This is a genomic window from Bittarella massiliensis (ex Durand et al. 2017), assembly GCF_009876955.1.
GTDB lineage: Bacteria > Bacillota > Clostridia > Oscillospirales > Ruminococcaceae > Bittarella > Bittarella massiliensis.
Map to the genome: position 1 here is coordinate 1 of NZ_WWVY01000004.1, position 53,508 is coordinate 53,508.

General features: G+C 63.5%; 69 protein-coding genes (1 of these 69 only partly in view). 14 read left to right on the forward strand and 55 right to left on the reverse strand.

Annotated elements, in window-relative coordinates; genetic code table 11:
• Positions 1-593: 593 nt before the first annotated feature.
• The 34 genes from rplQ to acpP form a co-directional block, all read right to left on the reverse strand.
• Entirely contained in the window at positions 594-929 is a 336-nt protein-coding gene (gene rplQ / locus GT748_RS05970; RefSeq protein WP_044992691.1) for a 50S ribosomal protein L17, read from the reverse strand.
• Positions 930-972: 43 nt separating this feature from the next.
• Positions 973-1,923: a DNA-directed RNA polymerase subunit alpha gene (locus tag GT748_RS05975; protein ID WP_021659704.1), complete on the reverse strand. Its 951-nt coding sequence runs from the start codon at positions 1,921-1,923 to the stop codon at positions 973-975.
• Between the two features lie 71 nt (positions 1,924-1,994).
• The gene (gene rpsD, locus GT748_RS05980; RefSeq protein WP_021659703.1) at positions 1,995-2,624 is read right to left on the reverse strand and encodes a 30S ribosomal protein S4; all 630 of its coding nucleotides are present in this window, start codon (positions 2,622-2,624) and stop codon (positions 1,995-1,997) included.
• Positions 2,625-2,646: 22 nt separating this feature from the next.
• Positions 2,647-3,039, reverse strand: a complete 393-nt coding sequence (gene rpsK / locus GT748_RS05985; protein ID WP_021659702.1) for a 30S ribosomal protein S11 — start codon at positions 3,037-3,039, stop codon at positions 2,647-2,649.
• A 16-nt stretch (positions 3,040-3,055) separates the two neighbouring features.
• Positions 3,056-3,424, reverse strand: a complete 369-nt coding sequence (gene rpsM / locus GT748_RS05990; protein WP_021659701.1) for a 30S ribosomal protein S13 — start codon at positions 3,422-3,424, stop codon at positions 3,056-3,058.
• 39 nt (positions 3,425-3,463) lie between these two features.
• Positions 3,464-3,577: a 50S ribosomal protein L36 gene (gene rpmJ / locus GT748_RS05995; RefSeq protein ID WP_073261210.1), complete on the reverse strand. Its 114-nt coding sequence runs from the start codon at positions 3,575-3,577 to the stop codon at positions 3,464-3,466.
• 37 nt (positions 3,578-3,614) lie between these two features.
• A complete protein-coding gene (gene infA / locus GT748_RS06000) occupies positions 3,615-3,833 on the reverse strand; it encodes a translation initiation factor IF-1 (protein WP_021659699.1) in 219 nt (72 codons plus the stop codon).
• Between the two features lie 12 nt (positions 3,834-3,845).
• Positions 3,846-4,112, reverse strand: coding sequence for a KOW domain-containing RNA-binding protein (locus tag GT748_RS06005; protein WP_021659698.1), 267 nt, complete (start codon positions 4,110-4,112; stop codon positions 3,846-3,848).
• A gap of 12 nt (positions 4,113-4,124) precedes the next feature.
• A complete protein-coding gene (gene map / locus GT748_RS06010) occupies positions 4,125-4,871 on the reverse strand; it encodes a type I methionyl aminopeptidase (protein WP_021659697.1) in 747 nt (248 codons plus the stop codon).
• Positions 4,872-4,874: 3 nt separating this feature from the next.
• Positions 4,875-5,507, reverse strand: coding sequence for an adenylate kinase (locus GT748_RS06015; protein WP_021659696.1), 633 nt, complete (start codon positions 5,505-5,507; stop codon positions 4,875-4,877).
• Between the two features lie 25 nt (positions 5,508-5,532).
• On the reverse strand, positions 5,533-6,831 hold the full coding sequence (gene secY, locus GT748_RS06020) for a preprotein translocase subunit SecY (RefSeq protein WP_021659695.1): 1,299 nt from the start codon (positions 6,829-6,831) through the stop codon (positions 5,533-5,535).
• A 1-nt stretch (position 6,832) separates the two neighbouring features.
• Entirely contained in the window at positions 6,833-7,276 is a 444-nt protein-coding gene (rplO, locus tag GT748_RS06025) for a 50S ribosomal protein L15 (protein ID WP_021659694.1), read from the reverse strand.
• 19 nt (positions 7,277-7,295) lie between these two features.
• Positions 7,296-7,475 (reverse strand): 50S ribosomal protein L30, encoded by a 180-nt coding sequence (rpmD, locus tag GT748_RS06030; protein WP_021659693.1) that lies wholly within the window; start codon positions 7,473-7,475, stop codon positions 7,296-7,298.
• Between the two features lie 15 nt (positions 7,476-7,490).
• Positions 7,491-7,991, reverse strand: a complete 501-nt coding sequence (rpsE, locus tag GT748_RS06035; RefSeq protein WP_021659692.1) for a 30S ribosomal protein S5 — start codon at positions 7,989-7,991, stop codon at positions 7,491-7,493.
• A gap of 15 nt (positions 7,992-8,006) precedes the next feature.
• Positions 8,007-8,366, reverse strand: coding sequence for a 50S ribosomal protein L18 (rplR, locus tag GT748_RS06040; RefSeq protein ID WP_021659691.1), 360 nt, complete (start codon positions 8,364-8,366; stop codon positions 8,007-8,009).
• A 20-nt stretch (positions 8,367-8,386) separates the two neighbouring features.
• Positions 8,387-8,929 (reverse strand): 50S ribosomal protein L6, encoded by a 543-nt coding sequence (gene rplF / locus GT748_RS06045; protein ID WP_021659690.1) that lies wholly within the window; start codon positions 8,927-8,929, stop codon positions 8,387-8,389.
• A 15-nt stretch (positions 8,930-8,944) separates the two neighbouring features.
• The gene (rpsH, locus tag GT748_RS06050; RefSeq protein WP_021659689.1) at positions 8,945-9,343 is read right to left on the reverse strand and encodes a 30S ribosomal protein S8; all 399 of its coding nucleotides are present in this window, start codon (positions 9,341-9,343) and stop codon (positions 8,945-8,947) included.
• 25 nt (positions 9,344-9,368) lie between these two features.
• Entirely contained in the window at positions 9,369-9,554 is a 186-nt protein-coding gene (locus GT748_RS06055; RefSeq protein WP_044992686.1) for a type Z 30S ribosomal protein S14, read from the reverse strand.
• 14 nt (positions 9,555-9,568) lie between these two features.
• Entirely contained in the window at positions 9,569-10,108 is a 540-nt protein-coding gene (gene rplE, locus GT748_RS06060) for a 50S ribosomal protein L5 (protein ID WP_021659687.1), read from the reverse strand.
• A gap of 17 nt (positions 10,109-10,125) precedes the next feature.
• Positions 10,126-10,440: a 50S ribosomal protein L24 gene (gene rplX / locus GT748_RS06065; RefSeq protein ID WP_021659686.1), complete on the reverse strand. Its 315-nt coding sequence runs from the start codon at positions 10,438-10,440 to the stop codon at positions 10,126-10,128.
• A 15-nt stretch (positions 10,441-10,455) separates the two neighbouring features.
• Positions 10,456-10,815, reverse strand: a complete 360-nt coding sequence (gene rplN, locus GT748_RS06070) for a 50S ribosomal protein L14 (RefSeq protein ID WP_021659685.1) — start codon at positions 10,813-10,815, stop codon at positions 10,456-10,458.
• Between the two features lie 40 nt (positions 10,816-10,855).
• A complete protein-coding gene (rpsQ, locus tag GT748_RS06075; protein WP_021659684.1) occupies positions 10,856-11,113 on the reverse strand; it encodes a 30S ribosomal protein S17 in 258 nt (85 codons plus the stop codon).
• A 21-nt stretch (positions 11,114-11,134) separates the two neighbouring features.
• Positions 11,135-11,338, reverse strand: coding sequence for a 50S ribosomal protein L29 (gene rpmC, locus GT748_RS06080; protein WP_021659683.1), 204 nt, complete (start codon positions 11,336-11,338; stop codon positions 11,135-11,137).
• Positions 11,338-11,763, reverse strand: a complete 426-nt coding sequence (rplP, locus tag GT748_RS06085; RefSeq protein WP_021659682.1) for a 50S ribosomal protein L16 — start codon at positions 11,761-11,763, stop codon at positions 11,338-11,340. The genes rpmC and rplP overlap by 1 nt, the downstream gene beginning before the upstream one ends.
• Positions 11,763-12,431, reverse strand: coding sequence for a 30S ribosomal protein S3 (gene rpsC / locus GT748_RS06090; protein ID WP_021659681.1), 669 nt, complete (start codon positions 12,429-12,431; stop codon positions 11,763-11,765). Before rpsC ends, rplP begins: the two co-directional genes overlap by 1 nt.
• A 20-nt stretch (positions 12,432-12,451) precedes the next feature.
• Complete coding sequence (rplV, locus tag GT748_RS06095; RefSeq protein ID WP_021659680.1) at positions 12,452-12,787, reverse strand: 50S ribosomal protein L22; 336 nt, start codon at positions 12,785-12,787, stop codon at positions 12,452-12,454.
• A 20-nt stretch (positions 12,788-12,807) separates the two neighbouring features.
• On the reverse strand, positions 12,808-13,086 hold the full coding sequence (gene rpsS / locus GT748_RS06100) for a 30S ribosomal protein S19 (RefSeq protein WP_021659679.1): 279 nt from the start codon (positions 13,084-13,086) through the stop codon (positions 12,808-12,810).
• Positions 13,087-13,117: 31 nt separating this feature from the next.
• Complete coding sequence (gene rplB, locus GT748_RS06105) at positions 13,118-13,951, reverse strand: 50S ribosomal protein L2 (RefSeq protein WP_021659678.1); 834 nt, start codon at positions 13,949-13,951, stop codon at positions 13,118-13,120.
• 87 nt (positions 13,952-14,038) lie between these two features.
• A complete protein-coding gene (gene rplW, locus GT748_RS06110) occupies positions 14,039-14,332 on the reverse strand; it encodes a 50S ribosomal protein L23 (protein WP_021659677.1) in 294 nt (97 codons plus the stop codon).
• On the reverse strand, positions 14,332-14,955 hold the full coding sequence (gene rplD / locus GT748_RS06115) for a 50S ribosomal protein L4 (protein ID WP_021659676.1): 624 nt from the start codon (positions 14,953-14,955) through the stop codon (positions 14,332-14,334). Before rplD ends, rplW begins: the two co-directional genes overlap by 1 nt.
• A gap of 18 nt (positions 14,956-14,973) precedes the next feature.
• Positions 14,974-15,603 (reverse strand): 50S ribosomal protein L3, encoded by a 630-nt coding sequence (gene rplC / locus GT748_RS06120; RefSeq protein WP_021659675.1) that lies wholly within the window; start codon positions 15,601-15,603, stop codon positions 14,974-14,976.
• Positions 15,604-15,672: 69 nt separating this feature from the next.
• A complete protein-coding gene (rpsJ, locus tag GT748_RS06125; protein ID WP_044992681.1) occupies positions 15,673-15,984 on the reverse strand; it encodes a 30S ribosomal protein S10 in 312 nt (103 codons plus the stop codon).
• Between the two features lie 435 nt (positions 15,985-16,419).
• Positions 16,420-17,550 carry a hypothetical protein gene (locus GT748_RS06130; protein ID WP_161213562.1) on the reverse strand — a complete coding sequence of 377 codons (1,131 nt, stop codon included), beginning with the start codon at positions 17,548-17,550 and terminating at the stop codon, positions 16,420-16,422.
• A 171-nt stretch (positions 17,551-17,721) separates the two neighbouring features.
• Positions 17,722-17,949 carry an acyl carrier protein gene (gene acpP / locus GT748_RS06135; protein WP_021659671.1) on the reverse strand — a complete coding sequence of 76 codons (228 nt, stop codon included), beginning with the start codon at positions 17,947-17,949 and terminating at the stop codon, positions 17,722-17,724.
• A 352-nt stretch (positions 17,950-18,301) separates the two neighbouring features.
• Here acpP and GT748_RS06140 point away from each other — a divergent pair, with 352 nt between their 5' ends.
• The 4 genes from GT748_RS06140 (at position 18,302) to GT748_RS06155 (ending at position 20,987) form a co-directional block, all read left to right on the forward strand.
• Positions 18,302-19,129 carry a shikimate dehydrogenase family protein gene (locus GT748_RS06140; protein WP_021659668.1) on the forward strand — a complete coding sequence of 276 codons (828 nt, stop codon included), beginning with the start codon at positions 18,302-18,304 and terminating at the stop codon, positions 19,127-19,129.
• Entirely contained in the window at positions 19,119-19,622 is a 504-nt protein-coding gene (locus GT748_RS06145) for a shikimate kinase (RefSeq protein ID WP_021659667.1), read from the forward strand. The genes GT748_RS06140 and GT748_RS06145 overlap by 11 nt, the downstream gene beginning before the upstream one ends.
• Before the next feature lie 29 nt (positions 19,623-19,651).
• Positions 19,652-20,422, forward strand: a complete 771-nt coding sequence (locus tag GT748_RS06150) for a class I SAM-dependent methyltransferase (RefSeq protein WP_021659666.1) — start codon at positions 19,652-19,654, stop codon at positions 20,420-20,422.
• Between the two features lie 142 nt (positions 20,423-20,564).
• On the forward strand, positions 20,565-20,987 hold the full coding sequence (locus GT748_RS06155) for a hypothetical protein (RefSeq protein ID WP_021659665.1): 423 nt from the start codon (positions 20,565-20,567) through the stop codon (positions 20,985-20,987).
• A gap of 99 nt (positions 20,988-21,086) precedes the next feature.
• Here the strand turns inward: GT748_RS06155 and pepD are convergent, their stop codons facing one another.
• A complete protein-coding gene (gene pepD, locus GT748_RS06160) occupies positions 21,087-22,538 on the reverse strand; it encodes a beta-Ala-His dipeptidase (protein WP_021659664.1) in 1,452 nt (483 codons plus the stop codon).
• Between the two features lie 275 nt (positions 22,539-22,813).
• Between pepD and GT748_RS06165 the strand changes: the two genes are divergently transcribed.
• Together GT748_RS06165 and GT748_RS15230 are read left to right on the forward strand one after the other, a co-directional pair.
• Positions 22,814-23,266: a MarR family winged helix-turn-helix transcriptional regulator gene (locus GT748_RS06165; protein ID WP_021659662.1), complete on the forward strand. Its 453-nt coding sequence runs from the start codon at positions 22,814-22,816 to the stop codon at positions 23,264-23,266.
• On the forward strand, positions 23,263-24,441 hold the full coding sequence (locus GT748_RS15230; RefSeq protein WP_021659661.1) for an SDR family NAD(P)-dependent oxidoreductase: 1,179 nt from the start codon (positions 23,263-23,265) through the stop codon (positions 24,439-24,441). Before GT748_RS06165 ends, GT748_RS15230 begins: the two co-directional genes overlap by 4 nt.
• Before the next feature lie 96 nt (positions 24,442-24,537).
• Here the strand turns inward: GT748_RS15230 and GT748_RS06175 are convergent, their stop codons facing one another.
• The 8 genes from GT748_RS06175 to polA form a co-directional block, all read right to left on the reverse strand.
• A complete protein-coding gene (locus GT748_RS06175) occupies positions 24,538-25,497 on the reverse strand; it encodes a nucleoside hydrolase (protein ID WP_021659660.1) in 960 nt (319 codons plus the stop codon).
• Between the two features lie 15 nt (positions 25,498-25,512).
• Positions 25,513-26,442 (reverse strand): nucleoside hydrolase, encoded by a 930-nt coding sequence (locus GT748_RS06180; protein ID WP_021659659.1) that lies wholly within the window; start codon positions 26,440-26,442, stop codon positions 25,513-25,515.
• A gap of 132 nt (positions 26,443-26,574) precedes the next feature.
• Complete coding sequence (locus tag GT748_RS06185) at positions 26,575-26,736, reverse strand: hypothetical protein (RefSeq protein ID WP_021659658.1); 162 nt, start codon at positions 26,734-26,736, stop codon at positions 26,575-26,577.
• 26 nt (positions 26,737-26,762) lie between these two features.
• Positions 26,763-27,746 carry a nucleoside hydrolase gene (locus tag GT748_RS06190; RefSeq protein ID WP_021659657.1) on the reverse strand — a complete coding sequence of 328 codons (984 nt, stop codon included), beginning with the start codon at positions 27,744-27,746 and terminating at the stop codon, positions 26,763-26,765.
• Between the two features lie 167 nt (positions 27,747-27,913).
• On the reverse strand, positions 27,914-28,924 hold the full coding sequence (tsaD, locus tag GT748_RS06195) for a tRNA (adenosine(37)-N6)-threonylcarbamoyltransferase complex transferase subunit TsaD (protein ID WP_021659656.1): 1,011 nt from the start codon (positions 28,922-28,924) through the stop codon (positions 27,914-27,916).
• Positions 28,905-29,402, reverse strand: coding sequence for a ribosomal protein S18-alanine N-acetyltransferase (rimI, locus tag GT748_RS06200; RefSeq protein ID WP_021659655.1), 498 nt, complete (start codon positions 29,400-29,402; stop codon positions 28,905-28,907). Before rimI ends, tsaD begins: the two co-directional genes overlap by 20 nt.
• On the reverse strand, positions 29,392-29,823 hold the full coding sequence (locus tag GT748_RS06205; RefSeq protein WP_021659654.1) for a low molecular weight phosphotyrosine protein phosphatase: 432 nt from the start codon (positions 29,821-29,823) through the stop codon (positions 29,392-29,394). The genes rimI and GT748_RS06205 overlap by 11 nt, the downstream gene beginning before the upstream one ends.
• Before the next feature lie 34 nt (positions 29,824-29,857).
• On the reverse strand, positions 29,858-32,389 hold the full coding sequence (polA, locus tag GT748_RS06210; protein WP_073261208.1) for a DNA polymerase I: 2,532 nt from the start codon (positions 32,387-32,389) through the stop codon (positions 29,858-29,860).
• Positions 32,390-32,580: 191 nt separating this feature from the next.
• Here polA and dusB point away from each other — a divergent pair, with 191 nt between their 5' ends.
• Entirely contained in the window at positions 32,581-33,561 is a 981-nt protein-coding gene (gene dusB, locus GT748_RS06215; RefSeq protein WP_353590403.1) for a tRNA dihydrouridine synthase DusB, read from the forward strand.
• A 393-nt stretch (positions 33,562-33,954) separates the two neighbouring features.
• Positions 33,955-34,119 carry a helix-turn-helix domain-containing protein gene (locus tag GT748_RS15465; protein WP_279286066.1) on the forward strand — a complete coding sequence of 55 codons (165 nt, stop codon included), beginning with the start codon at positions 33,955-33,957 and terminating at the stop codon, positions 34,117-34,119.
• 276 nt (positions 34,120-34,395) lie between these two features.
• Here the strand turns inward: GT748_RS15465 and GT748_RS06225 are convergent, their stop codons facing one another.
• On the reverse strand, positions 34,396-34,584 hold the full coding sequence (locus tag GT748_RS06225) for a hypothetical protein (RefSeq protein ID WP_044992635.1): 189 nt from the start codon (positions 34,582-34,584) through the stop codon (positions 34,396-34,398).
• A 280-nt stretch (positions 34,585-34,864) separates the two neighbouring features.
• Between GT748_RS06225 and GT748_RS06230 the strand changes: the two genes are divergently transcribed.
• Positions 34,865-35,089: a hypothetical protein gene (locus tag GT748_RS06230; RefSeq protein ID WP_044992633.1), complete on the forward strand. Its 225-nt coding sequence runs from the start codon at positions 34,865-34,867 to the stop codon at positions 35,087-35,089.
• Positions 35,090-35,295: 206 nt separating this feature from the next.
• Here the strand turns inward: GT748_RS06230 and GT748_RS06235 are convergent, their stop codons facing one another.
• Genes GT748_RS06235 through yfbR form a run of 3 tightly spaced genes read right to left on the reverse strand, consistent with a single transcriptional unit; the run spans position 35,296 to position 37,193 of the window.
• Complete coding sequence (locus tag GT748_RS06235) at positions 35,296-36,090, reverse strand: class I SAM-dependent methyltransferase (protein ID WP_021659554.1); 795 nt, start codon at positions 36,088-36,090, stop codon at positions 35,296-35,298.
• A 31-nt stretch (positions 36,091-36,121) separates the two neighbouring features.
• Complete coding sequence (locus tag GT748_RS06240; protein ID WP_044992639.1) at positions 36,122-36,598, reverse strand: VOC family protein; 477 nt, start codon at positions 36,596-36,598, stop codon at positions 36,122-36,124.
• Positions 36,599-36,608: 10 nt separating this feature from the next.
• Positions 36,609-37,193 (reverse strand): 5'-deoxynucleotidase, encoded by a 585-nt coding sequence (yfbR, locus tag GT748_RS06245; RefSeq protein WP_021659552.1) that lies wholly within the window; start codon positions 37,191-37,193, stop codon positions 36,609-36,611.
• Positions 37,194-37,447: 254 nt separating this feature from the next.
• Here yfbR and GT748_RS06250 point away from each other — a divergent pair, with 254 nt between their 5' ends.
• On the forward strand, positions 37,448-39,817 hold the full coding sequence (locus GT748_RS06250) for a YfhO family protein (RefSeq protein ID WP_243148165.1): 2,370 nt from the start codon (positions 37,448-37,450) through the stop codon (positions 39,815-39,817).
• Between the two features lie 156 nt (positions 39,818-39,973).
• Positions 39,974-41,497, forward strand: a complete 1,524-nt coding sequence (locus GT748_RS06255) for a phosphoglucomutase/phosphomannomutase alpha/beta/alpha domain II (protein WP_021660283.1) — start codon at positions 39,974-39,976, stop codon at positions 41,495-41,497.
• Between the two features lie 61 nt (positions 41,498-41,558).
• On the opposite strand, the gene GT748_RS06260 is transcribed toward GT748_RS06255, so the two are convergent.
• The gene (locus GT748_RS06260; protein ID WP_044992975.1) at positions 41,559-42,740 is read right to left on the reverse strand and encodes an adenosylhomocysteinase; all 1,182 of its coding nucleotides are present in this window, start codon (positions 42,738-42,740) and stop codon (positions 41,559-41,561) included.
• Positions 42,741-42,869: 129 nt separating this feature from the next.
• Here GT748_RS06260 and GT748_RS06265 point away from each other — a divergent pair, with 129 nt between their 5' ends.
• Positions 42,870-43,307 carry a GNAT family N-acetyltransferase gene (locus tag GT748_RS06265; protein WP_021660281.1) on the forward strand — a complete coding sequence of 146 codons (438 nt, stop codon included), beginning with the start codon at positions 42,870-42,872 and terminating at the stop codon, positions 43,305-43,307.
• A 39-nt stretch (positions 43,308-43,346) separates the two neighbouring features.
• On the forward strand, positions 43,347-44,015 hold the full coding sequence (locus tag GT748_RS06270; RefSeq protein ID WP_021660280.1) for a Crp/Fnr family transcriptional regulator: 669 nt from the start codon (positions 43,347-43,349) through the stop codon (positions 44,013-44,015).
• On the opposite strand, the gene GT748_RS06275 is transcribed toward GT748_RS06270, so the two are convergent.
• From GT748_RS06275 to GT748_RS06305, 7 genes are all read right to left on the reverse strand, one after another.
• Positions 44,000-44,869, reverse strand: coding sequence for an ABC transporter substrate-binding protein (locus GT748_RS06275; RefSeq protein WP_161222320.1), 870 nt, complete (start codon positions 44,867-44,869; stop codon positions 44,000-44,002). The genes GT748_RS06270 and GT748_RS06275 overlap by 16 nt on opposite strands.
• The gene (locus GT748_RS06280) at positions 44,862-46,028 is read right to left on the reverse strand and encodes a hypothetical protein (RefSeq protein WP_021660278.1); all 1,167 of its coding nucleotides are present in this window, start codon (positions 46,026-46,028) and stop codon (positions 44,862-44,864) included. Before GT748_RS06280 ends, GT748_RS06275 begins: the two co-directional genes overlap by 8 nt.
• A 478-nt stretch (positions 46,029-46,506) precedes the next feature.
• Positions 46,507-47,148, reverse strand: a complete 642-nt coding sequence (locus GT748_RS06285; RefSeq protein ID WP_021660277.1) for an HAD family hydrolase — start codon at positions 47,146-47,148, stop codon at positions 46,507-46,509.
• Complete coding sequence (thiE, locus tag GT748_RS06290) at positions 47,145-47,795, reverse strand: thiamine phosphate synthase (RefSeq protein ID WP_243148131.1); 651 nt, start codon at positions 47,793-47,795, stop codon at positions 47,145-47,147. Before thiE ends, GT748_RS06285 begins: the two co-directional genes overlap by 4 nt.
• Entirely contained in the window at positions 47,770-48,612 is an 843-nt protein-coding gene (thiM, locus tag GT748_RS06295; protein ID WP_044992973.1) for a hydroxyethylthiazole kinase, read from the reverse strand. Before thiM ends, thiE begins: the two co-directional genes overlap by 26 nt.
• 527 nt (positions 48,613-49,139) lie before the next feature.
• Entirely contained in the window at positions 49,140-50,138 is a 999-nt protein-coding gene (locus tag GT748_RS06300) for a GGGtGRT protein (RefSeq protein WP_044992972.1), read from the reverse strand.
• Between the two features lie 30 nt (positions 50,139-50,168).
• Positions 50,169-50,861 carry an iron-sulfur cluster assembly scaffold protein gene (locus GT748_RS06305; RefSeq protein WP_021660272.1) on the reverse strand — a complete coding sequence of 231 codons (693 nt, stop codon included), beginning with the start codon at positions 50,859-50,861 and terminating at the stop codon, positions 50,169-50,171.
• 1,182 nt (positions 50,862-52,043) lie between these two features.
• On the opposite strand from GT748_RS06305, the gene secA reads away from it, so the two are divergent.
• Positions 52,044-53,508, forward strand: the 5' portion of a protein-coding gene (secA, locus tag GT748_RS06310) for a preprotein translocase subunit SecA (protein ID WP_021660270.1). The gene runs 1,271 nt beyond the window's last position; only the first 1,465 of its 2,736 coding nucleotides appear in the window; its start codon is at positions 52,044-52,046; its stop codon lies beyond the right edge, outside the window.

Below are 53,508 nucleotides of genomic sequence, written 5' to 3' on the forward strand. Positions count from 1 at the left end.
ATCACATTCAGAGCAGTTCAATTTTACTCAGAACTGCTATTTTTCTTGCTCTGAATCTGATACTTTCCTAAAGAATTGTACCACAACTCCTCCACGCTGCCAAAGGAGGAATGCCCCGTTGGCGGCAAAAGAGCGGCAAAAAAGTTGCAGCGGGCCGCTCCTCTTTTTCCCCTGTTGCGTCAATATAGCCTTGGTTTCTGTATATTTCTATTCATCTAATACTTGTAGTAATGGTTCATACGCTTATTATGCACTTTTTTCTTATATTGCAAAGACATGGGCCGACAACTGTCGAATGAGAGGAGCAGGCGCGAGGAAGCGCCTTCTTCCTCTCTTTCCCCTCCCCTTTGGACAAGGTTCCCCTATTTCTGTATTTTTTAATCCATATATTACAATTTGTATTGTATATCTACCGCTTCTTCATCTCTCCCCTACTGCCTTTGCCCCTCCCACAGAGGCGGTTTCTTCCTCTTCAAAACCTCCCCCTCCTGAGTACCGGCTGCGCACAACAAAAAAAGAGGGACCGGCATCTCTGCCTGTCCCTCTTTTAAAGTCCTGCGAGCAGGACTGCGCATCTGTAAAAAGCCCGTCTCCTAGACCAGCTCGATGATGGCCATCTCGGCGGCGTCGCCGCGGCGGGGGCCGATCTTGATGATGCGGGTGTAGCCGCCCTTGGTCTCGGCGTACTTGGGGGCGATCTCGTCGAACACCTTCTTGGCAACGCCCTCTTTGGTCACGTAAGAGTAGACCTGGCGCTTGGCGTGAAGGGTGTTCTCCTTGCCGGTGGTGATGATCTTCTCAGCAGCCGAGCGGACCTCTTTGGCGCGGGTGACGGTGGTCTCGATCTTGCCGTTTTCCAGCAGATAGGTGACCATGGCACGCAGCATCGCCTTTCTGTGGTCGCTTGCCCTGCCCAATTTTCTAGGCATAGAAATTCACTCCTTTTGCGGGATTTGAAAGGAGGAGGGAGGTTTACTCCTCGCTCTCCTTCAGGCTGACTCCCAGCGAGTCCAGCTTGTTGATAACTTCTTCAAAGGACTTGCGGCCCAGGTTGCGGACCTTCAGCAGCTCATCCTCGGTCTTGTTGGTGAGGTCCTCAACGGTGTTGATCCCCGCGCGGCGCAGGCAGTTGGACGAGCGGACGGACAGATCCAGTTCCTCGATGGTCATCTCCAGGACCTTCTCTTTGCCCTTGTCGTCCTTCTCCACCATGATCTCCGCGCTGTACGCCTCACCCGACAGGTCGACGAACAGGTTCAGGTGCTCAATGATCACCTTGGCGCCCAGAGAGACAGCCTCCTTGGCGGAGATGGTACCGTCGGTCCAGACCTCGAGGGTCAGCTTGTCGTAGTCGGTGATCTGGCCTACGCGGGTGTTCTCCACCTTGTAGTTGACCTTCAACACCGGGGTGTAGATGCTGTCCACCGGGATGACGCCGATGGTCACATGCTGGCTCTGCTTGTTCTTGTCAGCCGGCACATAACCGCGGCCCTTCTCCAGCACCAGTTCCATGCTCAGGGTGGCGCCTGCGCCCAGCCATGCAATGTGCATGTCAGGGTCCAGGATCTCCACTTCGCTGTCGGCCTGGATGCTGCCGGCAGTCACCTCGCACTCGCCGCTGGCCTCAATGTAGACCACTTTCGGCTCGTCGCAGTGCAGTTTGGCAGTGAGGCCTTTGATGTTCAGGATGATTTCGGTGACATCTTCCTTCACACCGGGAATGGTTGAGAACTCGTGCTGAATGCCGTCGATCTTGACAGAGGTGACGGCAACTCCGGGCAGCGAGGAGAGCAGGACCCGCCGCAGGCTGTTGCCCAGGGTGATCCCATAGCCGCGCTCGAGGGGTTCTACCACGAATCTTCCATAAGAACCGTCAGAAGCCAGTTCTTCCGTCTCGATTCTCGGCTTTTCGATCTCAATCATTTATGACCCTCCTTCAGACAGATTGTGTCGATGTGCCCATGGGCCATCGCCGTTTCTCGCCGAACCCTCACTTATTTGGAGTAGTACTCGACGATCAGCTGCTCGTCGACTTCAAAGTCGATGTCCTCGCGGGCGGGCAGCTTTGTGACGGTGGCTTTCAGATTCTCTCTGTCCACATCCAGCCAGATGGGGGTCGGGCGGGAGGCGTTGGCCTCCGCCAGCTCTTTGACCTTGACGCTGTCCTTGCTGGAATCTCTCACAGCGATGACGTCGCCGGCCTTCACCCGGTAAGAGGGGATGTTGACCTTCTTGCCGTTGATGGTGAAGTGGTTGTGCAGCACCAGCTGACGGGCCTCTTTGCGGGAAGAGGCGAAGCCGCAGCGGTAGGCCACGTTGTCCAGACGGCTCTCGAGGATCTGCAGCAGGATGCTGCCGGTCACGCCCTCTTTGCGGGCGGCCTCCTCGTAGTAGCCGGCGAACTGCTTCTCCAGAACGCCGTAGTAGCGGCGGGCCTTCTGCTTCTCGCGCATCTGCAGGCCGTACTCGGACACCTTTCTTCTGCTGTTCTGGCCGTGCTCGCCCGGGGCGTAAGCCCGACGGGAGATGGCGCATTTATCGGAATAGCAGCGTTCCCCTTTCAGGAACAGCTTCTGACCTTCACGGCGGCACTGACGGCACACCGCACCAGTATATCTAGCCATTATGACACCTCCTGATGTTTGATTAGACCCGACGGCGTTTGGGCGGGCGGCAGCCGTTGTGGGGGATGGGGGTCACGTCTTTGATCATGTTGACCTCCAGTCCGGCGGACTGCAGGGCCCGGATCGCGGCTTCACGGCCGGAACCGGGGCCTTTGACGAAGACCTCAACGGTCTTCAGGCCATGCTCCATAGCGGCTTTGGCGGCGGTTTCAGCAGCCATCTGCGCGGCGAAGGGGGTGGACTTACGAGAGCCCTTAAAGCCCAGTCCGCCGGCGGAAGCCCAGGAGATCGCGTTGCCCTGAACGTCGGTGATGGTGATAATGGTGTTGTTGAAGGTGGACTGGATATGTGCAGCGCCGCGCTCGATGTTCTTGCGCTCACGGCGCTTGCGAATGACGGGTTTCTTCTGTGCCATCTGTTACACCCCTCCCTTATTTCTTCTTGTTGGCGATCGTCTTCTTGGGGCCCTTGCAGGTCCGGGCGTTCGTCTTGGTTCTCTGCCCTCTGCAGGGCAGCCCTTTTCTGTGGCGGACGCCGCGGTAGCAGCCAATCTCCACCAGTCTCTTGACGTTGAGCGCCACGTCGCGGCGCAGATCGCCCTCCACGTCAAAGTTTTTGTCGATGTATTCGCGCAGCTTGATCTCGTCGTCCTCGGTCAAGTCCTTGACACGGGTGTCCGGGCTGATGCCCGTGGCGGCGAGAATCTTCTCTGCGGATTTACGGCCGATGCCGTAGATATAGGTCAGACCAATTTCGACTCGCTTCTCTTTCGGCAAGTCAACACCAGCTATACGCGCCATGTGTTCGTTGCACCTCCATTATCTCGGTATGCCAAGCACTTAGCCCTGACGCTGTTTGTGCTTCGGGTTCTTGCAGATTACCATTACGCGGCCCTTGCGTTTAATGACTTTGCATTTCTCGCAAATGGGTTTTACGGAAGGTCTTACTTTCACGATTATTACCTCCTAGTACCCTAGACGTTTCGGTTGCTTATTTCGAGCGCCAGGTAATGCGCCCTTTGGTGAGGTCGTACGGAGACATCTCCACCGTCACCTTGTCCCCAGGCAGGATGCGGATAAAGTTCATCCGCAGCTTTCCGGAGATGTGAGCCAGTATCTTATGCCCGTTTTCCAGTTCCACCTGAAAGGTGGCGTTGGGCAGTGCGTCCACGACAATGCCTTCGACTTCAATGACGTCTTCCTTGGACAAGCGAATACCTCCCTAATCTTCGTGACAGATGGATGTTCCATCCTTGTATCCGGACAGTATGGTCCGGATCTGCCGGTTGGTCGTCTCCGGGCCGAGGGGGATGACCCCCTCTGTCGGCCAGACGTGTCGTATATTCTTCTTCTTTGGGTGTTCGAGCTTTCGCACTTTTCCGTCGGCTATAAAAACGTATCCGTTCGCAGGGGACACGACCACGTAGTACCGCTCTTTGTCGCGGCCGGCAATGCTCTTGACCACACTTCCCTCTCGGATCGTCACCATCTGGTGCACCTCCTAAGGGCGGGTCAGAATCACCGGACCGCTCTCGGTGATTGCAATCGTGTTTTCAAAGTGGGCAGACAGCCCGCCGTCTTTGGTGACGGTGGTCCATCCGTCCCCCAGAACTTCCACCTGATAGCCCTTCTGGTTGACCATGGGCTCGATGGCGATGGTCATGCCGGGAACCAGCCGGGCCCCGTGGCCCGGACGGCCGTAGTTGGGCACCTCCGGTTCCTCGTGCAGGTCCCGGCCGACGCCGTGACCCACAAATTCCCGCACCACCGAAAAGCCCTGACTCTCGATATACGACTGCACCGCAAAGCCGATGTCGCCGATCCGGTTGCCCGGCACGGCGGCCTCGATGCCCAGTTCCAGCGAACGCCGGGTGGCGTCCATCAGGCGCTGGGCCTCTGGGGAGACCTCCCCCGCGGCAAAGGTGGCGGCGTTGTCGCCGTGAAAGCCCCCAATGAAGGCCCCCACATCCACGCTGACGATGTCGCCCGCCTGGATGACCCGTCCGCCGGGAATGCCGTGAATGACTTGGTCGTTGATCGAGATGCAAGCGCTGCCGGGGAATCCGCCGTATCCCAAAAAGGACGGCTTGGCCCCGTGGGAGAGGATGAATTTCTTCACCGCCCGGTCGATTTCACCGGTGGTCACACCGGGTTCGACCATCTCGCCGGCCAGCTTCAGCACCTGCGCCGAGAGGCGGCAGGCCTTCTGCATGGCGGTGAGTTCCCGGGAGTTCTTGAGAACGATCATTCCCTAGACCCCCAGGGCGCGGCGGACCAGCTCGCTGGTATCCTCTACGCGCTCCTGACCGATGACTGTTTTCAAAACACCCTTCTTCTCGTAGTAGGCGATGAGGGGCTCGGTCAAATCGTGATAGACCTGCAGGCGATCCTTCACGATGCTTTCCTGGTCATCCTTCCGGATCACCAATTTTCCGCCACACTTGTCACAGACGCCGTCGATTTTGGACGGCTTGTAGTCGGTGTGGTAGGACGCGCCGCAGTCGCTGCAGACGCGCCGGCCGGACATCCGCCGGACGATGGCGTCATCCTCGACCTGGATGTTGACCACCCGGTCGATTCTCACGCCCGCCTCGTCCAGGGCCTCGGCCTGCGCCACTGTGCGGGGGACGCCGTCTAGAACGAATCCGTTTTCACAATCGCTCTGTGCGAGCCGCTCCTTCACGATGCCGATGATCACGTCGTCGGGGACCAGGTTGCCCGCGTCCATGTAGGACTTGGCCTTCTGGCCCATCTCGGTGCCGTTCTTCACAGCCTCGCGGAGGATGTTGCCGGTGCTGATGGCGGGGATCTTCAGCAGGTCGCAGACCTTTTCGGCCTGGGTGCCTTTGCCCGCGCCGGGAGCGCCCAAAAAGATGAGATTCATAGCTGCCTCCTCTACTCTTGCCCGTTTACTCTAAAAAGCCCTTGTGATGGCGCATCATCATCTGCGCCTCCAGCGACCGGACCACTTCCAGCGAAACGCCCACCACGATGAGGATCGAGGTGCCGCCCAGGGCGATGTTCATTCCGGTGGCCGCGCTGATGCCGATGGGGCAGACAGCGATGACCGCCAGGAAGAGGGCGCCGATGAGGGTCACCTTGGACAGGATCCGGGTGATGAAATCCACAGTCGGTTTGCCCGCGCGAATGCCGGGGATGGTGCCGTTGTTCTTTCTGAGATTGTTGGCGATCTCGAGGGGATTGTACTGGACCGCCACGTAGAAGTAGTTAAATGCCATGATGAGCAAGAAATAGATGATGGCATACGCCAGGGAGTTGTAGTCGAAGATCGACAGGAACTTGCCCCACCAGGTGGAGGCGTCGGTGTCGAAAAACGCCTTGATGGTGCCAGGGATCGAGATGATCGAGCTGGCGAAGATGATGGGCAGCACGCCGGACATGTTCACCTTGATGGGGATGAACGAGCTCTGCCCGCCGTACATCTTCCGCCCGACCACGCGCTTGGCGTACTGGACGGGGACCCGCCGCTCCGCCTCGGTCATCATGACCACAAAGCCGATGATGACGACGGCCAGCACCAGGATCAGGGGGATGTAGATGTAGAACTTCCACTCGCCCTGTGCCGCCAGCTTGAAGTAAGCGATGATGGCGGAGACCAGCTGCTTGCCGCGGGAGACGATGCCAGCGAAGATGATGAGGGAGATGCCGTTGCCGATCCCCTTTTTGTCGATCTGCTCACCCAGCCAGATGATCAGCATGGCGCCAGCCGTAAAGGCGGTGATGATGACGATGGCCGAGAAGATGCCGGCGAAGCCGCCGGTGTAGAGCAGAGCGCCCTGCCGCTTGAGGAGGAAGTAGTAGGCCACAGAGAGGGCCACTGCCAACCCCAGGGCGGTGTAGCGGGTGATCTTGTTGAGCTTGCGTCTCCCCTCTTCCCCCTCCTTGGACAACCGCTCCAGAGGCGGGATCGCTATGGTGAGCAGGTTGATGATGATGGAGGCGTTGATGTAGGGGGTGATGGAGAGGGCAAAGATGGTGGCGTTGGCAAAGGCGCCACCGGTCAGGATGTCGATGTAGCCCAGCATGCTGCCGGTCTGGTTGACCATCGACTGCAGGGAGGAGGGGTCCAAAAAGGGCACGGGCAGAGCCACAGAGCCCAGGCGGACCACAGCGATGACCATGATGGTGTAAAGGATTTTCTTCCTTAAATCCGCGATCTTCCACGCATTCTTAAAGGTTTCAAACACCTTACATCACCTCAGCCTTCCCGCCTGCCTTTTCAATTTTTTCCTTCGCGGAGGAGGAGAATTTGGCCGCTTTCACGGTCAGTTTCTTGGTGAGTTCACCGTCGCCCAGGACCTTGATGCCGTCCAGTTCTTTTTTGACCAGACCGGCAGCCAGGATGGCCTCGGTGTCGACGACCGCGCCGTCTTCAAACTTCTTTTCCAGGTCGGCAACGTTCACGTTGGCGTAAACGGTGGCGAAGTGGTTGTGGAAGCCGCGCTTGGGCAGCCGGCGCTGCAGGGGCATCTGGCCGCCTTCAAACCCGGGGCGGACACCGCCGCCGGAACGGGCCTTCTGGCCCTTGTGGCCCTTGCCTGCGGTCTTGCCGTTGCCGGAACCGGCGCCTCTGCCCTTGCGCTTGGGCTCTTTGGTGCTGCCGGGAGCCGGAGACAGTTCATGCAGTTTCATTTTGCTTGCACCTCCTTTTTTACGCTTCGGTAACCTCGATCAGATGTGCGATCTTGGCGATTTTTCCCTTGGTGGCCTCATTGTCGGGCTGGATGGTGACGTCGCCGATCTTGCGCAGGCCCAGCGAGTGAGCGGTGGCAATTTGGTCGTCTTTCCGGCCCTGAAAGCCTTTGATCAACTTGATTCTGTAATCAGCCATGGAGCGTGACCCTCCTTAATCCAATACTTCCCGGACGCTCTTGCCGCGGATGGCGGCGACCTGCTTGGCATCCCGCAGGGACTTCAGCCCGTTGATGGTGGCGGTCACCACGTTGCACGGGTTGTTCGAGCGCAGGCATTTGGTGCGGATGTCTTTGATGCCAGCCGCTTCCACGACTGCGCGGACAGCGCCGCCGGCGATAACGCCGGTACCTTTTCCAGCGGGCTTGAGCAGCACTCTGCCGGCGCCGAACTCGCCCACGACCTCGTGGGGGATGGTGGTGCCGTACAGGGAGACCTTGATCATGTTTTTCTTGGCCTCTTCGATGCCCTTGCGGATGGCGTCGGGAACCTCAGAAGCTTTGCCCAGCCCGTAGCCGACGGAACCTTTGCCGTCGCCCACGACGACCAGAGCGGAGAACTTGAAGATCCGGCCGCCCTTTACGGTCTTGGACACGCGGTTGATGGAAACAACTTTCTCCTGCAAATCAAGAGCTGTTGCGTCGATTTTAGCCAAAAGTATACCCCCTCACTAAAATTTCAGGCCGCCCTCGCGGGCACCTTCGGCCAGCGCCTGGACGCGGCCGTGGTAGATGTAACCACCGCGGTCGAACACCACTTCGGTGATGCCCTTTTCGATGGCCTTCTTAGCGATGGCAGCGCCGACCTTCTGTGCGGCTTCTCTGTTGCCACCCTGGCCCTCGAAGTCCTTGTCCATGGAAGAGGCAGCGGCTAACGTCACGCCGTTCTTGTCGTCAATGATCTGCGCGTAAATGTGCTTTGCGGAGCGAAACACATTCAGGCGGGGACGCTCGGGAGTGCCGGCAATCTGGCCGCGCACCCGGCGATGTCTTCTAAGCCGAGCTTTGTTGCTGTCTGGCTTCTTCACCATTATTTGGTCACTCCTTTCCTCTATTTGCCCTTACCGGCCTTGCCCTCTTTGCGGATGATCACTTCGTCCACATACTTGATGCCTTTGCCTTTATAGGGCTCGGGCGGGCGTTTCTCCCGCACTTCGGCGGCGAACTGGCCGACCTTCTGCTTGTCGGGGCCGGAGATCACGATTTTGTTGGGGGCGGGGACGTCGATCTTGATGTCCTCGGTCTCCTCGATGATGACCGGGTGGGAAAAGCCCAGGGTCAGGTTGGCACTGGTGCCCTGTTTGGCGGCGCGGTAACCGACGCCGTTGATTTCCAGCTCTTTCTGGAAGCCCTCGGTGACGCCCACGACCATGTTGCTGACCAGCGTGCGGGTCAGGCCGTGGAGGGAGCGGTGCTCCTTGTTGTCAGAGGGGCGGGTCACGGTGATCTCACCGTTCTCCATGGCAATCTTCATGTCGGGGTGGAAGGACTTGGTCAGGGTGCCCTTGGGGCCCTTCACCGTCACGGTGTTGCCCTCGATCTTGACCTCCACGCCGGCGGGGACTGCGATGGGTTTTCTACCAATACGAGACATCTCTACTGCACCCCCTTACCAGACAAATGCCAGGACTTCGCCGCCCACGTTTGCCTTCCGGGCGGCCTTGTCGGTCATGATGCCCTTGGAAGTGGAGACGATGGCAATACCCAGGCCACCCATGACCTTCGGCATCTCCTCGCAGTTGGCGTAGATGCGCAGGCCGGGTTTCGAGACCCTGCGCAGCCCTGTGATGACTTGCGATTTGTTCTCACCGTACTTCAGGGTGATGCGGATGACCCCCTGCTTGTTGTCATCGATGACGGTGAATTTCTTGATATATCCCTCGTCCACCAAAATCTGGGCCATGGCCTTTTTGATGTTGGAAGCGGGGATGTCGACCGTGTCGTGTTTTGCAGAGTTCGCGTTCCGGATCCGGGTCAGGAAATCTGCAATCGCGTCGGTGATTTGCATACCGTGAACCTCCTTTGGCTGTTTTTTACCAGCTGGCCTTCTTCACACCGGGGATCTCGCCTTTGTAGGCCAGCTCCCGGAAGCAGATGCGGCAGATGCCGAATTTGCGAAGATATGAATGAGGTCTGCCGCAGATCTTGCACCGGTTGTATTCTCTGCTGGAATACTTCTGGGGCCCTTGCTGTTTATTGATCATCGATTTCTTTGCCACAACAGATTCCTCCTTTACTTCGCATAGGGAGCGCCCAGTGCGCTCAACAGCTCGCGGGCCTCCTCATCGGTCTTCGCAGTGGTCACGAACGCAATGTCCATGCCGCGGATCGCATCGATCTTGTCGTAGTCGATCTCCGGGAAAATCAGCTGCTCGGTGATGCCCAGGGAGTAGTTGCCGTGGCCGTCAAAGGAGTTGGGGTTGATTCCGCGGAAGTCGCGCACGCGGGGCAGCGCCACATTGAAGAGGCGGTCGACGAACTCGTACATCCGGTCGCCCCGCAGGGTCACCTTCACGCCGATGTTCATCCCCTCGCGCAGTTTGAAGTTGGCCACCGATTTCTTGGCCTTGCAGACGATGGGCCGCTGGCCGGTGATCTGCATCAAGTCGCTGACGATGGAGTCGACGACCTTCGGGTTGTCGCGCGCTTCCCCGCAGCCCACGTTGATGACGACTTTGTCCAGCTTGGGGATCTGCATGACGCTCTTGTAGGAGAATTTGTTCATCAGAGCCGGCGCGACTTCTTTTTCGTAAAGGTCTTTAATTCTAGCCATGTTGTTTCCTCCTTACTCTAGAAAGTCTCGCCGCAGTGTTTGCACAGCCGCATTTTGCCGTCTTCCAGCACCTTGTGGGCCAGCCGGGTGGGCTTGCCGCACTTGGGGCAAACCAGCATCACTTTGCTGGCGTACAGGGCGCCCTCGGCCTTCACAATGCCGCCGGCCTCGCCCATCTGGCGGGGTTTGACGTGCTTGGTGACCATGTTGCAGCCTTCCACGATGACTTTGCCCTCTTTGGGGCTGACCTGCAGGACTTTGCCCTGCTTGCCCTTGTCCTTGCCGGAGAGGATCACCACGGTATCGCCGGTCTTGACATGCAATTTTTCCATGAGATTTCCTCCTCCTTACAGAACTTCGGGTGCGAGGCTGAGTATTTTCAGGTAGTTCTTCTCGCGCAGCTCTCTGGCCACGGGCCCAAAAATACGGGTGCCTCTGGGGTTCTGGTCTTCCTTTATCAGAACTGCCGCGTTCTCATCGAACCGGATGTAGGTGCCGTCCTCGCGGCGAACACCCTTGGCAGAACGAACGATCACAGCTTTGACAACGTCGCCTTTTTTCACGGCGCTGCCGGGGGCGGCCTTCTTTACAGAAGCGACGATCACATCGCCGATGTTGGCATATCTTCTGCGGGAACCGCCCAGCACGCGGATACACATAATCTCTTTGGCGCCGGTGTTGTCGGCCACCTTGAGGTAAGTTTGCATCTGTACCACAGTGCGTTCCTCCTTTCGGTTTTAACAGGTTTTATTTCGCCTTGTTGATGATTCTGACGAGCCTCCACCGTTTGTCCTTCGAGAGGGGGCGTGTTTCCATAATCTCAACAGTGTCGCCAATGCCGCACTCGTTCTTCTCGTCGTGGGCCTTGAACTTGCTGGTGCGCTTGATGATCTTTTTGTACAGGGGGTGCTGGACATTGTCCTCGATGGCGACGACGATGGTCTTATCCATCTTGTCTCTGACGACCTTGCCGACCCTCGATTTTCTCAGGTTTCTTTCGCTCACAGCTCTTGCCTCCCTTTCTCGTTAGTTCGCGCTGTCTTTCAGTTCCCGCTCGCGCAGCAGGGTATTGACGCGGGCGATGTCCTTTTTCACAGCCTTGATCCGCATGGGATTCTCAAGCTGGTTCACAGCGTGCTGGAAGCGCAGGTTGAAGAGCTCGGCTTTGAGGTCAATCAACTTCGCGTTCAGTTCGTCGGCGCTCATCTCACGGATCTCAGACGCTTTCATTACTCTTCACCCTCCAATTCTTCTTTTTTGACAAACTTGCACTTGATGGGCAGTTTGTGGCTGGCAAGGCGAAGGGCCTCGCGGGCGATCTCCTCGGAAACACCGGCGATCTCAAACATGACCCGGCCGGGTTTCACGACGGCAGCCCAGTACTCGGGGGACCCTTTACCGGAGCCCATGCGGGTCTCGGCGGGTTTCTCGGTGATGGGCTTGTCGGGGAAAATCTTGATCCAGACCTGACCACCGCGCTTGGTGTAACGGGTCATGGCGATACGAGCGGCCTCGATCTGGTTGGCAGTGATCCAGGCGGGCTCCAGGGCAACCAGGCCATACTCGCCGTAGGTCACCTTGTTTCCGCGGTACGCTTTACCGGTCAGACGACCTCTGTGCACGCGGCGATACTTGACTCTCTTTGGCAAAAGCATTACCGTTTGCCTCCTTCCCTCCGGGTGGTTCTCTTGGCGTCGTGCAGCACTTCGCCTCTGTAAATCCAGGTCTTGACGCCGATCTTGCCGTAGGTGGTGTCCGCCTCGGCAAAGCCGTAGTCGATGTCGGCGCGCAGGGTCTGCAGGGGGATGGTCCCCTCGTGGTACTGCTCGGTGCGGGCGATGTCCGCGCCGCCCAGACGGCCGGAGACCTGGATCTTGATGCCCTTGGCGCCCAGGCGCATGGCCCGGCCGATGGCCATCTTCATGGCCCGGCGGAACGAGGTGCGCTTCTCCAGCTGTTTGGCGACACTCTCGGCCACCAGCTGGGCGTTGACGTCGGGCTGCTTGACCTCAACGATATTGATGTTCACCGGCTTGCCGATGAATTTTTCGATGTTCTTGCGCAGCTTGTCGATCTCGCTGCCGCCCTTGCCGATGACCATACCCGGCTTGGCGCAGTGGATGTGGATGCGGATCTTGTTGGCAGTTCTCTCGATCTCGATGCGGGGGACGCCGGCGCCGTAAATCTCTTTTTTGATGAATTTACGGAGTTTGTAGTCCTCTACCAGGATATCGCCGAAAGCGTTATCCTTAGCAAACCAGCGGGAGTCCCAGTCTTTGATAATGCCCACCCGAAGACCGTGGGGATTTACTTTCTGGCCCATAGTTTACCTCCTCTTTCAGCTTATTCCTTTTCCTTGAGAACCATCGTCACGTGCGAGGTCCTCTTCAGGACGTGGAATGCTCTGCCCTGTGCTCTCGGGCGAATGCGCTTGAGCGTGGGGCCAGGACAAACGAAGCACTCTGCGACGTAGAGGCTGTTTTTGTCCATGTTGTGGTTGTTCTCAGCGTTCGCCATGGCCGATTTGAGGAGCTTCTGTAAGGGCTCGCTGGCAGACTTCGGGGTGTGCTTCAGAATGGCCATCGCCTTGTCGGCGGGCTGGTTCCGAATCAGGTCCAAAACGATCTGCACTTTTCTCGGCGCAATGCGCAAATGGCGAAGATAAGCTCTTGCTTCCATTTGGAATCCTCCTTTCGACCTTAACCTCTGTTGGATGTTTTGGAACCGGCGTGGCCTTTGTAGGTCCGGGTGGGGGCAAACTCACCGAGTTTGTGCCCAACCATGTCCTCAGTCACATAGACCGGTACGTGCTTGCGGCCGTCGTAGACGGCGAAGGTATGTCCAACGAAATCAGGGAAGATGGTGGAGGATCTGCTCCAGGTCTTCAGGACTTTCTTCTCGCCGGCCTCGTTCATGGCCAAAACCTTCTTCAGCAGGGAAGCCTGTACGAAAGGTCCTTTTTTAACGCTTCTGCCCATTTTCTATTTGCCTCCTTTCGATTACAGACGCCTACTTGGAGTTGGCGCGCTTGACGATGAACTTGTCGGACTGCTTGTGCTTCTTGCGGGTCTTGTGGCCCATGGTGGGTTTGCCCCAAGGAGTCACAGGAGAAGGACGGCCGATGGGGGATTTGCCCTCGCCGCCGCCGTGGGGGTGGTCGCAGGGGTTCATGACCGAGCCGCGGACGGTGGGGCGGATGCCCATGTGGCGCTTGCGGCCGGCCTTGCCCAGGTTCACGTTCTCGTGATCCACGTTGCCGACCTGGCCGATGGTGGCCATGCAGCTGGCGGGCACGTTGCGCAGCTCTCCGGAGGGGAGGCGGACCAGGGCGTATTTGCCCTCTTTGGCCATCAGCTGGGCGGAGTTGCCGGCGGAGCGCACCAGCTGGGCGCCCTTGCCGGGGTAGAGCTCGATGTTGTGGATGACGGTGCCGTCGGGGATGTTCTGCAGGGGCAGAGCATTGCCCGGCTTGATGTCGGCGTCGGGGCCGGCGATCACCTTGTCGCCGACTTTCAGGCCGACCGGGGCCAGGATGTAGCGCTTGTCGCCGTCGACGAACTCGATGAGGGCGATGTGGGCGGAGCGGTTGGGATCGTACTCCAGGGTCTTGACGGTCCCCTCCACGCCGAAGTTGTTGCGCTTAAAGTCGATGATGCGGTACTTTCTTCTCTGCTTCCCGCCGCGGTGGCGGACGGTGATGCGGCCGTAGCTGTTGCGGCCCGAATGGTTTTTCAGGGGGGCCAGCAGGCTCTTCTCCGGCTCTACTTTGGACAGCTCGGAATAATCGGTGACGGTCATCCCGCGGCGGCCCGGCGTAGTCGGTTTGTATTTCTTAATCGCCATTGGGTTTCACTCTCCTATTATCAGGCTTAGCGGAAGGGGTTTGCCCTCCCATACGTTGCCCCCGGCCTCGGCGGGCCGGGCGGGCGGTTACATCATGTTGTCGAAGAACTCGATCCCCTTGGAATCCTCAGCCAGGGTGACGATGGCCTTTTTCCAGGAAGGGGTGTAACCGGAGTTGCGGCCCATTCTCTTTTCGCGGCCGCGCACGCTGATGGTGTTGACCTTCGCAACCTTCACGCCGAAGAGCTCTTCCACCGCTCTGGCGATCTCCACCTTCTCGGCGTCTTTGGCAACTTTGAAGGTGTATTTCTTCAGCTGCATATTGGCCATGCTGGCCTCGGTGATGACGGGTTTGATGACGATGTCCTGTGCCAGGCGCATTATGCGTACACCTCCTCGAGTTTGGAGACGGCGTCCTGCGCGATGATGAAGGTATCGCAGTTCAGGATGTCGTAGGTATTCAGGGTGTTGATGAGGGCGGTCTTCACGCCGGGGATGTTGGCGGCGCTCTTGACGAGCTTGTCGCACTTCTCGGGCATGACGATCACGGCCTTCTTGCCGGCGCCCAGGGCGCCCAGCATCTCGCTGACGGCCTTGGTCTTAAAGCCCTCCAGCTCGATCTTGTCAACGACCACGACGCTCTCGCTGGCGGCCTTGGCCGACAGGGCGGACTTGAGGGCCAGTCTCTTGACCTTCTTGTTCAGGGAGTAGCTGTAGTCGCGGGGTTTGGGCCCGAAGACGATGCCGCCGTGGGTCCACTGGGGGGCCCGGGTAGAGCCCTGGCGGGCCCGGCCGGTGCCCTTCTGTCTCCAGGGCTTGCGGCCACCGCCTCTGACCTCGGTGCGAGTCAGGGTGGAGTGGGTGCCCTGGCGCTGGTTGGCCAGATAGTTGACCACAGCCGCGTGCATGACCGCTTCGTTGGGGGTAATACCAAATACGGCGTCGCTCAGAGTGATCTCGGAGACCTCTTTGCCGGCCATATTCAAAACTTTGACTTTAGGCATGTGCTTCTCCTCCTTCCACTAGGCTTTGACGCTGTCGGTGATGGCGACCAGGCCGCCGCGGGGGCCGGGGATCGCACCTTTGAGCGCAATGAGGTTATTCTCTGTATCGATCTTGACAATCTCCAAGTTCTGCACAGTGACCGTCTCGGCGCCCATGTGCCCGGGCAGCTTTTTGCCCTTGAACACCCGCGAGGGGGTGGAGGTGGAACCGTTGGAACCGGCGTGGCGGACCACAGGGCCGGAGCCGTGGGACTCCTTCAGGCGGTGGTGGCCGTAGCGCTTGATGGTGCCGGCGTACCCTTTGCCCTTGCTTGTCCCCTTTACGTCTACGTGGTCGCCCACCTGGAAGACGTCGGCCTTGATGATGGCGCCGACCTCCAGATCGCTGCCCTCCAGGGCAAACTCTCTCAGGTGCTTTTTGGGAGCCACGTCAGTTTTGTCAAAATGGCCCTTCATCGGCTTGTTCGTGCTCTTGACAGAGGCGTCGCCAAACCCGATCTGCAGGGCGCAGTAGCCGTCGTTTTCGGCGGTCTTCTTCTGCACGACCACACAGGGGCCCGCCTCGACAACAGTCACCGGGATGACCTTTCCCGCTTCGTCGAAAAGCTGTGTCATGCCAACTTTTTTTCCGAGAATCGCTTTGTTCATGTTTTTCCCTCCTTCGGTTATTGGTCGGCTTGCGCCGACATGACCTGCTTGCTGGGCAGGAAATCGCGCTTACAGCTTGATCTCGATGTCCACACCAGCAGGGAGCTGCAGGTTCATCAGACTGTCGACGGTCTTGTTGGAAGGCCGCAGGATGTCGATGAGCCGCTTGTGGGTCCTCCGCTCAAACTGCTCGCGGCTGTCCTTGTACTTGTGGACGGCCCGCAGGATGGTCACGACCTCTTTTTTGGTGGGCAGGGGGATGGGACCGGAGACCCGAGCGCCGGTGCGCTTTGCGGTCTCGATGATCTTCTCCGCCGATTTGTCGACCAAATTGTGATCGTACCCCTTGAGTCTGATGCGAATTTTCTCCTTGACTGCCACTTTAAATCGCCTCCTATTAGAATACATGTTTTTGGGGCGGTTTCAAAAACTAAACACTGACCCGGGTGTTTCATGTTGGGCCATAAAAAAACGAATACACTTGACGTGTGCAAGCATATCCGGGAATGGGCATGAAACGCCCTTTCAGCGACAGGGAACGGGCATAGCTGTCCCCTTCTCGCTGTGTTCAGTATTTACTGTCGCCCGGTTTAAAATCGGACATACTCCACGGAAAAACCCACACAGATGTGTGGCAACCTCCCGCTTCAACGCATATCTTGTGCAGTCACGCTTTATTATAATACACCAGCGCCGGGCCCATTGCAAGGCTTTTTTCAAAGTTTTTTGGGCAAAAAAGAGATTTTTCACCCTCCCTTTTGCCCCGGTTGGAGAATTTTCTCCAACCTTCGTCCGGCGCGTCCTCTTTGCCGCCCCTCAGCCGCCGTGGCGGCGCTTCCAGCGGATGTCGATGAAGACCACCGCCCAAAACAGGCCAAAGAGGGCCAGGATGTGCCAGGCCTTCATCACCGTGCGCCAAAAGCCTCCCGGCTGCACCCCGCCGGCCAGCACCCGCTGCCGGTCCCGCTTGGCCCGGCGGATGAACTCGCCCACATAGCGGTAGCTGGCCCGGGTCTCGCTCAGCTCCGCGGCGATGGCCCGTCCCTGCTCGCCGGCGCCCCGCACCTCGCCCTCGGCCCCGATCCCGCAGAGAAAGTTGCTTCCTATATATAAGAAGGTCGTTTTCTCCCAGCTGGCGGCGGCCTCCATCCCGGCGGACTCCTCCCCCAGCAGGTGGACGTTTCCGGCGCTGTCCACCGCCACCGTGTTTTTCATCCCGGTGGCCACATAGATGATCTGGCGCAGGGAGCCCACCTCGCACTGGCCGAAGGTGTTGTCCCCGGCGCTGACCAGGGTGCCGTCCCTGCGCAGGGCGATGGAGTGGTTGTAGGCCGCCGAGACGGCCACCACCCCTGTCTCCCCGCTGATGCTGCGCTGGCCGAACTCGTTGGCCCCGGCCGCCAGCACCTTGCCTCCGCCGGTGACCGCCAGCAGGTGGCCCCGCCCGGCCGAGAGGGTCTCCACCTCCTGCCACTGTTCCGCCCGCAGGAGCTGGTCCTCGTAGAGCCCCTCGCTCACCTGCAGCAGCTCCACCGTACCGTCCTTGAGGAGGGCCGCCACAAAGGTGCCCCCCACGGCGATCTGCTCCACCTTTCCCCGGGGGGTGAAGGCGGTCTCCCCGCTGGGGGTGAAGAGGGCCACCGAGCCGTCGGCGTAGAGGAGGCCCACCCGGTCGCGGAACTGGTCGAACTGGGTGACATTTTTCTGCCGTTTGAGGGCGGTGGCCAGCTCCTCCGGGCAGCCGGAGGAGACCGAGAGGGTGTTGTCGCTCCCCAACACCACCAGGTAGTCCCGCCCGCCGTTGACGGGGGAGGTGTAGGGGGTGACCTGCACCTTGTCCGCCGCCCGGGCCGGGGCGGGGAGGCAGAGAGCAAGGGAGAGGGCCATGAGAAGGGAGAGGGCCCGCCGCCAGAGCAGCCCCTTTTTGCCGGTTTGCGCCATTGCCATCTCCCTCGCCCCCTCTCTGCCGGGCCCCGCGGCCCGGCTGCCCTTTTTCGCTGTCCCCATTATAGTGTGCCGCGGCCCTGCCGTCAAATCGGGGGCGGCCCTCTGCCTGAAAAAACAGGGGGGCGCCCGCCGCATCCCCGCGGCAGGCGCCCCCCTGTTTCCGGCGAGTCCTTAGATGTGGGACTCGATGTATTTCACGATGTCGCCGACTTCCTTGATGTTCTCCACCTCTTCGTCGGGGATCTCGATGTCAAATTCCTCTTCCAGGCTCATCACCAGGTCGACCACGTCCAGGGAGTCGGCCTCCAGATCCTCCATGATGTTGGCCTCCATGGTGACCTTCTCTTCCTCCACGTCCAGCTGATCGCACAGGATCTCTTTGACTTTCTCGAATACCATATCATTTTCCTCCTATAAGAAAATACCAGTCTGCAAGATTGCAAAACATCGCCGCCAAAGCGGGTGGCGATTGCCTACATACTTGTATACACGTTTTGGCAGCGGCTGTCAATGGGTATTTGGAAAAAGGATGAAAAATCGTTGCTTTTCCCCACCCTGCCATCCAACTGCTCTCCAGGCCGCCCCCTTTGGCCCAGAATTCAAAAAAAATTCATCTTCCCCTGCCCTCCTCGCCGCTCAATTTGTGGTATAATGGCCGCAACGCGGCCATTGTGTCGAGATGCCGGTCAGGGCGCTGTGCCCCCGCTTCCCGCCCCATCCCGCCGCACACGACTGACATTTGGAGGAACTTATGAAACAGGGCAAGACCTTCGGCCTGATCGGGGAGAAGCTGGGCCACTCCCTCTCCGGCCAGATCCACAGCCGCCTCTTCGCTGCACTGGGCGCGGAGGCCCGCTACGACCTCATCGAGATCCCCCGGGAGGGGTTTGCCGACACCTTTCCCCGGCTGCTGGCCGAGTACGACGGTCTCAACGTCACCATCCCCTACAAGCGGGCGGTCCTCCCCTACCTGGAGGCCCTCTCCCCCGAGGCGGCCGACTACGGCGCGGTCAACACCGTCGACTGCGCCGCCCGCACCGGGCACAACACCGACGTGACCGGCTTCCTCCGCTCCCTGGGAGAGCGGGTCGAGGCCCTCTCCGGCGACGTGCTGCTGCTGGGGGCCGGCGGCGCGGCGCGGATGATGGCCAAAGAGGCCCTGCGGCGCTGCCGCTCCCTGACGGTGGCGGTGCGCGACCCCGGCAGCGAAAATGCCGCCTCCCTGCGCCAGGAGCTGGCGGGGGCGGCGGTGCGGTTTGTCCCCCTGGGACAGATCGAGGGGGCATACGACGCCCTGCTCAACGCCACCCCGGTGGGGATGTGGCCCCAGGTGGAGGGCTGCCCGGTGGACGAGTCGGTCATCGCCCGCTGCGGCTTTGTCTTTGACGCCATCTACAACCCCGCCGAGACCCGGCTGCTGCAGGCCGCCCGCGCCCTGGGCATCCCCGCCCTGGGGGGGATGGGGATGCTGGTGCTCCAGGCCGCCGCCGCCCAGGAGATCTGGCTGGGCCGGCCGGTGGACGGCGATCTGACCGGCGGGCTGGTCCGGTCGCTGGAGGGGACGAGCCATGCGGGATAACTACGCCCTGGTGGGCTTTATGGGCTGCGGCAAGACCACCGTGGGGCGGGAGCTGGCCAAGCGGCTGCAGTGCCCCTTCTGGGACTTGGACGCCGCCATCGCCCAGGGGGAGCGCCGGACCATCCCCGAGATCTTCGCCCAGCAGGGGGAGGCCGGTTTTCGGGAGCTGGAACACGCCTATCTAAAACGGGCCGCCGGGCGGCGAGGGGTCCTCTCCTGCGGCGGGGGGCTGGCCCTCTTCCCCCGCAACCGGGAGGTACTCAGCCGCCACTTCACCACCGTCTTTCTGGACTGCGATTTTGAGACCTGCTACCAGCGCATCCGCGCCTCCTCCCGCCCCCTGGTGCAGGACAAGAGCGAGGCCGAAGTGCGGGCCCTCTTTGAGAGCCGCTACCCCATCTACCAGGCCTGCTGCGACCTGCAGGTAAACGCGGCCCACTCCCCCTTTATGGTGGTGCAGGAGATCCTCAAGCAGCGCCGCCGCCACCGCTAGGACAGCCGAGAAAGGAAGCGCTTCAAGACATGATCGACTTTTCCATCTGGCAGGACCCCGAGACGGGGGAGCCCCTCTCCTTCAACCGCGCCCGCCGCGGCTTTGAAAACCCCCGCACCGGCCAGCTCTACCCCGCCGACAGCCGGGGCATCCTCCACTTCTGCGGGGCGGAGGATGCCGTCGGCCCCGACGCCGCCAGCACCCGCTTTTACGATCGGTTCGCCCCCTTTTACGAGGGGGGGCAGAAGCTCTATTACAGCCTCTACGGCGGCGAGCGGAAGGCCCGAAACGACTACCTGCAATACCTGCACATCCACCCCGGCGACCGGGTGCTGGAGGTTTCGGTGGGCACCGGGGCCAACATCCGCTGCCTTCCGCCCGAGGCCGACTACTACGGCATCGACCTGTCGGCGGGGCAGATCGAACAGTGCTTTTTACAAAAGCAGAGGCGCCGGCTCCCCCTCCACCTCTGCCAGGCGAACGCCGAGGCCCTCCCCTTTCGGGACGAGAGCTTCGACGCGGTCTTTCACGTGGGGGGCATCAACCTCTTCTCCGACCGGGAGGCCGCCATCCGGGAGATGGTGCGGGTCGCCCGGCCCGGCGCCCCCCTCCTCATCGCCGACGAGACCGAGCGGGTCGCCCGCCGCTACCAGCGCCTGCCCTTCTTCGGCACCCCCTTCCGGGGGCGGGAGGAGATCGTCCCCCCGGTGGACCTCCTTCCCCCCAACGTCACCGATGTGGCCCTGGCCGATGTCCGCCGGGGCAGCCTCTACTGTCTGACCTTCTGCAAAGCCCTCTAGGGGGCCGCAGAGAAGGGAGTGCCGCCGATGAGCAAGCACCTGTCCGCCGCCTTTTTCTCACCCGTCCGTCTCCTGGTCCTCGCCTTGGCCCTCGCCTCCTCCCTCTCCCTTGCCGGTTGCCAAAAGACCCTCAAAGGGACCGATGCGCTGGTTGGAAAAGGCGCGGGCGGAAATCCCCATTGCCGACGCGGAGAACACCGAGATCCGGTACGCCGGGCAGTGCGCGCAGGGGGATGACGCCCTCCTCTGGTTCATCTCGGGCAACGAGCACCAGGCGCACAGCTACCTGCCCATGGAGTGCACCGTGGTCGGGGAGGGGGAGTATGTCTTTGTGCGGAGCTATCGCCCCCTCCCCCGCAGCGGCAGGGACATCGTCGCCCTGCAGTGGAAGCGGGGGCTCGCCCTTTTGATCAACGACCCGCGCTGCACCACGGTCCGCCTCTCCGGCGGGGAGGGGACCCGCCTCTTTTCCATCGGGCAAGAGGGGTACCCCTACATCCTGTACAGCGAGACGCTGCCGTCGCGATACCAGTTTTTCGACGCCGAGGGAAACGAGCTCCTGTAAAGGGGCGAACGGCAGGCGCCCCCCCAATGCAAAAGAGCAGCCCGACCGATCTGCCGCCGGTCGGGCTGCTCTCTTTTTTTGTTCAATCAGTGGAAGGGGCTACTCGGCCAGGGCTTCCAGCACGGCCATCACCATCGCAAAGGTCCGCTGGAAGGAGGCCAGGTCCAGGCACTCGTCGGGGGTGTGGGCCCCGTCGGCGGTGGGGCCGAAGGCGATGATGTCCAGCGCGGGCAGTTTGTCCTTCAAAATGCCGCATTCCAGGCCGCCGTGAACGGCCTTCATCTCCATCTCCTTGCCGGTCTGCTCCTTGTAGATCTTCATGCAGAGTTCCCGCAGGGGGGAGTTGGCCTCGTACTTCCAGCCGGCCATGGGCTCGTTGATGTCGGCCTTCACCCGGCACATCTCAGCCAGGGTCGCCATCTCATCGGCCATGTGGTCGCGGACGGTGGGGTCGCTGGAGCGGATGAACTCGGTCATCTTCACGGTGTTCCCCTCGCACACCGCCACCCCCAGGTTGCCGGAGGTGACCACCAGGCCGGGGATCTCCATGCTCATGGTGTAGACGGCGTTGGGGAGCAGGTAGACAAAGCGGATCAGCTCGTCGCTGGAGGCGCTGTCCATCATCTGGGCGGCGGGCTCGGCGGCGGCTGCCTGCAGCGCAAAGCCGGGGTCGCTGGCCGCCAGCTCGGAGGAGATCTCCCCCGCCACCCGCTGGGCAATGGCAATGGCCTCGTCGGCCCTGCCGGTGGGCACGGCGATCAGGGCGTCGGACTCCCGGGGGATGGCGTTCATCTTCGAGCCGCCCGAGAGGCTCACCAGGTTCACCGGCATCGCCTTTTTGATGTTGTGCAGCACCCGCCCCATCAGCTTGATGGAGTTGCCCATCTCCTGGTCGATCATCATGGCCGAGTGGCCGCCCAGCAGCCCCCGCACCGCCAGGGAGACGGCCTCTCCGGCAAAGGGCACCAGCTCGGCCGACTTCTCAAAGTCGATGAGCAGCCCGCCGGCGGAGGAGACGATCATCGTCCCCTCGGGGCCGCAGTCCATGTTCAGCAGGTACTTGGCCTCCAAGTCGGAGCAGTCCAGGGCAATGGCCCCCAGCAGGCCGATCTCCTCCATCGAGGTGAAGACGCACTCCAGCGCCGGGTGACGGTAGTCGTCCCGGGCGAGGGCGGCCATCATGTAGGCCACCGCCACCCCGTTGTCGGCCCCCAAGGTGGTGCCCGAGGCGCGGAGGATGCCGTCTTTCACCTGTAGCTTCAGGGGGTCTTTTTCAAAGTCGTGTTCGGTGGCCTGGTTTTTCTCGCAGACCATGTCCAGGTGGCCCTGCAGCATGACAGTGGGCAGCCCCTCGCAGCCGGGGGAGGCGGGCTTCTTCACCACCACGTTGTAGGCGTCGTCCATCCGGCACCAGAGGCCCAGGTCCTTGGCAAATTGCATCACAAACTCGGCGGCAGCTTTTTCGTTGCGGCTGCCCCGGGGAATGGCGGAAAGCTCTTCAAAATAGCGCAGCGCGTCGGCCGGCTCGTATCCTTTGGTCACATACTCCATGGGGATTCGCCTCTTTCTCTCTGAAATTGCGCCACCGCGCCGGGGGAAGACCGCCCGGCCTGTCCGATGGCATTTGCCAACAGTATACTCTTTCCCCCGCCATTTTTCCAGTGGAAAGCGGCAAATCGCCGGGAGAAATTTCACCCCGCCCCGCCGCCGCATCTGTCTACTTTGCCCCTTTTTCCTTGGCAGGCAATTTCCCCTTGACAGGCGGGGCGGTCTGCCTTACACTCTATTTATACGATTATCGTATAATACGAAAGAAGGTTATAAATATGGCAAACCCCGATCCCCTCCAGGTGGCGCAGCTCTGGCACGAGGTGCTCATGTACAGCTCCACCCCCGAAGAGGTGGCCCGCTACCCCGAACTGATGGGCCGCTCCCCCCTCGAAATGCGCCTGCTGCTGATGGCCGGCGCGGCCCCCCACCTGCTGCTGCGGGACTACCTGGCGGCCCTCCACATCCCCAAGAGCACCCTCACCAGCGCCCTCAACCGGCTCGAGGGGCAGGGCTATCTCCGCCGGGTCATCAGCCCTCGGGACCGGCGCTCCTTCCAACTGGAACTGGGGGAGCGGGGGCAGGCCTTTCTGCGCAGCTACCTGGACTACCAGCGGGGGATGGGGGAGCGGATCCTCGGCGGCCTCACCCCGGAGGAGCAGCGGCAGTTGGCGGCTCTGTTGCAAAAGGTCGCCTCCTACATGCTCCCCCGCCAGGAGGGGGCGAGATGATGCGGGGCGGCGAGCGGTTTGCCGGCCGGATGGCGGGGAAGGTCGTCCTCCTCACCGGGGGTGGCGGGGGGATCGGCGTCGAGGCCGGCCTGGCCTTTGTCGAGATGGGGGCCACCGTCCTCCTCGCCGAGTGCGACCGGGAGCGGGGCCTTGCCGCCCAGCGGCGGCTGTGCGACCGGCGGCCGGGCAGCGGCGTCTTTCTGCCCGTCGACCTGGCCGACGAGGGGGATGTGGAGGTCCTATGCGAGGAGGTGGCGGCCCGCTTCGGCTGCCCCGACGTCCTCTTTCACAACGCCACCCTGGCGCAGATGGGGGCGGTGGAGGAACTGCCCCTCGACGCCTGGAACCGAAGTTACGCCGTCAACCTCCTCGCCCCGGTGCAATTGACCCGGGCCTTCCTCCCCGCCATGCGGGGGCGGGACAGCGGGGTGATCGCCTTTGTCTCCTCCTCCGGGGCGGCCCCCCACATGGGGGCCTACGAGGTCTTTAAGACCGCCCAGGCGGAGCTGGGTTCCACCCTCGCAATGGAGCTGGAGGAGACCGGCATCCACGCCTACACCATCGGCCCCGGGCTGGTGCGCACCGCCACCGCCGAGGCGGCCATCGAAATCGTGGCCGGGCGGATGGGGATGAGCCTGCCCGCCTTCTACCGCCAAAACGAGAGCCACCTCCTCAGCGCCGAGGCGGCGGGCTGGGGCTTTGCCCTCTCGGCCCTCTTCGCCCAGCGCTACCGGGGGCAGGAGATCGCCTCCATCCAGGTGCTGGGGGACTGCGGCCTCTCCCCCGAGGGGGCGCCGGAGCCGTCCGCCGAGGCCCCGGTGGACGGGCAGGCGGCCGCCCAGGCCTTACAGCGGGTGGCCGACACCTTCTTTGCCCAGTATCGAGGCTGGAAGGAGATGAATGTCTTCGAGCGCCAGTGGGTGCTGCGGGACTTTAAAAAGTCGGTGGGGCTGCCCGCTGACGGGGCGGCCGAAACCCTGCGGGAGCTGCTGCGGGCGGGACCGGCCGCCCTGGGCGCCCAGCGGGCGTTTCTCCAGCGGTTGCAGGGCTACTGGGAGCGGCAGTACACCCTTTTGCAGGGCTACGAGCGCGATCCCGCCCGCCGGGCGGAAAACAGCCGCATCGTGCAGGGCTGGGTGGAGGAGGTGGCCGCCCTCCTCGCCCTGCTGCCCTAGGAGGGGTGGCGGACAGACCCTGTCCCCCCCAAAAACACCTCGGCACAGACAAGAGCGCGCCGGCTATGACAGCCGGCGCGCTCTGATTTTGCCCTCTTATTTGCCCTCGTAAAAGCGGAACATCTCCTCCATCACCCGCTTGAAGCCCTCGCGGGAGACCTCCATCGAGACCCGGCAGCTGCGAAAGCCGCTGGGCCGGGGGGAGAAATCCACCAGGGTGCGGCCCCGGCTGGGGCCGTCCTCGGTCTCGATGTCCACGTGACACCGCTTCCAGGCGACGATGGAGGGGTCGGCCACGCAGGCCACCGTCATGCAGTCGCAGAGGAAGGGGGACGGGTCGTCGGACTTGGCGGTGATCAGGTCCTGCATCCCCTCGCCCCGCTCGGTCTTATAGCGCATGATCTCCCCGGTGAGCCGAGCGACGCGGTGGTCGCAAGCCAGCAGGTCGCCCCAGTCGCCGCTGGTGAGCTTGGCGCGGAAGATGGTCTCCAGCTCCACCATGTCCACCGGCACCCCGCTGCGAAAGACGATGTCCGCCGCCGTGGGGTCGGCCCAGAGGTTGTACTCGCCATAGGCGTTTTGATTGCCGTAGATGCGCGAGCCGCCCATGATGGTCAGGTTGGCGATCAGCCGGGCGGCGTCGGGGTACTTGGTCAGCAGGATGCCCAGGTTGGTCAGGGGCCCCAGGGCGATGATCTCCAGCCGTCCGCCGGCCTTGACCGCCTCGTCGTAGATCACGTCCCAGGCGTGGCGGGGGTCCTCCTGCTGGGGGGAGGCGGGGAGGGTCACCGTCCCCAGCCCCCGCACCCCGTGGGCAAAGGAGGCGTCCGACGCGGGGTAGAGCATCGGCGCCGCCGCCCCCCGGGCGACGATGGTGGACAGCCCCGCCTCCCGGCAGAGGTCGAGGGCGTTCTGGGTGGTCAGGTCGATGTTCACATTCCCCGCCACCGAGGTGACGGCGCGAATGTCGAACTCCTCCCGGCTGGCGGCCAGAAACAGGGCGACGGCGTCGTCGATCCCCGGGTCGCAGTCAATGATAAATGGGCGCTTTTCCATCTCTTGTCCCCTCCTCTAACCCAATTTGGCAATGCAGTCGATGAACAGCCGGGCAAATCCGTCCCGGTCGCCGCCCACCACCACGTCGATGTTGGCCTCTTTGCAGCCCACCCCGAAGGGGCGGATGTAGGTGGCGGTGCAGCCCCGGCTCAGGGACTTGCCGGTGTCCACCTCCACGTAAAACCGGCGGGTGTCGAAGAGCCCCTCCTTGATCAGCCAGGCGCTGACCACCGCGTCGTGCACCACCAGGTCGCGGCCATTGCCGCCAAAGGTGTCCTGGCAGTAGTCAAAGAGCTGGGCGCAGAGGGCCCCCACCCGCCCGCTGCGGCGGACCTCCTCGATCTCCTCGGGGCGCAGGGCCATCTTCTCGGTCACATCCAGCCCGCACATGGTGATGGGCAGCCCGCTGCTAAAGACAATGGCCGCCGCCTCCGGGTCGTGCCAGATGTTGAACTCCGCCGCCGGGGTGATGTTCCCGCCCGAGGTGGAGCCCCCCATCAGGCACAGCCGCTTGATCTTCCCCTTCAGCTCGGGATAGGAGAGGAGCAAGGCGGCGATGTTGGTCAGGGGGCCCAGGGCGGCGATCACCATCTCCCCCGCGGCCTCCCTGATCTTGGCCGCCATGAAGTCGACGGCGTTTTCCCCCAGGGACCCCCGCTGCGACAGGGGCAGGATCACCCCGTCCAGCGCCGTGGCGCCGTGGTAGGAGAGGGCCGGCCGGCACTCCCCCGCCAGGGGTTTGACACAGCCGGGGACCACCGGGATCTCCTCCCCCAGAAAGGCCACCAGCCGCAGGGCGTTTTCGGTGACATTGGGCAGCAGCCCGTTGCCGGGGACGGTGGTGATCCCCTGCAGGTCAAACACCCCGCTGCCCAGCGCCATGAAGAGGGCGGCCGCGTCGTCGTGCCCGGGGTCGCAGTCCATCAAAAGCGGAATTCGGTTCATCTTTCATCCTCCCTTTGCCTAACCTTTTTTCGTACCGTTTTATTGTATCAGCAAAGGGGCCGCACAGACAATACGGCCCCTTTTTTTCAGCGTTCCCACGGGAATCGCCCTCTTTTTTTGGCTAGTTTGCCCTCACTTCTCCCCGCCGGCAAAGGGCACCCTCTCGGCCCGGCAGATGCGACGGATCGCCTGGCTGCCGCAGATGAGGGCGATGGGCAGTCCGCCGGTGGTCTGGCACCACTGGCTGGCAAGCAGGGCGTTTTTCAGCCCCTTGACCCGACCGTCGGCCGCCATCTGCCCCGCGCCCGGCGTTTGGAGCCCTACCGGGCCAGCTTGGTGTACAGGTCGCCGATGATGCGGTCGCGGCGGACGCTGTAGACGTAGAGGATGGGGTGGTTGCAGGGGCAGATGCTGTAATACCCGTCGTAGGAGGGGATGGGGGCGGGTTCCAGCCGGGCCTCGGTGCAGTCCATCTCCAGCAGCCAGGCCACCGGGGCCACGTCCCAGATGGTGCGGCTCCAGAAGGGGCCCTGGCGGTTTCGCTCCGCCTCCTCCCTGGTGATGTCGCAGAGGTAATCGCAGAGCTGGTTTTTCCCCCGCAGCCAGTGCTCGATTTCGGGGCCGGTGGTGGTCAGGGCCGAGACCACCCCGTTGCAGGGGAAGAGCACCACCGGCACCCCGCACCCCAGGAGGACGCGGGCGGCGGCCACATCCTGCAGCATGTTGAACTCCTTGGTGTTGAACCACTCCAGCGCGTGGCCCCCCAGCCAGAGCACCACCACCTTGCGGGCAATGGCCGGCTCTATCAGCAGGGCCGAGGCCACGTTAGTGATGGCGCCGATGGCGATGACGTAGAGGGGGTCGCCGTCGGGGCGGGCCATGGCCCGGGCCACCAGGTCGCGGGCGGCCGACGAGTCCACCGGGGTCTCCTCGTCGGCCAAAAAGCGGTCGGAGCCGCGGTAGACCATCTGCCCGCAGTCCCCCTCCCGCCCCATCAGCGCCAGGATGCGGTGGGTCTCCTGGTAGCTGCGCTCCATCCCCTCGGCGGCGCTGGCCACCTTCTCGTTGTGAAAGGGGGCCGCGTAGATGGCCTGCAGGTCGATCCGCTCGGGGGAGCGGAGGATGTAGGCCAGGGCGAACTGGTCGTCCACCTCGTTGAAGGGGTCGGTGTCCAGCACCGCGCTCACCCGCCCGGCGGGCTTTTTGAGCCGACTCACGATGAATTCCGGCGGGATGTCGTGGGCCGGGGCCGGGTGGTCGTAGTGGATGTCCATAAACTCTTCCAGCAAACTGTGATAGCGCATGAAAAGCCTTCCTTTCTCCGGCAGGGCTTGCCTGCCCCAGTGGGGTCCCTCACTGCCCTCACTCTACCACATCCGCCGCCGGCTGTCTGCACCCGGCGGAAAAATTCCCCCTTTCGGGCAAAAAACGACCTGTCCCCGCAAGAGACAGGCCGTTTTTTCCCTCTTTTTTACCCCACCAGGTCGATGGGCAGGCTGGCCACCGCGTTCCAGCCCAGTCCGGCCAGGTTGCCGGCGCAGTACTCGTAGTACCCCTGGGAGGCGATCATCGCCCCGTTGTCCCCGCAGAGGGAGAGGGGCGGCAGGTAGAGGGCCAACCCCTCCTCCCGACAGCGCTCGCTCAACTTCCCCCGCAGCCCCGAGTTGGCGCTGACCCCCCCGGCCACCGCCAGGGTCTTGTAGCCCAGGTCCCGGGCCGCCGCCAGCAGGTTGTGGCAGAGGATGTCGGCCACCTTTTCCTGAAAGCTGGCGCAGATGTCGTCCACCGGCAGTTCGGCGCCCCGCTGGGCGGCGTTGTGGGCGGTGTTGATGACCGCTGTCTTGAGGCCGGAAAAGCTGAAGTCGTACTTCCCCGCCACCTTGGGGGTGGGGAAGGAGAAGGCCCCCTTGTCCCCCCGCTGGGCGGCCTTGTCCAGGGCGATCCCCCCTGGGTAGGGGAAGCCCAGGGTGCGGGCGGCCTTGTCAAAGGCCTCGCCCGCGGCGTCGTCCAGGGTGCGCCCCACCACCCGAAACGCGGTGTAGGAGAGCACCTCGATGATGTGGCTGTGCCCCCCCGACACCACCAGGCAGAGAAAGGGCGGCTGCAAGTCGGGGTGGGCGATGTAGTTGGCGGCGATGTGCCCCCGCAGGTGGTGCACCGGCACCAGGGGTTTCCCCGCCGAGTAGGCCAGCCCCTTGGCGAAGTTGAGCCCCACCAGCAGGCAGCCGATCAGCCCTGGGGCGTAGGTCACCGCCACCGCGCCGATCTCCTCCAGGGGGACCCCCGCCTCTTCCAGGGCCTGGCGGTAAATCTGCGAGATGGCCTCGGCGTGCCGGCGGGAGGCGATTTCCGGCACCACCCCGCCGTAGAGGCGGTGCTCCTCGATCTGCGAGGCCACCACATTGGAGAGCACCTCTCTCCCGTCCCTCACCACCGCGCAGGCGGTCTCGTCGCAGGACGACTCAATTCCCAGTACCAGCATCCTCTGCCGCGCTCCTTCCGTCACTCTCTAGTCGCAGGTTCAAAATCAGGGCGTCCTCGTCCGGCGCCCGGTAAAACCGGGGCCGCCGCCCCGCCGCCGCAAACCCCAGCTTGCGGTAGAGGGCCACCGCCCCCCGGTTGGAGGCCCGCACCTCCAGCGAACAGAGGGCGGCCCCCGCCGCCCGGCCCCTCTCCAGCAGGGCGAGCGCCAGGGCCTCGGCCACCCCGCGGCGGCGGCAGTCGGGCCGTACCGCCAGGGTGTTGATGTGCAGGTCGTCGGCCACCAGGGTGGCAAAGAGGTAGCCCGCCACCCGCTGCCCCCGGTCCAGGACGCAGAGGCAGAGGGCCCCCGGCGCCCCCGGCGCGGCCAGCACGTCGCCCCGGCCCCAGGCGCTGGGGCCGAAGGTCGCCGCCTCGATGGCCGCCACCTCTTCCAGCAGCGCTCCCTCGGCGGGGAGCACCGTCCAGCTAGCGGCCATCGGCGCCCAGCTCCTGCAAGATGCCGTTGACCGCCGCCGAGATCTGCGACAGACAGGCCCGGTAGGCCTCGATCCCCTGGCCGTAGGGGTCGGAGACGCCGCCCCCCAGCAGGTGCACCTTCTTCATGCTGCCGCTGTCGAGCACCGCCTCCAAGATCTCCCGGTGCTGCTCGGTCATCACGTAGATCTCGTCGGCGTCCTCCACCGCCCGCATGGTCAGGGTGCTCGAGCGAAAGTCCCCGCTGTCGATCCCGATCTCCGCCAGGGCGGCGGCCGCTTCGGGGGTGATGGTGTCCCCCGGAAAGGCGGAGAACCCGCAGCTTGCGCAGGTGATGCTCTCATCCCTGCACCGGGCGCGAAACACCAGCTCCGCCATGGGGCTGCGGCAGGTGTTGCCGGTACAGGCGAACAGGATTTTCATTTCGCACTTCCCTCCGTCACTCTCGTTGTCTCTGTCATCCCTTGGCCAGGTACCAGTTGACGCCGGTGTGGGCGTCCACCACCAGGGGCACCGCCAGCGCGGCCGCGCCCTGCATCTCCTCGGTCACCAGGTTGGCCACCCGCTGGGCGTCTTCCTCCCGCGCCTCCACGATCAGCTCGTCGTGCACCTGCAAAATCAGTTTGGCGTCCAGCCCCTCGTCGCGCAGCCGCTCCCAGACCCGGCACATGGCGATCTTGATGATGTCCGCCGCCGTCCCCTGGATGGGGGAGTTCATGGCCATCCGCTTGCCCAGCGCCTGCAACACCTTGTTCTTGCTGGCCAGCTCCCGGATGTACCGGCGGCGGCCGTAGAGGGTGGTGACGTACCCGCAGTCCCGGGCGTCCTCCACCGTTCTCTCCATAAAGGCGCGCACCCCCTGGTAGGTCTCCAGGTAGCCCTTGATGTAGGCGTCCGCCTCGGCCACCGATACCTCGATGTCCTGCGCCAGGGAGTAGGCGCCGATGCCGTAGACGATGCCGAAGTTGACCGCCTTGGCCCGGCGGCGCATCTGGGGGGTCACGAAGTCCAGCGGCATCCCAAACACCTGGGAGGCGGTGATGGTGTGGATGTCCTGCCCGCTGCGAAAGGCCTCGATCATCCGCTCGTCATCTGCCATGTGGGCCAGCACCCGCAGCTCGATCTGGGAGTAGTCGGCGTCCACCAGGGTGTAGCCCGGCCGGGCCACAAAGAACTTGCGCAGCTCGCTGCCCAGGGGGGTGCGCACCGGGATGTTTTGCATGTTGGGCTCGGTGGAGGAGATGCGCCCGGTGCGGGTCTCGGTCTGGTTGAAGCGGGAGTGGATCCGCCCGTCCTCCCGCACCACCTTCAACAGCCCCTCCACATAGGTGGATTTGAGCTTGGTGTAGCTGCGGTAGTCCAGGATGTCCTGGATCACCGGGTCCTTGCCCAGCAGGCCGTTCAGGACGTCGGCGTTGGTGGACCAGCCGGTCTTGGTCTTCTTGCCGTGGGGCAGCCCCAGATCCTCAAACAGGGCGACGCCCAACTGCTGGGGGCTGTTGATGTTGAACGACCGCCCCACCCGGTCGAAGATGCGCTGCTGCACCTGGGCGATGTCCAGGTCGAGCATCTCCCCGTACTGGCGGATGCCCTCGCAGTCCACCGCGACGCCGGTCTCCTCCATGTCGCAGAGGACCTGGGCCAGGGGCAGTTCGATGCGCGCCAACAGCTCGGTCTCCCCCGCTGCCGCCAGCTTCTCTTGCAGGGTGGCGAGCAGGGGCATCAGGGCGGCGAGCTCCCCCTTCTGGGGCAGCTCTTCCTCCAATGAAAAGGCCGGGGCGGCCCCGTACTCGCCGATGAGCGCCTCCAGCTGGTAGGCGCTGGCGGTGGGGTTGAGCAGGTAGGCCGCCAACATCCCGTCAAAGGCGATCCCCGCCGCCTCGGGCAGCAGGTGGTAGAGGGCCTTGCTGTCAAACACCCACTTGGCGACCGTTTCATCTGCCAGCAGGGGGGCGATTTCGGCGAGGCCGGGGTAGAGGGCCACGTCCGTCCCCCGCACCGCCGCCCAGCGGCCGTCCTCCAGCGCCAGCACCCCCACCGGCCCCTCGCCGGCGGGCAGGGCGTCGGCCACCCGGGCAGAGGGCAGGGGGGCGGCCTCTTCCCCGCCCTCGGGGGCGGGGGCCGCGCCGTCGGGGTGCAGCCCCAGGCGGCCGATGAGCGACTGCATCTCCAGCCGGGAGAGGGTCTGGTAGAGCCAGCCCTCGTCCGCCGGGGCGGTCTTGTAGTGGCTCAGGTCCCCGTCGATGGGGACGTCGGTGCGGATCTCCGCCAGCTGGCGGGAGAGGTAGGCCGTCTCCCGCCCCTTTTCCAGTTTGGCCCGCACCCCCGGTTTGATGGCCGGGTCGTCCAGGTGCTCGTACACCCCGTCCAGGGTGCCGAACTGGGCGATCAGGCTCAGGGCGGTCTTCTCCCCGATCCCCGCCACCCCGGGGATGTTGTCGGAGCTGTCCCCCATCAGGGCCTTGACCTCGATCATCTGGATGGGCTCGACCCCGTAGCGCTCCCGGATCGACTCGGGGGTCAGCACCTCGGACTTCTGGGTGGTGGAGAGGCGCACCGACACCCTCTCGCCGATGAGCTGGTAGCTGTCCCGGTCCCCGGTGCAGAGGACGCAGTCCTCCCCACCCTCCCGGCAGAGGCGGGCGAAGGTGCCCAGGATGTCGTCGGCCTCAAACCCCTCCACCGCCAGCAGGGGGTAGCCCATCTTCTGCAAAATCTCCTTGAGCAGGGGCAGTTGCTGGGCCAGCTCGTCGGGCATCCCCTTGCGGCCGGCCTTGTACTGGTCGTACTGCAGGTGGCGGAAGGTGGGGGCCCGCAGGTCAAAGGCAATGGCGATGCCGTCCGGCTCCACCTCCTGCCGGATGCCCAGAAGGATGTTGAGAAAGCCGTAGATGGCGTTGGTGTAGCTGCCGTCCTTGGTGGTCAGCAGCTTGATGCCGTAAAAGGCCCGGTTGACGATGCTGTTGCCGTCGATACAAACGAATTTCATCCCAGTCTCCCCTCCCCCGGCGGCCGTTCGGCCCGGGGCGATATGCGCGCAAAAACAGATGGTATTAGTATACCACAAAAACCGCCCGATTGGTTGTATCCCGCCGGCTTTTTTGGTAAAATACAGCGTGTGCCCCGGGGCCGGCCGGCCCCGGGCCAAATTTCGAGTACCTGAAAAGAGGAGGGATCGCCGTGTTGACAGTCGGCGGCAGGGAAATCGCCTGCCCAGTGAGTCTGGCCCCCATGGCCGGGGTGGCCGACAGCGCCTTTCGCCAGCTCTGCAAGGAGTTTGGCTGCGGCCTCCTCACCAGTGAGATGGTCAGCGCCAAAGCCCTCACCATGAGCGACCGCAAGACGAAAGACCTGTTGCGCCGCGCCCCCATCGAGGCCCCCTTTGCCATTCAGCTCTTCGGCGATGACCCGGAGATCATGGCCCGGGCCGCCGAACTGGTGATGGCCTGGAAACCCGATTTTATCGACATCAACATGGGCTGCCCCGCCCCCAAGATCGCCGGAAACGGCAGCGGCAGCAGCCTGATGAAAAACCCGCCTTTGGCGGCGGCCATCGTGCGGGCGGTGGTGGCCGCGGTGGAGGTGCCGGTGACCGTCAAGATCCGAAAGGGGTGGGATGAGCACTCGGTCAACGCCGTGGAGGTGGCCCTTCTCTGCCAAGAGGCGGGGGCCGCCGCCGTCGCCGTGCACGGCAAGACCCGGGAGCAGATGTACGCCCCCCCGGTGGACCGCGCCGTCATCCGCCAGGTGAAGGAGGCCCTCTCGGTGCCGGTCATCGGCAACGGTGAGATCGACTCCCCCGAGGCTGCGGCGCAGATGTTTGCCGAGACCGGCTGCGACGGCATCATGGTGGGGCGGGGCGCCCTGGGCCGCCCCTGGCTCTTTGCCCAGATAAACGAGTACCTGCAGACCGGCGAGGTGTGCACCCGCCCCACCCCCCGCCAGAAGATGGCCTGCCTGCTGCGCCAGGCCGAACTGGCCATTGCCCACAAGGGCGAAAAGCGGGCCATGGCCGAGATGCGCAAACACGCCGCCTGGTATTTTAAGGGGGGGCGGGGCGCCTCCAAACTGCGGGCCAAGGCCGGCACCCTCACCACCTATCAAGCCCTGGAGGAGATGACCAAGGAGGCCCTGGACTTGGGCTGCCTGGAAAATGGATAAAGTCTGCACCCGCAGAAGAAGGCCCTCTTTTTAAAGGGGGCCTTCTTCTCTCTCCGGCCGCGCCTCTTTCAGCGCCCACTCGCAGCACTGCAAAATCAACGAGTTGAGCGAGGTCCCCACCTCTGCCTTGGTTTGCAGCCGTTTTCCGCATATTGCCCCAGTGGGGCGAACCGTTATGGCAGCCAGCTCTTTGGCAGCTGATTGGCGAAAAATCGGCGGCGTCCCGCACCCTTGCCCCGCCGGTTATTCTACAACGGCCATAGACCATTGCATTATTCAATGCAATGGTCTATTATTTATCATATTTTATACTTGCTTTTATTCAAACATACAGGGCAACCATTTGGGGGGAGAGTTATGCTAAAATTGTGCGTGCTTGAAAAATTGAATCAGATGGGGAAAACAAAATATTGGCTCTACAAACAGATGGGGATGAGCTATCAAAACTTTAGTAGGATGGTAAACGGCGAAACCCGATCCATCAAGTTCAGCAATCTGGAACTCTTGTGCAATATCCTGGACTGCGAGCCCGGGGATCTATTTGTATACGAAAAGTAGCTCATCTTCTCTGGGCAAAGTACGCTTGCTTTTTTAAACGCCTGTTTTCTGCGCTGCACTCAAAAAGATGTTCTATCGGAGAAGGGTTTGGAGGCAAACTGTCTGTTATGCCCCCAAACCCTTTTCCTGTTTACTATTAAACGCATCTGCTTGAACCTGCCTGGATACCCCTTCCGCCAATTCCCACAGACGCTGGACGAAGACCGCCGCCGCATCATGATTCGCGGCGGGCGGTGTCTGGCAGTCTGTCACGCCCTCCCCTGTCAGCCGGCACCCCTACGAAAAACCGCGGCAGTCCGCAGAGTGCTTGACCTCCATATTGTCGAGGGAGTAGCGGCAGCGCTGGGAGACCAGTTCGTTGACCGAAATGTCTTTTTTTGAGGCACACTTTGCCAGCTCGTCCACCAGTTCTTTTTTCAGTCGGAAGGTCTTACTGACGTACTCCTCTTTTCTCACTTCAAACACCGCAACCACCTTTCTTGCAAATTGCGTTGTGAGACAACCTGCACCCTTCCCCTAAAAACTTCAACTTAGGGCCAAAAATATTTTCGCTTTCTCCGCGCAATTCCAGCTTTCCTGTCTCGCGTTACCCACTTTTGTTTCATTTTAACAGAAAGCAGGGATACAAGCGGTTGCAAAAGTGAGACAAGCCAAAATAAAGGTGGATTTGCATGGAACGGTCGAAACAATCGACCTGCTGTTGACAGGGTAGATAAGCCCCAACGAATGTCCAGAAGGCAAAGTCGTGCAAGATAGATTCGCCTATTTTCGCTCTTGCGGCATGCTGGAGCGAGAAATCGGATACGCCAGAAGCAAGCTGGAAGAGCGCTTGGGAATTGAAAATGAAGGCGAAGACATGATGGCCATCGCGCGCAGCTGCGAATGGATGCAAGAACTCCTCGCCAAAAAAATATATTTTTACGCCCGCTATTTTGCCCTGCAAGAATTTTTAAAAGAACAACTTTGGTAAACAAAAGGGAACTGCGCCGAATCGGTGCAGTTCCCTTTCATTTGACAGATAAAATGAACTCAACGGCGGCTTCCCCCGCCAATTTCCACAGATGTGGGGGCGTCCCCCGCGGCGGGCGGTGTCCGCCAATCCCTCGGGCCGCCCCCTTCTTCACCGGGCAGCGAGCCCGGGGCGAAAGTGCGCGCCGCCCGTCTTTTTGGCCGGGGCTATCCCCTCTTGCAGACCAGCAGGGCGTGGTTGCTCATCCCGGTGCAGGACTCGCTGTTCGCCATGCTGTCCAGCAGCGGTCTCATCCGCTCGAACTTTTCATCGTCCATGGCCTCGACGGCGCTCATGGTCACAAAGAAATCGGTGCCGAGGTTTTTCACCTTCTCGAAGCCGTATCTCCGGGCGACCGCCTCGATCTCCTCGGGCATGGTGTAGAAAAACAGGTCAGGGTTCAGGTCGTCCCTGCTCTGCTCCAGCAAAAACGCGTTTGCCCGCTCGTTGGGGTAGCGCTCCCTGAGCTGGTCGTGCACGCAGCCGCCCGCATAGACGCCGACCCGGCTGATGTAGGCAAAGGCGGCCACCCCACCCCGCCTGCAGATCCGCCTGCACTCGGAAAACACCAGTTCCCGCTCGTCCGGGGGCAGGTGGTACAGGGGTCCGAGGCAGAGGACGACGTCGAAGGCGCCGTCTGAAATCTCCCGCAGACAGGTGGCGTCCCCCAGCTGCGCTCGCACGTTTGCAAGCCCCCTCTTGGCCGCCTTTTCCCGGAGCGCCGCGACGTGTTCCGGGACCAGGTCCACCCCCAGGTACTCCCGGCACCGGTCGGCGAAGTGCAGGGCGTAGTAGCCGGTGCCGCAGCCCAGCTCAACCACCGACGCGCCCTTGCCGACATACCCGTCCAGGTGGCGCTTGGTGTAGTAAAATTCCAGCCCGGCGTACCGGGACTGGGTGGCCCGGCCCTCCTCCTCGCCGCCCCGGTACTTCTCCCGGATCTCGCCCTCGTTCCTCGCCATCTTTCCTCTCCCCTCCCCTTTGCGGGGCGCCCTACTCGAACGCCTTCTGCGCGGCGGCCTCCTCCACAAATTCCAGCGGGTGCTGGATGAGGGCCGCCACCTCCTGTGCGCTGTGGCCCGCGGCCAGGTAGCGCCGGGCAATCACCCCCATGTCCTCCCCCACCTCGATCAGGTGGCCGTCCGGGTCGTAGAGGCGCACCACCCGCTGTTTCCACTCCTGCTCCTTTGGCGGACCGGCCAGCTCGACCCCGCCGTACCTCTCCACCCGGGCGAGGAAGGCGTCGAAATCGTCCACCTCGAAGTAGAGCTCCATGTTGTGGCTGCGCGAGGCCACCGATGCCGGTTCCAGCCCGGTCAGCCAGGCAAAGTCCTCCTGCACGGCAAAGCCGCCGTCAAAGGTGACGTTCTTGCCCAAATCCAGGCTCACCTTCTGCCCGAAGAGGGCCCCGTAAAAGGCCTTCGAGCGCTCCACGTCCTGCACCGCCAACAGCGGCAGCCGGTATTTGATCTCCATCCCTCTATCCCTCCATCTCGTCCAGGCTGCGGTAGTAGCCCGGCATCAGCTTTTCCAAAAAGTAGTCCACCTCGGGCAGGCGCATCTGCCGCAGGTCCCTCTCCTGGGCGGCCTTGGCCGCCCCGAACTCGGTGTTGCCGCTCTTCTCCTCCTCGATGCACTTGGCCAGGGCCGACAGCTTGTCCGCCGCCTTCACCAACTGCTCCACCTCCGGGTCGGCAAAGGGCTCAAAGTAGCGGGCAAAGTCGGGGCGCAGCTCTTCGGGCAGCATCCCCAGCAGCCGCTCGTCGGCAATGCGCTCCACCTGTTTGTAGGCCCCCCGGATCTCGTCGCTGTAATATTTGACCGGGGTCGGCAGGTCGCCGGTGATGATCTCGCTGGCGTCGTGGTAGATGGCGCAGAGGGCCAACTGCCCCAGGTCCACCTGTCCGCCGTAGAGGCGGTTGCGCACCGCCCCCAGCCCGTGGGCAATCATCGCCACCTCCAGGGCGTGTTCCGACAGGTTTTCGGTGCGGTTGTTGCGCATCAGCCCCCAGCGAGCAATGTATTTCATCCGGGAGACCATCCCGTAAAAGTTGTACTCTGCCATTCCAAACCATCCTTCCCAAAATCGGCCGCCGGTTTTTCACAGGTTGCACAAAGCGGCCCAAAAGGCCCAAATCCGACGGAAAAATGTGCTATAATGACCGCAAGCGGTTGTCGCCCGTCCCGGGCGGCCGCCCTTTGGCGGCGGTATCCGGCCGCAGGGCAGGGAGCAGACGACATTTGCACCTGCCCGGTCCCCCGCACGCACAGCCGTTTTGCGGCCATTATACCATGAAAGAGAGAAAGCAGGAAGTGAGCATGCAGCCAACCTCCCCCCTCGCCGGCAATGCCGCCGGCCAGAAAGAGCGCACCGCGGCGGTCTTTTTTCTCTGCTGCCTGATGGCGGCCCTTTTTTTGCTGCCCTTTGTGGTGGCCGACGGAGGGGTCTTCCTCTACTTTGGCGACTACAACGTGCAGGAGATCCCCTTTTACCAGCACGTCCACCAGTTGGTGCGCAGCGGCCGCTGGTTCTGGGACCTGGGCACCGACTTGGGGGTCAATTTCATCGGCTCATACAGCTTTTACATGCTGGGCAGCCCCTTCTTCTGGCTGATGCTCCCCTTCCCCACCAGCTGGGTGCCCTACCTGATGGCCCCCATGTTCTGCCTCAAATTCGGGGTCTGCGGTCTCACCACCTACGTTTACCTGCGCCGGTTTGTACAAAACCGGGACTACGCCATGCTGGGGGCCATCCTCTACGCCTTCTCCGGCTTCACCGTCTACAACATCTTCTTCAACCACTTTGTGGACGTGGTGGCCATCTTCCCCCTCCTCCTCATCGGGCTGGAGCGGTATGTGGTCGACGGCAAAAAGGGCGGCTTCGCCATCGCCGTGGCCCTGAACATGATGCTCAACTACTTCTTCTTTGTGGGGCAGGCGTTCTTTTTGCTCCTCTACTTCCTCTGCCGCCTGCCCTGCCGGGAATTCCGCGTCACCCCCCGGGTCTTCTTCGGCCTCGCCTTTGAGACCGTTCTCGGCTGCATGGGGGGGCTGGTCCTCTTTTTGCCGGGCATCCTCGCCGTCCTCGGCAACCCGCGGGTGGACAACTTCCTCTTCGGCCAGAACCTGCTGTTTTACGGCGAGACCCAGCGCTACGGCGGGCTGCTCTCCTCCCTCTTCTTCATGCCGGAAGTCCCCTCCCGGCCCAACTTCTTCCCCCAGGAGTGGGCCAAGTGGTCCTCCATGTCGGCCTGGCTGCCCCTCTTTTCCCTCACCGCCCTCATCGCCTATTTTCGCACCGTCAAAAAGAGCTTTGTCAAGCGGGCCCTCGTCGTCTGCGCCGTGATGGCGGCCGTCCCCATCCTCAACAGCGCCTTTTACGCCTTCAACAACTCCTACTACGCCCGCTGGTTTTACATGCCCATCCTCCTGATGTGCCTGGGCTCGGTCAAGGCGCTGGAACTGCCGGGGGTCTCCTTTCGCAAGCCCGCGATCGCCACCGGGGTGGCCATCGGCTGCTTTGCCCTCATCGGCCTGGTGCCGGCCAAGAAGTCGGGCAAGATCGTCCTCGGGGCCGAGGCGGACACTCTTCGCTTCTGGGTCTGGATCGCCTTTTCGGCGGCCTGCCTGGCCCTTTTCTGCCTGCTCCTGCGCCGCCGGCGGGAGCACCCCCTCTTCTTCCGCACCACCCTGGCCTGCCTCTGCGCGGTGAGCGTGGCCTACTCCCTGGTCTATCTCAGCTGGGGGCGCAAGTACTCCTACGGCAGCGACTACATGCGAAACACCGCCCTCGCCGGCGGAGCGGGCATCGTCCAGCAGGACGACAGCGGCTTTTACCGCAGCGACTACTACAGCGCCATGGACAATTTGGGGATGTTCTGGCAGACCAACACCATCCAGTGCTTTCACACGGTGGTGCCGGTCTCTCTCATCGAGTTTTACGAGTACCTGGGCGTCACCCGGGACGTCCACTCCAACCCGCCCATCGAGCAGTACGCCCTGCGAAACCTCCTCTCGGTCAAATACCTCTACGACGACCAGAGCTTTGCCCAGTCCGCCCCCATCGGGCAGCTGCCGGGCTACCTCTCGCTGGGGCGGCGGGGCGACTTTGAGGTGTACCAGAACCAAAATTACCTGCCCATGGGCTTTGCCTACTCCCAGTACATGACCCAGTCCCAGTGCGACGCCCTGGCCCAGTCCATCCGCTCCCGGGCCATGCTCCAGGCCGTCCTGCTGGACGAGGAGGGAATCAACGAGAACCAGGACCTGCTCTCCCCCGCGCCGGACATGCTGGACGCCGAGTTGGAAAGCTACAACCTGAAAGCCGACTGCGACGCCCTGCGCGCCCAGTCCGCCTACGCCTTTGAGGAGACCCGGACCGGCTTTCTCTCCCGCACCGACCTGGCGCGGGAATCCCTGGTCTTTTACAGCGTTCCCTACGACAAGGGGTTCACCGCCACCGCCAACGGCAAACCGGTAAAAATCTACCGGGCCAACGCCGGTTTCATGGCGGTGCGGGTCCCGGCAGGGGAGTGCGAGATCGTCTTTTCCTACGACCCGCCCGGCCTCACGGTGGGGAAATGGGCCTTTGTGGGCTTTGCGGGCATCTACCTGCTCTACCTCCCCCTCTGCCTGCGCTCGGCCCGCCGCCCCGGCCCCCCCGCCCGCCGCATCCGGCGGGCGCGCTGAAGGGCGCTTCAAAAAATAGCCCCTTTTTTTGGCGGAAAGGGCAATTGAAAAGACCGGGCAAACCGGCTATGATGAAAGGTACAAAATGGGAGGGAATCTATTCCCCCGCCAATGGACACAGACAAATTCGCGATGCGATATGAGGAGGCCTGACAGATGGGCGATTACAGAGCACTGCAAAATGGAAGCGACATCCGCGGCGTTGCGTTGGAGGGGGTCGCCGGCGAGCCGGTGAACCTCACCGAGCAGGCCGCCCGGGAGCTGGCGGCCGCCTTCGCCCTCTGGCTGTCCCAGAAGACCGGCAAGCCCCTGCCCCAACTCACCGTCTCGGTGGGACGGGACTCCCGCCTCTCCGGCCCGGCCCTGCTGGCGGCCGCCGCCGAAGGGCTGCAGGACGCCGGGGTATCGGTGGTCGACTGCCAGATGGCCTCGACCCCGGCCATGTTCATGTCCACCGTCCTGCCCGGCCACGGGTACGACGGGGCCATCATGATTACCGCCAGCCACCTGCCCTACAACCGCAACGGGCTCAAATTCTTCACCAGAGAGGGCGGACTGGAACACGAGGACATCGAGGCCCTGACCGAGCTGGCCCTGGGCGAACTGCCCAGCGGGCAGAGCGCCCCTGTGCGCCAGGCCGACCTGATCTCCGACTACGCCCTGCACCTGGTGAAGAAGATCCGCGAGGGGATCGACGACCCCGACCACTACAACCAGCCCCTGCAGGGCTTTAAGATCGCGGTGGACGCGGGCAACGGCGCGGGCGGCTTCTTCGCCCAGAAGGTGCTCTGCCCCCTGGGGGCCGATGTCTCCGCCTCCCGCTACCTCGACCCGGACGGCCGCTTCCCCAACCACGTGCCCAACCCCGAGGACCCGGCCGCCATGCGCTCCATCATCGAGGCGGTGAAGGAGGGGGGCTGCGACCTGGGTCTCATCTTCGACACCGACGTGGACCGGGCCGGCGCGGTGGACCGAAACGGCAAGGAGATCAACCGCAACCGACTCATCGCCCTGCTCTCCTGCATCGTGCTGGAGGACTGCCCCGGCGGCACCATCGTCACCGATTCGGTCACCTCCAGCCACCTGGGCGCCTTTATCGAGGAGCTGGGCGGGGTGCACCACCGTTTCAAGCGGGGCTACAAAAACGTCATCAACGAGTCCATCCGCCTGGCGAAGGAGGGGGTCCCCTCCCCCCTGGCCATCGAGACTTCGGGCCACGGCGCCCTCAAGGAAAACTACTACCTGGACGACGGCGCCTACCTCTGCGCCAAGATCCTCATCAAGGCCGCCACCCTGCGGCAGGTGGGCAAGACCATCGACACCCTGCTGGCCGATCTGCAGGAACCGGCCGAGGCGGTCGAGCTCCGCTTCAAAATCAAGGTGCCCGACTTTGCCGCCTACGGCAAGCAGGTGTTGGCCGACCTGGAAAGTTATGTCGACGCCCAGCCCGGCTGGGAGAAGGCCCCCCAGAACCACGAGGGCATCCGGGTCAGCTTCTTCGACGAGGGGGAGCGGGGCTGGTTCTTGCTGCGGATGTCCCTGCACGACCCCATCCTGCCCCTGAACATCGAGAGCGACGACTGCGGCGGGGCCAAAAAAATCGCCGAGAAGGTCTACGGCTTCATCCAGCGCTACGACCAACTGGACATTCAGCCCCTGAAAACCTATCTGGGCCTCTGACGCGCAAAAAAAGAGAGAGCGGCCGCCAACCGGGCGGTGGCTCTCTCTTTTTTTCATTGTCCTACTGGGGCCAGCTCTCCAGGCAGAGGCGGCAGGCCTCCCGGTCCACCGAGGGGGGCAGGGGCTGGATGCCCGGCCGGGCCCGACCGGCCAAAATCTCCTCCAGGCTCAACAGCTGCAGGGCGTACCCCAGGTCCATCACCTCCAGGGGGTTGCCGGCCCCCGCCGCCAGGTTGATGGGGTTGGCGCTCTGCAGCAGGTAGGCGCTCCTGTCGGCAAAGCGAAACTCCTCGATCTCGCCGGGCAGCCGCCGGACCTCCCGGGCAGTGGCCCGCAATCCCTCCACGTCGATTTCCATGTTGTAGTGGCCGGCGTTGCAGAGGATCGCCCCGTCCCGCAGCAGGGGCAGGTGGCGGGGTCCCAGCACGTCAAAGCGGCCGGTGACGGTGACCACCAGTTCCGCCCGGGGCAGCAGCTCCTCCAGCGCGCCGGTGCGATGCCCCTCCACCCGGGCCTTGAGCAGCCGCACCGGGTCGGTGTCCCAGACCATGGTCTGGGCCCCCAGGGCCCGCAGCCGCTGGGTGATCCCCGCGCCGCAGTAGCCGTAGCCCACCACCAGCACCGGCTTGCCCCCCAGCAGCATCGAGGTGGCCCGCAGGATCCCGTCCACCACCGACTGGCCGACCCCGGCCTCGTTTTCGATGAGTCGCTTCACCGGCGAGTCGTCGATCACCAGCAGGGGGAAGTCGGGGGCGATCCCCTCCCGCTCCAAAATCAGCCGCCCCGAGCGGGTCTCCTCGATCCCCCCCAGGGGCCGCCAAGCGGGGGCCTCCCGCGCAAACTGCTGCAGGATGCCCGCGCCGTTGTCCATCAACAGGTCATAGGGCCCCTCGGCCAGGGCTGCGCGGAGGTTTTGCCGCAGGTCCTCCAGCCGGTCGCCCCGGCCGGCAAGCACCGTCACCCCCGGCAGACCAGCCAGGTAGGCTGCCGTCCCCGGTTTGGTGGAACCCAGGTTCCCCACAAAGACGATCCGCTCGGCCCCGCCCCGCAGCAGCACCTCGGTGCGCACCGCGGCCTTGGGCTCACAGTGCATGCAGATGAGGAGGGAGCGCCCCGCAAAGGGCTTCTCCCGCCCGTAGCGCTCGCCGAACTGGCGGAGCACCGGCATCTTGGCCCGCCGCCAGGCGACTTCCGCCTCCCCCTGGGGCGCCAGGGCCCGGTCGTCGATTTTGGATCGCAGCATCTCTTCGTCCTCCTTCGCATTTCTCTCTCCATCATACTCCCTCCCCCGCCGGGCCGTTAGGACAAAGGTCACACTTTCTCTTTTTCCTCCTTGGAGGTATAATGGGGGCACAGAAAGGGGCGATCTGCCGTGACCCTGCGAGAAGCTGCCGTCGGCGATTTGGATTCGCTGTTGCACCTCTATCTCCACCTGCACGAGACCGCTCTCCCCCCGGAGGGGGAAGGGCTGCGCGCCGCCTGGCGGCAGCTGTTGGACGACCCCGGCTGCCACCTGATCGCAGTCGAGGAGGAGGGGTGTATCCTCGCCTCCTGCACCTGCTACCTCCTCCCCAACCTGACCCGGGGCGCCCGGCCCTTTGCCCTGGTGGAAAACGTGGTCACCCACCCCGCCCACCGCCGGCGAGACTGCGCCACAGCCTGCCTGCGCCGGGCAGAAGAGATCGCCCGCCGGGCGGGCTGCTACAAAATCATGTTGATGAGCGGCGCCAGGGACGAGGGCACTCTCTCCTTCTACCGCGAGGCGGGCTTTGACAGCGGAGAGAAGACTGCTTTTATTCGGCGGCTCTAGCCCTGCCGCAAACCGATTTTTCAGAAAGGGGACCTGCCCGTGTCCACCGCCGCCCAGCTCTACGACGAGTGCGGACTGAATCGCTATTTTTCCGCCGACCTGCGCCCCCTCTTCACCCTCTGCCCCTTTCCCAAGGGGGCCCATCTCTGCCAGAAGGGGGCGCCGTTTTCCACCTTCTACTACTTCGTGAAGGGCCGCGCCCAGGTCTACACCCCGCTGGAGAGCGGCGCCCTCCTCCTGCAGGGGTACTACACCCGGCCCCGGTGGATCGGGGACGCCGAGATCCTCCTCTGCGACACCTATTTCTCCAGCGTGCAGGCCCTCGCCCCCTCTCTCTGCCTGGGCGCGCCGCGGGAGGCGGTCCTCCGCGCGGTCGAGGGGGACGCCCGCTTCTACCGCGCCATCGGCCAGGACCTGGCGCAGATGGTCCGCCGCAACGGGGGGAACACCGCCATCAACCTCTCCTACCCCCTCAAGGCCCGGGTCTGCGCCTATCTGGGGTATGAGGCCCGCCAGCAGGGCAGCCTGTTGGTGCAGGTCAACCTATCGGCGGCCACCGCCCTGCTGGGGGCCAGCTACCGCCATCTGCAGCGCTGTCTGCGCCAGCTGGAAGAGGCGGGCGCCCTCCGCCGGGAGCGGGGGCGCATCCTCCTGCTGGACACCGCCCTCTTTGCCCCCATCGAGGGGGGCGGTTACGAGTACGCTTGACCCTGCCCCCCATCCCACCCGCCAAACACCTGGGGGTACTGGGCGGTGACGGCGGGGATCAGCTGCAAAAACAGAGCTGAACTGCACCGCTCAAAGGGGGCCATCTGCAAAAAGACCACCCGCCCCTCCTGCACGCAGGCCATCTCGGCAAAGCCCGGCAGCCGCTGCAGCTCCTCCAGTGTCAGGGCGTCGGTGCAAAAGAGCACCTCCGGCTCGGCCATCCCCTCCAGGGTGGCATACCCTTCCGCGGCCGCGGCGGTGTTCTCCCCCAGCAGCCGTCCGAAGAGGTCAGCTTCCAGCGTCCCCGTCCCCGCCAGGTAGCCCCGCGGGTCGCAGAGCACCGCAAAGCTGGGGCGGTCCGCATCGCCGATTTTTTCATCCAGGGCCGCCACCCAGCTCTCCGCGTCCGCGGCGAAGAGGCGACCTTCCTCCGCCCGTTCGCCGGCAAAGCAGGCGGCGATGTCCCGGTAAAAGCCGGACAGCCCTTCCAGAGTGGTGGGGGCGGCAAGAACCACCACCGGGCAGTCCACGGTCCCCTCGGGCAGGGGCTGGGTGCTCAGCACCAGGTCGGCCTTCAGCTCGGCAATGGCCGCCCCGTCGGGGAGGAGGGCGGTCCCCACCGGCTGGGCGTCCTCCAGCCCGGGCAGCCGGCTGCCGTCGCAGACCCCGGCGATCTGCCCGCCGTAGCCCATCCCCACGGCCGCCTCCGCCCGGTGCTCCGAGAGCACCGCCACCCGCTTCGGCGCGCCGGAGATCGTCACCCCCTGCACCGTCGCCGGGAACCCCTTTTTGCCGCAACCGGCCAGCAGCAGGGCGGCCGCCAGCAGCAGGGCCAGCCCTCGCCGCCTAGCCATCCGCCTCCACCAGCAGGGTGCCCAGCAGCCGCTGGGCGGACTGGGGGGTGAAGGCCGTCTGCTTGAGCTCCCACTCCAGCGCCCGGCGCTTGAGTTCGTCCCGGGGCATCTCCAGCCCCCGCAGGGGGGCCAGCTTGTAGAGCAGCTCCAAATACTCCAACTGGGTCAATTTCTGCAGGGGGAGCACCCGCTCAAAGACGATGCCCGCATCGGCCAGCCCCTCGGCACTCACCGCCGTGGCCGCCAGCGAGACGTTCTCCGGCAGCGCCCCCACCTGGGTAAAGTAGTGGGCGATGGCGCGCAGCTGGGCGTCGGTGATGTCGTCACAGAGCACCAAAAACCGGGCGGGCATCTCCCCCAGCGCCGCAAAGAGGGCCTCCACGTCCTCCCCCCGGCACCAGACCAGCCGGGTGCCCTGGGCGCACTCAAACCAGCAGGTCTTGGCCAGGGTGGTCTTGCCCGCGCCCTCCTCCCCGGTGATGAGCAGCCGGGGCATCGCCCCCTGGGGCGCCAGGGAGAAGATGGCCTGCCCCTTTTCATAGCACCCGTCCAACCCGGCCAGGGTCTCCCGGCGGCTGGGGCCCGACTGGGGCTGGGGCACCAGCTCCCCCTCCTCGGTGTAGCAAAACACCGGGCACTGGGCCGCAAAGCCGCAGCCGTTTTCCCGGTAGTGCTCGGCCAGGCGGACCAGCTCGTCCCCCCAGTCGCCCTCGGCCCGGTATTTCTTGTGCCCCTCGGTCCACTCGGGCAGCACGTCGATGACCCGCTCCCTGTCGCCGTAGGCCGAGAAGAGGAGCACCTTCAGCTCCTTGGCGGAGGCCTTGGAGAGGGCGCAGAGCATGCTCAAATCGTTCTTGGCCGCCTGCCGCAGGTGGGACGGGGTGGCCAAAAAGCCCTCTCTGGCGCAGAGGGCGGAGAAGGGGTTTTCGTCCCGCAGCGCCCGGTCGAAGAGGTAGTCGGGCAGCGAGCCCTGGCCGTCCCCCTCGCAGAGGGCGCGGTAGAAGCCGCACCAGGCCCGGCAGACCTGGTCAAAGTCCCCCCCGAAGAGGGAGCAGAGGCGCTCCAGCTCCCGCAGGGCCGGGCTCTCGGCGGTCTCCCGGTAGAGGGAGATGGACTGGATGTAGAGGTGGAGGGATTCAAAGCGGTTGAGTTTGCTCATGTCGGCGGCTTCCTTTTCGTCTTTATTTTCTTTTATTCTACCGGGTTTGCCCCCCACCGTCAACCAAAGGGCCCATTCCGGCCATCCCCGCGACGGAGTAGAGGGGATACCGCCCGCCCCAGGCCCGGCAGGAGGAAGAAGCTCTCTCCCTCCGACAGAGCCCCCCCCCCTGCCTCCCCTTGCGCGGGGGGCCGGCCAAAAAGAGCTTTTCCGCCGCCCCCCGGTTGCCGTCCTCCCCTGTCTTTCCCTGTCTGCCTCTGTCCACCCTCGCCCGTCTTTTCCCCCGCGCACCGCCCTTCCACGGGGCTGTCTTTTGCGGGGAGACGGGGCCAAGGTACAGCGGTATGGCAGCACCCCGCCCGTTTTTGGCCGCGACCAGGGGCTTGGCCGGCAGTCGCACACGTCAAAAAGCGCGCCCCCTCCCCTGTTGAAGACAGCGCGCTTCACACCGCACAGGCGGTGTCCTCTTTATTGACAGTTACAGCAGCAGTTCCCGGTAGTCCGCAATCGTCCGGTCGGCGACACAGACCGTCCCCTCGCCGCCGGTCACCGCCACCGTGCGGCAGCCCGCGGCCCTGGCGGCGGCCAGGGCGTGGGGGGCATCCTCAAAGACCCAGGTCTCCTCCGGCGCCGCGCCCAGGCGGGCGGCCGCCGACGCATAGAAATCCGGGGTCTCCTTGTTGCAGCCGGCCTCGGTGCAGCTGTGCACAAAGGCAAAGTAGCCGCGCAGGCCCAACTCGTCCAGCACCGCTTCGGCGGTTTCCCGCTCCACCGCGGTGGCCAGGCAGCAGGGCACCCCCGCCGCAGCCAGAGACTGCAGGTATGCCTCCGCCCCCGGCAGGATCACCGCGCGGCCCCGCTCGCGCACCGCCGTCCGGTAGCGGCGGGCGACGATCCCGTCGATCTGACGCAAAATTTCCTCCGGGGGATAGGGCACCCCCAGCTCCTGGGCAAACCAGGCGGCCGACTGCTCGAGACTCATGGCTGTCAGCCGCTCGTTCAGGTCCCCCGGCACCGGGACCCCCTGCTCCACCAGGTAGCGCTCCCCCACCCCCGACCACACGTCCATGGTCCAGAGCAGGGTTCCGTCCAGGTCAAAGGCCGCGGCCTTGGGCGTCATTTCCACAGACGGCGGGTCAGCTCGTCGAGCTCTCTGGTGGCGGCCAGCACGTCGTCCTGGGCGAAGATGGCCGAGACCACCGCCGCGCCGTCCACCCTGCTTGCCCCTAATTCCAGAAGGTTTTCCGGGTGGATGCCGCCGATGGCCACCACCGGGATGGAGACACTCTCGCAGAGGGCCTTCATCTCCTCCATGGACATGGTGCCGTCGATCTGCTTGGTGGTGGTGAAGAAGGCCGCGCCGGTGCCCAGGTAGTCGGCCCCCTGCGCTTCGGCCTCGCGGGCCTGGGCGATGGTCTTGGTCGAGACCCCGATGATCTTGTCCGGGCCCAGGATCTTGCGCGCCAGGTCACAGGGCAGGTCGGTCTGGCCGATGTGCACCCCGTCGGCGTCCACCGCCTGGGCGATGGTCAGGTTGTCGTCGATCACCAGCGGCACCCCGTAGCGGTCGGTCACGGCCTTGACCTCTCTTGCCACCTGCAAAAACTCCCGGTCGCCGGCCTCCTTCTCCCGCAACTGCACAAAGGTGGCGCCGCCCTTGAGGCAGTCCTCCACCATCTGTCCCAGGGTGCGCCCCCGCAGCCAAGCCCGGTCGGTCACGGCGTACAGCCGCATGGCGCTTCTAATCTGCTCTCTCGAAAATTTCAATGTCCTCTCCTCCGTCCAGTTCCCCGCCGGTCAGGCAGGCCAATTCGTCCATGAGCAGCACCCGGTAGCTGCCGGTGCCCTCCCGTCCCGTCTTCTCCAGCAGCCGCCGGTGCGCCCGGGCGCCGCACAGCCCCATGGCACAGACGGCGGCCGCCGCAGCCTCCAGCGGCTGCTGGGGCGAGGCCGCCAGAAAGGCGCCGGTGACGGCGGTGAGCATGCAGCCGGTGCCGGTGACCCGGGCCATCAGGGGGTGGCCGCCGCGGATGGCAAAGGTCCGCACCCCGTCGCTCACAAAGTCCACCTCGCCGGTGACCGCCACCATCGTCTGCGCGCGGCGGGCCAGGGCCCCGATTTGGGCCGCCCGCTCCCGCAGGGAGGCGCTGGCGGCCAGGTCCTCCGGCGCCGCGTCCACCCCCCGGGCCCCGCCGCCCTCGCCCAGCAGGGCCCGCAGTTCCGACAGGTTGCAGCGAATGGCCGCCAGCGGCAGCTCCTTCCAGAGGCCGCGGGCCGTCTCGGTGCGCAGGCGGGATGCCCCCGCCCCCACCGGGTCCAAAACCACCGGGATGCCCCGGCGGACCGCCTCCCGCCCCGCCCCATAAAAGGCGTTTAAGTTCTGCCGGCGCAGGGTGCCGATGTTGAGCACCACCCCCCCGGCCAGGGCGGCGATCTCCGCCACCTCGTCGGGGTCGTCGGCCATGATGGGGCTGCCTCCCACCGCCAACAGGGCGTTGGCGCAGTCGTTCATGGTGACGGTATTGGTGATGCAGTGGATGAGCGGCCCCTGCTCCCGCAGGGCGTTTAAATACTGTCCCAGCAAAAAGATCGCTCCCTCTCCGCACAATTTTGGGTACAAAAAAAGAGGATGCACCCGACTGAATGCACCCCTGCGCCCCCCCCCGTTGAGGCGGCGCTCTTTTCCCTACGTTGGCATGATCCAAATCAGGTTGAAACCGGTCGACACGATGGCGACGGGTAGTCGCCATCGTGTCCCCATTTGTTTTTGAAAACAAAAGTTTTCAATTTTGCCCGTTGGGCAAAACCTACAAATGGTACGGTAACAACCATCCTCTGCTTCTCACTTTGGCCTCTGCTCCTGTGAGACGAATAGTCGCCAGCGGATGCCCACCGGCTTTCAAAAAACTCTTTTGAAAGCCGGACAGCGCGCGGCGACCGCTCTCTTTTCGCCAGTGTCCTCTCAGCCCGTTTGCGGACTCCCGGACGTATTCTCTTTTTCTCTCCAAAGTCTATCACAGCCCTGGGGCGATTGCAACCCCGCGCGGTGCGCAAAAGGGCCCCCGGCTTTTACCAGCCGGGGGCCCTTTTTGATGATATGAACTCTCTCGCTTAGTTGTTGTGCTCTTCCACGGCAACCGCGCAGGCGACGGTGGCGCCGACCATGGGGTTGTTGCCCATGCCGATCAGGCCCATCATCTCCACATGCGCCGGCACAGAGGAGGAACCGGCGAACTGGGCGTCGCCGTGCATCCGGCCCAGGGAGTCGGTCAGGCCGTAAGAGGCCGGGCCGGCAGCCACGTTGTCCGGGTGCAGGGTGCGGCCGGTGCCGCCGCCGGAGGCGACGGAGAAGTACTTCTTGCCGTTCTCGATGGCCCACTTCTTGTAGGTGCCGGCCACCAGGTGCTGGAAGCGGGCGGGGTTGGTGGAGTTGCCGGTGATGGAGACGTCGACCTTCTCCGACTTCATGATGGCAACGCCCTCGAGCACGTCGTTGGCGCCGTAGACGCGAACGGCAGCCCGCTCGCCCTCGGAGTAGGGGATCTCCCGCACGACCTTCAGCTCGCCGGTCTTGAAGTCGTACTCGGTCTCCACATAGGTGAAGCCGTTGATGCGGGAGATGATGTAGGCGGCGTCTTTGCCCAGCCCGTTGAGGATGACCCGCAGGGGTTTCTTGCGGGCCTTGTTGGCGGTGCGGGCAATGCCGATGGCGCCCTCGGCCGCAGCGAAGGACTCGTGCCCAGCCAGGAAGCAGAAGCAGTCGGTCTCCTCTCTCAACAGCATGGCGCCCAGGTTGCCGTGGCCCTGGCCCACATCCCGCTGCTCGGCGACCGAGCCGGGGATGCAGAACGCCTGCAGGCCGATGCCGATGGCCTCGGCGGCCTCAGCGGCCTTTTTGATGCCCTTCTTGATGGCGATGGCGGTGCCCAGGGTGTAGGCCCACACGGCGTTGTCAAAGGCGATGGGCTGTACGCCCTTCACGATCTCGCCCACGTCGATGCCCTTGCTCTTGCAGAGCTCGTCGGCCTCCTCCAGGGTCTTGAAGCCGTACTCGGCCAGGCAGGCGTCGATCTTCGCCATTCTTCTCTCTTTACCTTCAAATTGTGCCATATTCGCAAACCTCCTTCTGTCCGTATTCCCTTACTCTTCGCGGGGATCGATGTACTTGGCCGCGCCGTCGTAGCGCCCGTAGGTGCCGACGTTCTTCTCAAAAGCCTCTTTGGGGTCTGCTCCACGGCGAATATCTTCCATCATCTTGCCCAGGCGGCAGAACTTGTAGCCGATGACCTCGTCATTTTCGTCCAGGGCGGTGGAGAGGACGTAGCCCTCAGCCATCTCCAGGTAGCGAACACCCTTGGCGGCGGTGGAGTACATGGTGCCCACCTGGCTGCGCAGGCCCTTGCCCAGGTCTTCCAGCCCGGCGCCCACCGGCAGCCCGTCCTCCGAGAAGGCGGTCTGGGTGCGGCCGTAGACGATCTGCAGGAACAGCTCTCTCATGGCCACGTTGATGGCGTCGCACACCAGGTCGGTGTTGAGCGCCTCGAGGATGGTCTTGCCGGGCAGGATCTCCGCGGCCATGGCGGCGGAGTGGGTCATGCCCGAGCAGCCGATGGTCTCCACCAGAGCCTCCTGGATGACCCCCTCTTTCACGTTGAGGGTCAGCTTGCAGGTGCCCTGCTGGGGGGCGCACCAGCCCACGCCGTGGGTCAGGCCGGAGATGTCGGGGATCTGGTAGGCCTTTACCCATTTGCCCTCCTCGGGAATGGGAGCGGGACCGTGGTGCGGGCCCTTGGCCACAACGCACATTTTCTCGACTTCATGAGAATAGTTCATATCAAAACTCCTTTCGGTTTTTTGGGGACAGAAACCGCAGATGGAGCTGCGCCCTGCGCGCAGTCCAATCTATAATACATTATAGTATGCCTGTCCCGGTTTCGCAAGGGCGTGTCAAAAAATTCACAACGGATGGCCCCATCCCACTGCCGCGGTCCCGACGCAGCGTTGCCCCGCAGGCCGACCCCGCCAAAAAAGCCGGCCGCCGTGCCCGGCCAACCGCTGCGCCATCCACTCTCCCCCATGGCGCAGTAGGGGTTCTGTGCGGCAACATGGCACCCGCCATATCATCTGCGGCGGCTACCCTGCTTATCCCCACTGCCGTCGACGGCGACGCCCGGCTGGAAGATGGCGACGCCCCCTATCCACGCATCCCCCCAACTGCCGGGCCGACCAGATGCTGTCTGTTCCCCCACAGCGTGGCAGGGGGGCCATACGCCGCAGTATCGTCCGCCATATCGTCTGCGGCGGCCCGCCCCACTATCCCCACTGCCGCCGACAGCGACACCCGGCTGGGGGATGGTGACGCCCCTATCCGCGCATTCCCCCAACGACACCCGGCGCGAGCAACACCCTGCAAATCGAAAGGGTCTGTCCTCCCGCCGTGCGCCGACCCATGCAGCCGCACTCGGCAAGTAAAAGACATATCGATCTGCACGCTGAGGGTGAGGAGCGGGATGTCGCCAACAAAATCTGCACTGCCGCCGAAAAAGAGGCGGGTCCTATTCCCTCGGCAGTCCGTCTCCCAAAGGAGAGACGGCTGCCGCGAGCGACAAAGGGGGGCTCCAGTGCCCCGTCCCGCTCTCCGGCGGTCCGTGCAAAACCTGCTTCCCTTTCCCGCCCTGCCGCAAAATCGGCGTGGCTGTCGTCCCACGCCAAGCCGTTTGCCCTTGCCGTCATCCTGGGCCGCCAGGCCGCCAGCCCCCTTCCCCCGTCCGGCCACGACGTCCTCCCCTGCCCCCCAGTGGAGCGCCCTATTTTGTCGCGCGACCCGGCTGTCCGCAACAGAAATCATGGACAAACCTGGGAGAGGGCAGAACTTCCCCCGTCCGGGAGGGGGAAGTTCTGCCCCCTGCGTTGACTTTGCCGGCGCGGCCCCTTATAATATAGGTTGGTTTATTGTCTAACGTCGAATTGCAAAGCGGCCCGCCACACCAGGGCTGTATCTTTTGAGGTGATGAAATGGGATTAAAGGATTTGCTGTTTGGCTCTTACAGCAAAAAAGAGCTCAAGCGCATTGACCCCATCGCGCAGCAGGTCTACGCGCTGGAGGACGAGTACAGGAAAAAGACCGACGAAGAACTGCGCCAGACCACCGTCTCCCTGCGGGAGAAGTTGGCGGGCGGCGCCACTTTGGACGACATCCTCCCCGACGCCTTCGCCGCCTGCCGCGAGGCGGGCGACCGGGTGCTGGGGATGCGCCACTTCCCGGTGCAGGTGGTGGGCGGCATCGTCCTTCACCAGGGCCGCATCGCCGAGATGAAGACCGGTGAGGGCAAGACCCTGGTGGCCACTCTCCCCGCCTACCTCAACGCCCTCTCGGGCAAGGGGGTGCACATCGTCACCGTCAACGACTACCTGGCCAAGCGCGACAGTGAGTGGATGGGCAAGATCTACCGCTTCCTCGGGCTCTCGGTGGGGCTGATCGTCAACGGGATGGACAACGAGGCCCGGCGCCGCGCCTACAACTGCGACATCACCTACGGCACCAACAACGAGCTGGGGTTTGACTACCTGCGCGACAACATGGTCATCTACAAGGAGAACAAGGTGCAGCGGGGCTTCAACTTCGCCATCGTCGACGAGGTGGACTCCATCCTCATCGACGAGGCCCGCACCCCCCTCATCATCTCCGGTCAGGGCGACAAGTCCACCGACCTCTACCAGACCGCCGACAAGTTCGCCCGCACCCTCAAGGTCACCAAGGTGACCGAGCTCAATGCCAAAGAGGACAACGACGAGCTGGAGGGCGACTACATCGTCGACGAGAAGGCCAAGACCGCCACCCTCACCAAGGCCGGCATCAAAAAGGCCGAGGCCTATTTTGGCCTTACAAACCTCAACGACGCCGACAACATGACCATCGCCCACCACATCAACCAGGCCATCCGCGCCCACGGCATCATGGTGCGGGATGTGGACTACGTGGTCAAGGACGGCGAGGTCATCATCGTCGACGAGTTCACCGGCCGCCTGATGATCGGCCGCCGTTTCAACGAGGGGCTGCACCAGGCCATCGAGGCCAAAGAGGGCGTCAAGGTGATGCGGGAGTCCAAGACCCTGGCCACCATCACCTTCCAGAACTTCTTCCGCCTCTACCAAAAGCTCTCGGGCATGACCGGTACCGCCATGACCGAGCAAAACGAGTTCAACGAGATCTACAAGCTGGACGTCATCGAGATCCCCACCAACAAGCCCAACGTCCGCAAGGACCACGACGACCAGGTCTACAAGACCGAGCAGGCCAAATTCAACGCCGTCATCGACCAGGTGGTGGAGAGCCACGCCAAGGGCCAGCCGGTGCTGGTGGGCACCATCTCCATCGAAAAGTCGGAGCTGCTCAGCAAAATGCTCAAACACCGGGGGGTCCCCCACCAGGTCCTCAACGCCAAATACCACGAAAAAGAGGCCCAGATCGTGGCCCAGG

Bases quoted from the DNA above. Each gene is read 5' to 3' on its own strand.
- GT748_RS06165 (WP_021659662.1), top strand. From the start codon at position 22,814: ATGGCAAACCCCGATCCCCTCCAGGTGGCGCAGCTCTGGCACGAGGTG.
- GT748_RS06180 (WP_021659659.1), bottom strand. From the start codon at position 26,442: ATGAACCGAATTCCGCTTTTGATGGACTGCGACCCCGGGCACGACGAC.
- GT748_RS06185 (WP_021659658.1), bottom strand. From the start codon at position 26,736: ATGGCGGCCGACGGTCGGGTCAAGGGGCTGAAAAACGCCCTGCTTGCC.
- map (WP_021659697.1), bottom strand. From the start codon at position 4,871: ATGATCGTTCTCAAGAACTCCCGGGAACTCACCGCCATGCAGAAGGCC.
- rplO (WP_021659694.1), bottom strand. From the start codon at position 7,276: ATGAAACTGCATGAACTGTCTCCGGCTCCCGGCAGCACCAAAGAGCCC.
- GT748_RS06130 (WP_161213562.1), bottom strand. From the start codon at position 17,550: ATGGCAATGGCGCAAACCGGCAAAAAGGGGCTGCTCTGGCGGCGGGCC.
- rpsH (WP_021659689.1), bottom strand. From the start codon at position 9,343: ATGCAAATCACCGACGCGATTGCAGATTTCCTGACCCGGATCCGGAAC.
- GT748_RS06150 (WP_021659666.1), top strand. From the start codon at position 19,652: ATGATCGACTTTTCCATCTGGCAGGACCCCGAGACGGGGGAGCCCCTC.
- GT748_RS06250 (WP_243148165.1), top strand. From the start codon at position 37,448: ATGCAGCCAACCTCCCCCCTCGCCGGCAATGCCGCCGGCCAGAAAGAG.
- rpmC (WP_021659683.1), bottom strand. From the start codon at position 11,338: ATGAAAGCGTCTGAGATCCGTGAGATGAGCGCCGACGAACTGAACGCG.
- rplE (WP_021659687.1), bottom strand. From the start codon at position 10,108: ATGGCTAGAATTAAAGACCTTTACGAAAAAGAAGTCGCGCCGGCTCTG.
- GT748_RS06300 (WP_044992972.1), bottom strand. From the start codon at position 50,138: ATGGCACAATTTGAAGGTAAAGAGAGAAGAATGGCGAAGATCGACGCC.
- rpmD (WP_021659693.1), bottom strand. From the start codon at position 7,475: ATGGCTGATTACAGAATCAAGTTGATCAAAGGCTTTCAGGGCCGGAAA.
- rplF (WP_021659690.1), bottom strand. From the start codon at position 8,929: ATGTCTCGTATTGGTAGAAAACCCATCGCAGTCCCCGCCGGCGTGGAG.
- GT748_RS06260 (WP_044992975.1), bottom strand. From the start codon at position 42,740: ATGCTGCGATCCAAAATCGACGACCGGGCCCTGGCGCCCCAGGGGGAG.
- tsaD (WP_021659656.1), bottom strand. From the start codon at position 28,924: ATGCTGGTACTGGGAATTGAGTCGTCCTGCGACGAGACCGCCTGCGCG.
- rplX (WP_021659686.1), bottom strand. From the start codon at position 10,440: ATGGAAAAATTGCATGTCAAGACCGGCGATACCGTGGTGATCCTCTCC.
- polA (WP_073261208.1), bottom strand. From the start codon at position 32,389: ATGAAATTCGTTTGTATCGACGGCAACAGCATCGTCAACCGGGCCTTT.
- GT748_RS06140 (WP_021659668.1), top strand. From the start codon at position 18,302: ATGAAACAGGGCAAGACCTTCGGCCTGATCGGGGAGAAGCTGGGCCAC.
- rplB (WP_021659678.1), bottom strand. From the start codon at position 13,951: ATGGCGATTAAGAAATACAAACCGACTACGCCGGGCCGCCGCGGGATG.
- rplR (WP_021659691.1), bottom strand. From the start codon at position 8,366: ATGGTGAAGAAGCCAGACAGCAACAAAGCTCGGCTTAGAAGACATCGC.
- GT748_RS06145 (WP_021659667.1), top strand. From the start codon at position 19,119: ATGCGGGATAACTACGCCCTGGTGGGCTTTATGGGCTGCGGCAAGACC.
- GT748_RS06235 (WP_021659554.1), bottom strand. From the start codon at position 36,090: ATGGCGAGGAACGAGGGCGAGATCCGGGAGAAGTACCGGGGCGGCGAG.
- rplN (WP_021659685.1), bottom strand. From the start codon at position 10,815: ATGCAAACTTACCTCAAGGTGGCCGACAACACCGGCGCCAAAGAGATT.
- GT748_RS06175 (WP_021659660.1), bottom strand. From the start codon at position 25,497: ATGGAAAAGCGCCCATTTATCATTGACTGCGACCCGGGGATCGACGAC.
- rpsK (WP_021659702.1), bottom strand. From the start codon at position 3,039: ATGGCACAGAAGAAACCCGTCATTCGCAAGCGCCGTGAGCGCAAGAAC.
- GT748_RS06190 (WP_021659657.1), bottom strand. From the start codon at position 27,746: ATGCGCTATCACAGTTTGCTGGAAGAGTTTATGGACATCCACTACGAC.
- GT748_RS06015 (WP_021659696.1), bottom strand. From the start codon at position 5,507: ATGAATCTCATCTTTTTGGGCGCTCCCGGCGCGGGCAAAGGCACCCAG.
- rimI (WP_021659655.1), bottom strand. From the start codon at position 29,402: ATGGCCGCTAGCTGGACGGTGCTCCCCGCCGAGGGAGCGCTGCTGGAA.
- GT748_RS06205 (WP_021659654.1), bottom strand. From the start codon at position 29,823: ATGAAAATCCTGTTCGCCTGTACCGGCAACACCTGCCGCAGCCCCATG.
- pepD (WP_021659664.1), bottom strand. From the start codon at position 22,538: ATGGAGTATGTGACCAAAGGATACGAGCCGGCCGACGCGCTGCGCTAT.
- rpsS (WP_021659679.1), bottom strand. From the start codon at position 13,086: ATGGGCAGAAGCGTTAAAAAAGGACCTTTCGTACAGGCTTCCCTGCTG.
- rplC (WP_021659675.1), bottom strand. From the start codon at position 15,603: ATGAACAAAGCGATTCTCGGAAAAAAAGTTGGCATGACACAGCTTTTC.
- GT748_RS06285 (WP_021660277.1), bottom strand. From the start codon at position 47,148: ATGACGCCCAAGGCCGCGGCCTTTGACCTGGACGGAACCCTGCTCTGG.
- acpP (WP_021659671.1), bottom strand. From the start codon at position 17,949: ATGGTATTCGAGAAAGTCAAAGAGATCCTGTGCGATCAGCTGGACGTG.
- GT748_RS15230 (WP_021659661.1), top strand. From the start codon at position 23,263: ATGATGCGGGGCGGCGAGCGGTTTGCCGGCCGGATGGCGGGGAAGGTC.
- rplP (WP_021659682.1), bottom strand. From the start codon at position 11,763: ATGCTTTTGCCAAAGAGAGTCAAGTATCGCCGCGTGCACAGAGGTCGT.
- GT748_RS15465 (WP_279286066.1), top strand. From the start codon at position 33,955: ATGGGGAAAACAAAATATTGGCTCTACAAACAGATGGGGATGAGCTAT.
- rpsD (WP_021659703.1), bottom strand. From the start codon at position 2,624: ATGGCTAGATATACTGGTGCGGTGTGCCGTCAGTGCCGCCGTGAAGGT.
- yfbR (WP_021659552.1), bottom strand. From the start codon at position 37,193: ATGGCAGAGTACAACTTTTACGGGATGGTCTCCCGGATGAAATACATT.
- rpsC (WP_021659681.1), bottom strand. From the start codon at position 12,431: ATGGGCCAGAAAGTAAATCCCCACGGTCTTCGGGTGGGCATTATCAAA.
- GT748_RS06255 (WP_021660283.1), top strand. From the start codon at position 39,974: ATGGGCGATTACAGAGCACTGCAAAATGGAAGCGACATCCGCGGCGTT.
- GT748_RS06005 (WP_021659698.1), bottom strand. From the start codon at position 4,112: ATGGTGACGATCCGAGAGGGAAGTGTGGTCAAGAGCATTGCCGGCCGC.
- rplV (WP_021659680.1), bottom strand. From the start codon at position 12,787: ATGGAAGCAAGAGCTTATCTTCGCCATTTGCGCATTGCGCCGAGAAAA.
- rplW (WP_021659677.1), bottom strand. From the start codon at position 14,332: ATGCGCCTGGCACAGGACATCGTCATCAAACCCGTCATCACCGAGGCC.
- rplD (WP_021659676.1), bottom strand. From the start codon at position 14,955: ATGCCTAAAGTCAAAGTTTTGAATATGGCCGGCAAAGAGGTCTCCGAG.
- rplQ (WP_044992691.1), bottom strand. From the start codon at position 929: ATGCCTAGAAAATTGGGCAGGGCAAGCGACCACAGAAAGGCGATGCTG.
- rpsM (WP_021659701.1), bottom strand. From the start codon at position 3,424: ATGGCGCGTATAGCTGGTGTTGACTTGCCGAAAGAGAAGCGAGTCGAA.
- GT748_RS05975 (WP_021659704.1), bottom strand. From the start codon at position 1,923: ATGATTGAGATCGAAAAGCCGAGAATCGAGACGGAAGAACTGGCTTCT.
- GT748_RS06305 (WP_021660272.1), bottom strand. From the start codon at position 50,861: ATGAACTATTCTCATGAAGTCGAGAAAATGTGCGTTGTGGCCAAGGGC.
- GT748_RS06280 (WP_021660278.1), bottom strand. From the start codon at position 46,028: ATGAGCAAACTCAACCGCTTTGAATCCCTCCACCTCTACATCCAGTCC.
- GT748_RS06155 (WP_021659665.1), top strand. From the start codon at position 20,565: ATGCGCTGGTTGGAAAAGGCGCGGGCGGAAATCCCCATTGCCGACGCG.
- GT748_RS06275 (WP_161222320.1), bottom strand. From the start codon at position 44,869: ATGGCTAGGCGGCGAGGGCTGGCCCTGCTGCTGGCGGCCGCCCTGCTG.